Here is a 53,899-nt window from a genome sequence, read left to right as displayed (position 1 = left end):
ATCAAGGCCCCCGGCTTCGGCGACCGCCGCAAAGCTATGTTGCAGGATATTGCCGTGCTCACCGGCGGCACCGTCATCACTGACGAACTCGGCAAGAAACTCGAAAGCACGGCTATCGCCGACCTGGGCCGGGCCAAGAAGGTGGTGGCCACCAAAGAGGATACCACCATCGTTGATGGCGCCGGCAATGCCAAAGCCATCAAAGGCCGCATTGAAGAGATCAAGGTTGAGATTGACAAGAGCACGTCGGATTACGACAAAGAGAAATTGCAGGAACGTCTGGCCAAGCTCTCCGGCGGGGTCGCCATCATTCGTGTGGGCGCGGCCACTGAAGTGGAACTGAAGGAAAAGAAGCACCGTGTGGAAGACGCACTCTCGGCTGCCCGCGCCGCTGTGGAGGAAGGTATCGTGGCCGGCGGTGAAGTCTCGCTCATCAACGCCGCCGAAGCTCTATCCAGGATTAAGCTGGAAGACGATGATGAGCAGGCCGGTATCACCATCGTCCGCCGCGCCCTCGAAGCGCCTCTGCGCAAGCTGGCTAACAACGCCGGGCAAGATGGTTCGGTGATCATTGCCAACATCCGCCGCAAGGCCAAAGAGGACAAGAATAAGAACGTCGGCTACAACGTGATCACGGGTGAATACGGCGACATGATCAAAGCCGGCGTCATTGACCCGGTGAAGGTTGTCCGTGGCGCGCTGGAGAATGCGGCCAGCATCGCGGCCATGATCCTGACGACGGACGTGCTCATCACTGACATGCCAGAGAACGGACAATCCGCTCCGCCACCCATGCCGGATTACTAAATCGGCAAGGTTGCTGAGCTAAATACAACGTCCCTTCGCAAACTGCGAAGGGACGTTTTCATTACGACGGCTATCAGCCAAGCATTGGTCTCTATTCAAACTAAGCCGGTGGGCGCTTCGACCGCTTCGCGTCAGCGCGCGGCCTGAGCCTGTCGAAGGCCGCTCTTTCCGATAGAGTCTTTTGACTACGAGAGAGCGGCGTCGGCCTTGTACCTCTGGCAGCCCTCCTGCAGCAAGGCCGCAATTTCCCGAGAGGCCTCCGACGGCGGCACACCTTCGGCGAAGGCCCACTCCTGGCAAACCACTTCTTGAATTTTGCGAAGCGCCGCGGCATCCGACTCGCTCAAGGGTTTGAGCCAACCATGGGCGGTGAGGTCGCGAACGGCCTCGCATCTGATTTCAAAAGAGCCTGCTCGAAGACTCTCGGTTCGGTCGCGACCCCGTTGCTGTCGATCGGTATTCAATTGGGCGGGGCGGCTTTTGAGCAACACCCGGCAGTGAGTCAGATCGCTGTTGGAAGCCAACTGGCGGAGACTGGCGTCGCTGTCCGAATCGGCCGGCACCCAGATCGTACTCTTATTAATTGACACAGCATAGAATAGCCGGGACTCGCGGCCAGACAGCTGCTTTTCTTCAATCGCCACAATCTGGCCGCTGCCGTGGCTGGTATGCATGACCTCGTCGCCAACTTTGAATTTCATGGAGTCCCCTTGACCACCCGTGGTTGCCACTCTAGCCTTTGTATTTCGAACCAGATGAACTACCAAAGCTGCCGCGCGTCTCGCGCGGGCGGGCGAGGTTTACCGTAAGGTCGCGATCGTTCATTTTGTGGCCGCTATACATACTGATAGCTTTCTCGGCTTCAGCCTGAGTGGCCATTTCGACAAACGCGAACCCTTTCGACCGGCCGGTGTCTCGGTCTTTGATCAGGGCCACCGAGGCGACGGCGCCTGCTTGAGTAAACAAAGCGCGCAAATCCTCTTCGCTCGTCTCATAAGATAAATTGCCAACATACAACTTGATTTCCATGATTTAGATCTCCTCCGGTGCGGCCTCTCAGGGCCGACCGACTAGAATATCGCCAGCCCGATGGAATGTTCCGGGGCTGTTTTAACACAACTATCAATCTCAGGCCGGGGGGACTTCACGCTGAAGTCTCCCCTAATCTCAGCTTTCGGCCCGAGCCGCAAACCAGCCCAACTGGCTGTAGTAGTCCCGAGTCTCTTTCAAGTGAGTCCAGGCAATCTTGCCCATGAGCACCAGACTGGCGTAGGTGACAGGGGTTGCCCGCCTGCGCCCGGAACGGTCGAGTTCTACCTCTAGCCCATGCCGAAACTGCTCTAGGTCAACTTGCGCCCAGTTGAGTCCAAGACGCACTCCAACCGTATAGGCTTCTGTAGCTGAAATTTGTCGCTTGTAATCCAAGTAAGCCTCCCTTACTTTAGCGGCCAGCCCTGGGTGGCCTTTTCTCCCGCGCTATCCTCATCAGCCCAAACCATCAAAGCCCGAGGGCTGGCAACTGCTACTGGCTCCATGATAACAGGCGGGATGCGCCAGGGCGTGCCGATCCAGTGGAGAAAATAATATTCGGGTCTGATGTTGCCCAGGGTCTGCCATACCAGGATTAATACAATCACCATCACGAATAGCAGGGGGGTGAGGCTTGCTGATCCAGTCATTTTGTTGCTCCAATTCTTGAGGCCGCCGAACAAGACGGCTGGCATGGAGTTGTTGGTGCTGGGCGGCAATGAGCCACTGCCAGCCCAGCCAGAAGCAGGGTTACAGCCATAACCGCCCGACATGTGGGTCGCTCAATAACCTCTGCACGAATGGCGGATCTTGTACGCTTTCACCTTGATGCATTACTGCGGCTGCCATTTCATTTCCTTTCGGTCCGGAGACCAGGTTGACCGAGAGACAACGTTACAAACCGCTCGCTCGGTTTATGTACGACATATTTCAGGCATACGAGTGCGTCCACTCAAAAAGCAACTCTTGATTTTGTGGCGGCGATACTGGCTGAGCGAAATGCTCATATCCGGCCAGGTTGACGCCATGTAACTCCTGCACCTGCTCCCGATACCAGCAGTCAAACGGAAGCGCAGAGGTGATGATTTGGCCCAGCGCTTGACCCACATCCTGGGCTTCGAGGGTGGTCACGGTCGCCGACCTAAAAGCGGTTTCCACCAACGCCAATCGTTCGCGCGTGATGCCCAGCCGCCGGCGAGAGGCTTCGTACATCTGTAGTCGTGAGCTGGACATCTCCTGGCAAAACCGCCGCCAGGCTTCCACTTTACCGGCTACGATGGGGAGTGTCAGAACTATTCCAGGCATTGAGGGGCCCTCCAGCTGTCAGCTCCCATTCTTTTCGCCGGCAGGATGCTCGGCCTTATCATTCTTCTGGCTAAGCGTGCGGGTCTGGCCAGAGGGAGAGCGATGATCGGTGGAATACCAGCCGGAACCTTTGAAGACAATGACCGGCAGTTGGGGAACACGCCGCAGAATGCCTGTATGGCATTCCGGACAACGCTTTGGCGGTCTGTCTAAAAAGGCTTCCTTTTGTGTCAATTTAGCGCCGCAACTCTGGCATCTATACGTGTAAACGGGCATTTTGAAACCTCGATATGAAACTCTGCTCTTAACAATGAGTATAATGACGTGGAGTCTCAAAAGCGTCACAAGGAGCGCTAAGGTGGCAAGCCATGCCTCACAATTGCATCTATATGCACTAGGACCGTTGGAAGTGCGCCTGGGCGAAAAACTGCTGACGTTTCCCACGCGCAAGACGGCGGCCCTATTAATTTACCTGGCGCTTGAGGGCGGAGAGCAACCCCGTGAGCATTTGGCGGCTCTCCTGTGGCCGGAAGCAAAGCCCGAGCGCAGCTACGCCTCACTCCGCAACACCCTCGGCCACCTGCAATCTGCTCTGCGCCAGGCTAGCGGCCAGGCCCAAACCAACTACCTCTCAGTCACTCACAATGCGCTGGGGCTGAATCCGGACGCCGATATTCACCTTGACCTGCATACGGTGGAGCGCGCCTATACCCAGGCCCGCGCCGACCGTTCGAGCCGGACGCTCCCGGAAGGTTCGGCCAGCCTGCTGTTGTTGCAGTCATCTGCTGCCTGCTACCGCGGCGATTTTCTCGCGGGGTTTTCGCTCGGCGATGCGCCCGGCTTCGACGATTGGGCCGCCGTCCAACGTGAAGCTTGGCGTCGCCGCCTGGGCCTGATTCTCGACCGGCTGTCCGAAATCCAATTTGCGCGTGGCGAACTCGCCAGTACCGCCGAAACTGCCTCACTCTGGATCGCCCTCGATGGGCTGAATGAAGTGGCCTATCGCCGCAAGATGCGCGCCCACTTCGCGGCCGGCGAGCGGGGTCAGGCCTTGGAAACCTATGACGCGTGTCGCGCCGTTCTGGCGGCTGAGTTGAGTATTGAACCAGGGCCAGATACCGAGGCGCTGGCTGCGCGCATTCGCACTCAACACCCCCTCTCACACTCCGTATCTCAGCTTGACCGGCTCGACACTCCAGTTGCCTTTTTGGAAAGCCTGTTTGCTGGGCGCGCCGCTGAGTATCAGGTGCTGGTTGAGCGCTACGGATATGCCGCCACAGGCCAGCCCCAGGTCGTGACCCTGCGCGGCGAGGCCGGGATCGGCAAAACACGCCTGGCCGAGGAATTCTTGACCTGGGCGGTTGCTCAGGGAGCCGAGACGCTCCACGGGCGCGCTTTTGAGAGTGGCAGTCGTATGTCCTATCAGACATTGATTGAAGCCTTCCGTCCCCGGCTCGAGCGGGACAACGCACTGAAGGATTGGCTGGGGGAGGCATGGCTGGCCCCGCTGAGTCAGTTGTTCCCAGAACTGCGCGATCGTTATCCTGAATTGCCTCTCGCTCAACTGAAGGCGCCAGCTGACCGAACCCAGCTATTCGAGTCACTGGTGCGCTTAACGCTGGCCCTGGCCAATCCGCCGCTGCTGGTGCTGTTCGTGGACGATATGCAATGGGCCGATAGCGCGACGCTGGATCTGTTGCAATACGCCGTCCGGCGCTGGCGAGAGAGCGCCGCTCGGATATTGCTCTTGGTCAGCCTGCGGTCAGAAACCTTACCGCCTTCAGCTCGACCCGAGCGACCGAGCCTGCTCGCGTGGCTGGCGCAGGTGGAGCGTGAACTTGGGCTGTATCATCTCGCGCTAGAACCGTTGAGTGAACGCGATACAGTGCAAATGGTGCTCTCGATGCTGGCGCCGCCCGCCGCTGACTTCGCCCAGTGGGTGTTCAACGAAACGCGCGGGCAGCCATTCTACTTGATGGAGACCCTGAAGGATTTACTTGAACGAGGCGCCCTCCATCCCAAGCGACAGGCCGACGGCAAATGGGCATTTGAGGTGGATGCTGAGCACGATCTCGGCCATGCGGTCCGCGTCCCGTCCACCGTGCGGGCCGTCATCCGCTCTCGCTTGAATCGCCTCAGCCCGAAGGCCTTCACCCTGTTGGCCGCCGGCGCGACGCTTGAGCACCGGCTCACATTCGAGCGCTTGTGTGCGATCGCCAATGTGGCCGAAGATATGGGATTGGCCGCCCTCGACGAATTAGTCAGCGGCCAGCTCTTGCTGGAAGTGGCACAGCCTGGCGATGCCAGCGCCTACGTATTCGCGCACCAGATGATCTGGGATGTCGTTTATACTGAAGCCGGGGATGCGCGCCGGCGGCTTTTCCATCGCCGGGCGTTGGACGTCCTCGAAGCGGCCCGGGAGCCCGCGGCCGTGTTGGCCTACCACGCTCTGGCCGCCGGACTGGCAGAGGCTGCTTTCCGCTATAGCCTGGCTGCCGGGCAAGAAGCGTTGCGCCTGTCTGCAGCCGGCGAGGCTGTGGTTCATTTTGAAAAGGCCCGTCAACTGGCGCAGGAAGCCTCACTCGCCGGCGTGGCGGTCGAGGCGCACCTCCGTGATTTATATTTGCAGTTGGGCTGGGCCTACGAACTGAACGGTCAACCTGAGCAGGCGTTAGCCGTTAAAGAGCACACCGCACACGCAAAGACAGGGTGATCATGAATCTTGCCGTCCTCTCCGACATTCACGGTCACTACACCGCCCTCGACGCCGTTCTTAATGACCTTTCCCGGCAACACATTGACTCTGTCGTGTGCCTGGGCGATGTCGCCACTATCGGCCCTCAGCCTCTGGAAGTGATCGCCCGGCTCAAAAGCCTGGGGTGCGCCTGCATCATGGGCAATCACGATGCCGCTCTGCTCAACCCGGCCAACGCACCTCAACTTCTGATCCCGCCGCCGCTCAGGCCCACGCTGGAGTGGTGTGCCGGCCAACTCGCGCCGGATGATGTCGCTTACCTGGCATCGTTTCAACCCGTCCTCAATCTTTCGCTCGGCCCTGGCGCGGAAGTGTTATGTTTTCACGGTACGCCTGGCTCCAACATCGGCCTGCTCCTGCCCACCACGCCGGTCGAAGAATTGGACGGCCTGCTTGCCGGGCAACCGGCCACGTTTTTTATTGGCGGGCACTCGCACCTTCAAATGCTCCGGCAACATGGCGGGAAGTTGTTCATCAATCCCGGCAGTGTAGGGAGCGCCTTTGCCCAACTGCCCGCGCCGGGCGTAACACCGGCTCTGCTTCCGTGGGCCGAGTATGCGATTGTGAGTTGGGAGAGCGGGGTGGTGAGCGTTGACCTGCGCCGCGTGCCATTCGACATCGCGGCGTTTTACGAAGTGGTCTCGCAAAGTGACATTCCGCTGAAGCAGTGGTGGCTTCAGCAATACGGGCCGGCCTAAACCACGATTGCCTGCGCCTGCAACCGCTCGAAGTCTTTTGGGGCAAACTGCCCGCCGCCGTCGTCCATCGCAACGCCTCAACCGGTAATGCCTTTGAGAGAGCGCAACCATCAAAATTATCGAGCGCACCTCAATACATTGATTGAGGCCGCTTTGCGCGCCGCAGATCCAAAGGTTCGCTTGTTGGCTCACCTGCCCATCCTCGCCGCCTCGCTCGAACAAGCGCGGCATTGCTGGGTGATTGGCATTGGCAAGGCCGCGCTGGAGATGGCGCTGGCCCTCGAGTCGCAACTCGGCCAGCGCCTCGCGGGCGGAGCCGTTGCCGCCCCGCCGGAGCGTTTGGCGCAAGTGGATGAGGCGACCCGCCGCGCTCTGCCATTTCAACTTTACCCGGCCGCGCACCCGTTGCCCGACGAACGCAACCTTCTGGCCGCGCAGGCCATCGCCAGGATCGCAACGCAAGTCGGCGCCGGTGATCTCGTCATCGCCCTCGTCTCCGGCGGCGGCTCCGCCCATCTCACCCTGCCCGTCGCCGGCCTCACCCTGGCCGATTTGCAGATCACGACGGATGCCTTGCTCAAATCCGGCGCGACTATCCAGGAATTGAATGCGGTGCGAAAGCATTGTGAGCAATTGAAGGGCGGGGGGCTTCTGCGCCTCATCGCCCCGGCCCGGGTTCAAGCCTTCATCCTGTCCGACGTGATCGGCGACCCGCTGGACGTGATTGCCTCCGGCTCGGTCTCGCCCGACCCGACGACTTATGCCGACGCTCTGAAGGTGCTCGACAAATACGGCCTGGCGGTTGATGCCGTTCGCCGTCATTTGACGAGCGGGGAGAACGAGACTCTAAAACCCGGCGACCCGTTGCTGGCGCTGGTGAGTCATACAATCATCGGAAGTAATCTGTTGGCAGTGGAGGCCGTGGAAGCCGCCGCTAAAGCGTCCGGCTTTGCGGTGGCGTGCGTGGAGACCGGCGTGCAAGGGGAAGCCCGCGAGGTCGGCCAAAGAATAGGAACGCTGGCTCGACAGTGGTTCGGGCATACGCGGCCTCAATGCATTATTTTCGGCGGCGAAACGACGGTAATGGTGAGAGGGAACGGACTCGGCGGGCGCAATCAGGAATTGGCGTTGGCGGCGGCCATTGCGATGAACGGTTTTGAGAAGGTCGCCCTGGCCGCCTTTGCTACAGATGGTATTGACGGCCCGACTCCGGCGGCGGGCGCTTACGTGACCGGCGAGACGTGTGAGCGGGCACGGGCGCTGGGGCTTGACCCTGCCCGTTTTCTGAATCGGAATGACAGCCACACTTTTTTCGCCAGGCTGGACGATTTGATTCTCACCGGCCCGACCGGGACCAATGTCAATGACGTGGCTGTGGCGTTAATGTATTCGACTTGAGAGGCCAGAGTCGGCGCTACGATTTCCCCAACGCCTTCAACATCTCTTCAACACAAGTGAACTTGAGGCGCGGGCGGCCAATGGCTTTGCCGTTGGCCTGCTCCAGTTCGTCCAGCTTCAGCCAGTCGGCGTAGGTGAAGTAGTGGGGCTGGCGCTGGCGCACCAGGGCTTCGGCGGCGGCCACTTCAGGCTGAACGGGCTGGTTGAAGGCCCCGTTCGACAGGTCTTCCATCATGCCCACCACCGTTTCCACCGAGTCGGGTTTGTTGGTGCCGATTACGCCGCTCGGCCCGCGCTTGATCCAGCCAGCCGTGTATTCGCCGGGGCGGGCCTGCTTTGTGTCAGAGTCGATCACCCGGCCCTTTTCGTTGAGGATGACTCCCCACTTGTCGTGAAACGGCACTTCGGGCAGAGGCACGCCGCGATAGCCAACGGATCGGAAGACGAGGCCGACGGGCAGTTCTTCGGTCTGGTCAGTAGCTTTGGGGCTGAGGGTTCCGGCGTCAGTGCGATAGAGGACGTTGCGCACCAGCTTCATGTTGGCCGCGCGCCCGTTTTCATCGCCCACGAGTTCAGTGGGCGAGACGAGGAAGCGAATGATCAGCTTGCGCGACTTGCCGGTGGATTTTCGCTTGGCGTAGCTTTGCAACATATCCACTTTTTTATTGAGGGCCTGATCCATGCCTTTGTCCAGGTCGGCCTTGCTCAGTTCGTCCAGCGCCACTTCGTCGGCCAGAGTCAGGCAGTCGGCGTCTTCCATCTCGCCCACCTCTTTCACTTCGGGGTTGGTGAAGGCGGCCTGGGCCGGGCCGCGCCGGCCAAGCAGATACACTTCTTTCACCTTGCTGTTCCGCAGAGCTTCGAGGGCGTAATCAGCGATGTCGGTGTCGGCCAGTTCTTCGGGCGTGCGGCAGAGGATGCGGGCCACGTCTATTGCCACGTTGCCCACGCCCACGACGGCGACCCGTTCCTGTGACAGATCAAATTGATAGTCGCGATAATCGGGGTGGCCGTTGTACCAGGCCACAAATTCGGTGGCCGGGTGACTACCTTTGAGGTCTTCGCCAGGGACGCCCATGCGGCGGTCGGTTTGGGCGCCGGTGGCATAAAGAATCTGGTGATAGTGGGCCTTGAGGTCGGCCAGCTTGAGGTGCTGGCCGAACGCGACGTTACCGTAAAAGCGGAAGTGCGGGTCGGCGGCGATCTTGTCGTAGACTTTGGTGACGGATTTGATCTTTTGGTGATCGGGGGCGACGCCGCCGCGCACCAGGCCGAAGGGCGTGGGCAGGCGGTCGAACATGTCTACTTCGACGACGAGGCCGTTTTGCTTGAGCAGATGATCGGCGGCGTAAAAAGCCGCCGGGCCGGAGCCGAGGATGGCGACTCGGAGGGGTTGGGTTGACGTGCCGGGCTGGGTCATGAGTGGCGGGTTACCCTTTCGCGATATGGGTCTGCAGTGAGTCGATCTCGCCCTCGTACTCGTCGAGTTGAGCCTTGACCAAATCACCGATGGAGATGATGCCGATCAGTTTGCCGTTTTCCAGGATCGGCAGGTGGCGAAACCGTTTTTCGGTCATCGTTTGCAGGACGGATTTGAGATCGTCGTTAGGCGTTCCGGTGACGACGACGTTTGTCATGGCCTGACTCACGCGCGCAGAAAAAGGCTCGGCCTGGGCGGCGGCGATGCGGACGATGTCGCGTTCGGAAAGGATGCCGGCCAACTGGCCGGCGGCGTCGAGCACCACCAGCGCCCCAATTTTGCGCGAGGCCAGCAGGCCAACGGCTTCTTTGATCGTCTGATCCTGCTGGATAGTGACGACGTTATTGCCTTTGGTAGCCAGAATATTGCTGATTTTCATGGTACGCGGCCTCCTTCTGGAATCCGGCGAGATTATAGCGCGAGTGGGAAGAGCGGAGCGAGGGAGAAAAGCAACCTTCTGAGGGTGACAAATGACAATTCTCCAGTTAATCGTCCACTTTCATTACGTAGAGGAACAGGCCGAAGATAATGACCAGCACGCCCAGCAGGACGCCGCCGCTTTGCCACAGGCCAAAGAAGGGCAGGCTTTCGGGGATGTTGTGACTGCCAATGCCCAAAATGTCAGCCAGGGCGGCGACGCAACACAACACGTAGCCGGTGGCGATCAGCCGGATGCCAATGTCATGCCTCAGCCGCCGCTCGCGCGCGCGGCGGCGGGTGGCATATGCGTAGACATAGCCGCCCAGAGTCATCCAGCCGAGGCCCAGCAAAAATGTAAAAATTTGGATGATGCCAAAGCCGGGCGTGAGGTTGAGGCGGACGATCTCAGGGAAGATGCCGATGACGAAGACGAAGAATCCGGCGACGATCAGAGCGATGGCGGCGCGGGCGAGGCGGGTGTCCTCGAGCGGCGGGGTCTTCATGCCGGGAGACCCCGCCTCAGAATGTTGAGCCAGTTACCGCTCATCACCTTTTCCACGTCGGCCTCGGTGTAGCCGCATTCTTTCAGCGCCGCGCCGATCAGGCCCAGGTCGGCGGCGGTGTCAATCTCGGCTGGCACACTCTCCACGCCAAAGCCACCGTCGAAGTCGGAGCCGATGGCAACGTGATCGGCGCTACCCGCCACCTGGCAAACGTGATCGATCATCGCCGTCACCTCCGTCAGCGTCACGGCGTTCTTGCCATCGGACTCGGCCCAATCTGCTTTGAGGAATCGGTTGTAAGGCACAATGCCGGTCACGCCGCCGCGCGCGGCCAGCCGCCGGATCATCTCGTCGGAAAGAAAACGCTCCGGGCGGCGAACGTTGCCTTTGAGCACGGCGCGCGGGTTGGCGTGCGAGGCAATGACCACGCCTTCAAACAAGTCGAGGGCTTCGAGGAAGGATTCGTCGGAGGCGTGCGAGAGATCGAGGATGAGGCCGAGGTCGGCCAGCACGCCGAGCAGGCGGCGGCCTTCGGGCGTGAGCGGGCCGGGTTCGCCGGTTCCGCCGGCGTAGCGGGTGGCGGCCCAGGCCAGGCCCACAATGCGCACCCCGCGTTCCATCCACCACTCGGCCTCTTGAGGTTCGCGGATGGCGTCCGCGCCTTCCATCAGGGGCACGAGGCCGACCCGCCGATTTTCCAAGTCGGCGGCTGACCATGAGTCGAGCACTTGCTCCAGGTCGCCCCGATCGCCAATTAATTTAAAGGAGGGGCAGGTGTCGGTCAGTTGGTGATAGTAATCGAGTTGTTGCAAGTAGAAGCGGTGGGCCTGTCCCGAGTCGGCGTAAGAGAGGCGATCCCACTCGCCCATTTTGTGGCGGGTGGGTGAGGCGTAAAGTGTGCCGAAGATGACGGCGACATGGCCGAGCAAATAGTCGCCCAGGCCAAGAAGAGAGTTGCCGTTGTGCGACGGGGCCGAGTTGTTGCTTTCGGCCTGGCGGGTGGCTAGCGCCGACTTGGTGTAATCGCGCCCGAAGGTCAAGGCGTTCCAGGCCAGGTCCTGGTGAGCGTCAATGATGAGGTTAGTAGGCATGGCGCGGATGGTAGTCAGAAGAGGAGACGTTGTCAAGCGGGACTGAAAGAAGCCCGGAACTTGTTTGCGCGGCGGGGGTTTCATTTGTGAGCTTTCGCTCCAAGCCGATTTCGACTATATTAGCCGCATCCCCATCTCTGGAGGCAATCATGGCAACTGCATCAATGGCTGTACCCGTCAACGACAAGCGCGAGATTTTTGGCTGGACGATGTACGACTGGGCCAACTCGGCCTTTAGCACCACCGTCGTCACCGTCTTTCTTGGCCCCTACCTGACCAACCTGGCCGAGAACGCCGCCGACGCCAACGGTATCATCTTCACCCTGCCTCTGTTTGGCGGCATCCGCTTCGACTCGTTGTTTACCTACTGCGTTTCGATTTCGGTGCTTCTTCAGGTCTTCTTTCTGCCCATTCTGGGGGCCATCGCCGATTATTCGCACTTGCGCAAGCGGATGATGCAGTTGTTTGCCACCATCGGCGCTGTTGCCACGCTGGCCTTGATTTTTCTTGTTCAAGACACCTATCTGCTGGGCGGCTTGCTGTTCATCATCGCCAACCTGGCGTTTGGGGCGGCGGTCGTGTTTTATAACGCCTACCTGCCGGACATTGCCAGCGAAGACAAACGGGACAGCGTCTCGTCGGCAGGGTTTGCCCTGGGTTATGCGGGCGGCGGCCTCTTGCTTCTGCTCAACCTGGTTCTGTTTTCGCTCATGAAAGACGGCGCGCTGGCGGCCCGCATCTGCCTGGCCTCAGCCGGGCTGTGGTGGTTGCTGTTCGCGCAAGTGACGTTTAACACGCTTCGCCCGCGCCACGCGGCCAAGCCTCTGCCGGCGGGCGAGAGCTATCTCACCATCGGCTTCAAGCAATTGGCCGGCACTTTCCGCGAGGTGAACAAGTTTCCGGAGACGGTGCGCTATTTGATCGCCTACTTGTTTTTCAACGACGGTATTCAAACCGTGATCGTTATTGCCGCCGTGTTTGCCGCCGAGGAGCTGGGGATGAATGCGACGAATCGCATCCTGGTGATCTTGATGATTCAGGCGGTGGCCTTCTTTGGCGCTTACCTCTATGGCTGGCTGGCTGGGAAGATGGGCGCGGTGCGGGCGCTCATTACCAGCCTCATCATCTGGTGCGTGGTAGTTGTTTACGCTTATGCCGGAATGAAGAGCACGGCGATTGTGCCGGGGTTGAAAATCGCCCAACGCGAGTTGGAGTTCTGGTTGCTGGCCTTTGTGGTGGCCCTGATTTTGGGCGGAAGCCAGGCCCTCAGTCGGAGTATTTTCTCGCAGATGATCCCGAAGGGACGCGAGGCCGAGTTCTTCTCGTTCTACGAAGTCAGCGAGCGCGGCACGTCGTGGATGGGGCCGTTTATCTTTGCCCGCGTTAACGACATCACCCGGAGTTTCCGCACCGGCATCCTGTCGCTTATCGTGTTGTTCGTGGTGGGGCTGGGGATTTTGGTGACGGTGAACGTCCCACGAGCGATCAAAGAGGCGCAGGTGGCGAGTGAAGCCGCCTAACCGCCCCCACCCCCGGCCCCTCCCCCATGATGTGCTTCGCAAACGCATCACGGGAGAGGGGAGCTAAGGACGAACGGCACGCGCAGACCGCCGTTTTCAATCATCAGCGGCTCGCCAAAAGCGAGCCGCGTTTGTTTTGCCAGCGCCGTGCTTCCAGCCAGAACGCCGACTCGCCAGCCCGGGCATTTTTCTTTTATCACCTTCCCAAACTGCGCGTACAAACTTCTCACATCGCTTCCGACTCGTTCGCCGTAGGGCAGGTTGCTGATCAGCAGGCCGGGGGCGGGCGGCGGTTCGATGGCCGAGATAGGGCGGACGCTGAACTGAATAGAGTCGGCGGCACCGGCTCTTTTCGCGTTGGCTTGGGCGGCGGCAATCGCGCCTTCGTCTCGATCTGAGGCGATGATGATTGGCGCTGAGTCGTTGATCGCCGCGCGCGCGTTTCTCAACTGTTCGCCCCATTCCTGGGTGTCGAAGTTCAGCCAATCAATGAAGGCAAAGCGGCGGTTGAGGCCGGGGGCGACGTTGCGGGCCATGAGCGCCGCTTCGATGGCGAATGTGCCGGAGCCGCAAAAGGGATCGAGCAAGGGTTGGGCCGGGTTGTAGTTGGCGTGAAGCAGGAGCGCGGCGGCCAGCGTTTCGCGCAGGGGTGCTTTGGCCGTTTGCAGGCGGTAGCCGCGCTGGTGCAGGTGCGCGCCGGAACTGTTGAGGCTGACGATGCAGTGATCGTGATCAATCCTGACGATCACTTCTGAATTTAACCGCGAAGGCGCGAAGGACGCCAAGTTTTCTTTCTCTTCTTTGCGCTCTTGGCGTCTTTGCGGTGAATCTTTTTGACCGAAACGATCCTCAATCGCCAGCGCGACTCGCTCGGCGACGGCATCGGAGTGATAGAGTTTGGATTTGTGGCAAGTGGCGCGGACGCTGACGGGCTGGCCGGGGAGGAGAAAATTCTCCCACGGCAGGCCGGCGGCTTTGCGGCGCAGTTCGTCGAAGGCAACGGCTTGAAATTCGCCGAGCCGCACCAGCACCCGGCTAGTCGTGCGCGACCACAAATTGATTTTGTAGAGATGGCTGAGGAAGCCTTCAAACTCCACGCCGCCCGGCACGGCGCGCGGGTGGTTGACGCCGAGGGCGAACAGTTCGGCGCGGGTGAGGTCTTCGAGGCCGGGTGGAGTGACGGCGAAGAGGGAGAAACGAGACGAATTGTTCAAGGCAATTACGTTTTACGCATTAAACCTTATCGGGAATAACATTATGACGCTTCCCAACCGCGTCCTCGCGGTTGGCCGCCCGCGAGGACGCGGGCTGTGATCTTATTTCCGATAAGGTCTATGCTACTATCAGACTGGTTTCATACATCTTAATCGCCTCCAGCACGCTCTCCGGCGTCTTGGCGTTGGACAGAAAGTTGCGCAGAGAATCGGCCATGGGAATGGCGAAGATGTATTTGTGGGCGTGGCGGCGGAAGAGCATAAAGCCTTCCTGCGGGCCGTAGAATTCGAGCGAGAGGGCGAGGTGCTTGCGGATCATGGCCGCCACTTCGCCGAACGGCACGTCGCGGCGCTCGCGGCGGGCGAAGACCCACGGGTTGCCGATGGCGGCCCGACCGATCATCACTGCGTCCACGCCGGTGTGCCGTTTCATGCGCTCGATGTCGGCAGGGCATTTCACGTCGCCACTGCCGATCACCGGCACTTTCGCCGCCGCTTTCACTTCGGCAATGGCGTCCCAGTCGGCGTTGCCTTTGTAGGCTTGAGCTTTCGTGCGGCCATGCACGGCGATGAGTGATGCGCCGCTGTCTTCGAGAACCTTTGCCACTTCGAGATAGTTGCGCGAGGCGTCGTCCCAGCCGAGGCGGATTTTGCCGGTGACGGGAACGCTGACTGACCGAGTTAGTTTTGCAAAGATGCGGCCAATCCTGGCCGGCTCGCAGAGCAGGCCCGCTCCTGCGCCGTGCCCGGCGACCGTGTCGGCCCAACAACCCATGTTCACGTCAATGATGTCTGGCTCCAACTGTTCAATCCGCCTGGCGGCTTCGGCCAGGTCGTCTTCGTTCGCGCCAAAGATTTGGAAGGTGATGGGGCGCTCGGCGGGTGTGAAGATGAGGCGGCGGAATACGGCCTCGGCCCCGGCCAGGAGTCCGGGCGCGGGCACGAACTCGGTGTAGCTCATGGCTGAGCCAAGTTCGCGGCAGATCGAACGGAACGGCAAATCCGAGTAGCCCGACATAGGGGCAAGGATGGCGTCGCCGTAAACGGGAATGTTGCGGATGAAGAAGGTCGGAGGCATGAGTGAAACGGCAAACGACAAACGTCAAAAGTGAAACGACAAACGTCAAATGACAAGAATGAACTTCAAATCTCAAACGAGGGCGCACTCGGAAGCGAATGCTTCTTCTTTTTCTGCGCTCTCGGCGGTGAAAAGTTCTCCGGCCTCGTAGCGGTTGATGATGTCTTCGAGTTCGGCGCGGCGGGTGGTGGTCAGCATGGACAGGCGCAGGGCGCGGTCGGCGGCAGAGTCGGGAATGTAGCGGGCGGCGTGCTTGCGGAAGAGGATGAGGCCGCCCGCTTCGCCGTAGAAGTCAATGTTGAGCGCCAGATGCCGCCGCATTAGCTTGACGACTTCTGACGGAGTCACCTGCGACCGGTCTTTGCCGGCAAATAGCCAGGGGTTGCCGATGGCGGCCCGACCGATCATCACTGCGTCCACACTCGTGTAGAGTCTCATGCGCTCGATGTCGGCCACAGTCTTCACGTCGCCACTGCCGATCACCGGCACTTTCGCCGCCGCTTTCACTTCGGCGATAGCGTCCCAGTCGGCAGAGCCTTTGTAGCCCTGAGTTTTGGTGCGGCCATGCACGGCGATGAGTGATGCGCCGCTGTCTTCGAGAACCTTTGCCACTTCGAGATAGTTGCGCGAGGCGTCGTCCCAGCCGAGGCGGATTTTGCCGGTGACGGGAACCTTGAGGGTTTGAGTCAGGCGGGTGAAGATGCGGCCAATCTTGGCCGGTTCGCGCAGAAGCCCTGCGCCCGCACCGCGCCCGGAGATGCTGTTCACCCAACAACCCATGTTCAAGTCAATGATGTCCGGGCCGAGGCTCTCGATGCGCCCCGCCACTTCCACCAGCCGGTCTTCGTCGTGGCCGTAAATCTGGAACGTCATCGGGCGCTCGCTCGAGTCGAACTTGAGCTTGCGGGCGGTGCGCTTGACGTTGGTCAGCAGTTCGTCCACCGACACGAACTCGGTGTAGCTCATGGCCGAGCCGAGTTCGCGGCAGATGAGGCGAAAGGGCAGGTCGGAGTAACCGTCCATCGGCGAGAGGACGGTTACTCCGTAGACCGGGACATCGCGGACGAAAAACGCTGTGGTGGTCATATCACTGTGAACAGGCGACGGTCTCCGGGCCGCGATCTTCGTAGCGTTTGTAGAAATCCAAAATGGCCTTCTCGTCATACTCAGCCACGTCGAGTTGCCTGCCCCAGGCAATGACCGAAATGGGCGTCGTCATGCCTTGCGAGTAGGGCAGGACGATAAGCTTCGGCGTCGGGCAACGGCGTTGCGGCGCTTTATCCACCAACGCTTTGAGTTGGGCCTTCAAATTGGCGCAATCATCACCGCAATTGTAGAGCACAACAACGTCGCCATGCTCCAGGTTGTGAACCCAATAGCCTTCAGGCCAGGGCTGATCGTAGAAGCCGAGATTCGGCATCGTCGTGCCGTAATGCGTGCCGGACGAAGGCGGGTAATGTTTGAAAATGAGAGGTGTGTCAACGTCCACGTGGCCGGCGCTTTCACTGGGGATGATCTGTTCTGCCGGGTTGACGTCGGGCCGGATCTTGTCCTGCTCGCCCTTGATCGTTTGGTCAACAATGTACCAAATTCCGGCGCTCACTATCAACACAGCCACGGCGACGATGGCGATGAGGCGAATTTGGGCCGAGCGTTGCTGGTTGCTGAAGCTCGCCGTCTGGGTTGGCTTTCGTTGGGTTGGTCTGCTCATTAAAGATGCCCTCGAGTTCTAAAATTGACAAACGCAGAGCGCCCATGCTTGCCCGGGTTGGCCCTGCGCGTCCGGCTGGAATTTTACAACATTTTCCCTCGTTCTTGTCCCAGCTCAAAAAGCCGGCCATTTGCCACGAAAATGAAATTTTCGCCAATTGCTTGCCGGGACACTCGCGGTTATACTGTGAGCAGAGAGTGGATGCCTGATTGGTTAATTCACCCGTGACCCTGATGACTGAGACGGCGGTGGACAAACTTTCATTACTTAGCCAGGCTTTTGACGGCCTGTCGGATGGCGACTTGCGTGAACTGGCCGCCATGACCCGGCTGTGCCAGTACCCACCCAATCACGTCCTGTGCCTCGAAGGCGCTTACGAAGAAATCTTCTATATTATCGCCAAAGGCCAGGTGCGCATCACCAAAAAGATCAGCGAAAACGAGGGTGAGCGCGAAATTCGCACCATCGGCCCCGGCGGCTACGTGGGTGAAATGGCCCTGATCCAGAACGCGCCCCGCGCCGCCACCGTCCGCGCCACCACCGACTGCACCGTGCTGGAGGTGGGCAAGTCGGACTTTGAAGCCATGCTTCAGCGAAGCCCGCGCATGGCCCTCAGCCTCATTCGCAGCACCCTCGACCGTTTGCGCTCCAACGACCAGCGCGATATTCAAGACCTGCAACGCACCAACAAGATGCTCCGCCAGCTCGACCGCAACAAGCTGGAATTCATCCAGGTGGCCGCCCACGAACTGCGCACGCCGATCACGGTTATGAAAGGCTACATCAACATCATGAAGATGGCCGCCGGGGTTAAAGGTAACGCTTCGCTGGCCGAAGTGCTGGAAGGGATTGAAAAAGGCACCGACCGGATGCACCAGGTAGTCAACGCCATGCTCGACGTGACCCGCCTCGACAGCGACAACCTGCGCATCCTGCCGGTGCCAGTGCCGCTTAAGAGCGTGGTCAACGATGTGGCGCACGACTTGAACAAGCAGGCCGTCGATCGGCGGGTGGCGATCACCGTCGAACATTCGCCCGACACGCCCAACATCAATGCCGACCCGACGTTGATTCAAAAGGCCTTGCATCATCTGATCATCAACGCCATTAAATACACGCCGGACGACGGGCAGATTCAAATTAGAACCCGGCCCATCCTCCTCGACGGCGGCGTTCCCGGAGTCGAAATTGCCATTCAGGATTCCGGCGTCGGCCTGGCCGCAGAACATCAGGAACTGGTGTTTGAAAAATTCTATCAAGTCGGTTCGGTGGCCCTGCATTCGTCGAGCAAGACGGCATTCAAAGGCGGCGGCCCGGGTGTGGGCCTGGCTATCGTTCGCGGCGTGGCCCGTGCGCACGGCGGCAAGGTTTGGGTGGAAAGCCCCGGCCACGACGAGACGAATTTTCCCGGTAGCACCTTCTTTTTGCAATTGCCCGTCAACCCGCCTCCACCAGCCGCCTAGCCGAAAGATGCCGTTCGGTGAAAACCGGGTGACTCATTCGTTTCCAATCTTTACCGGGCTGAAGTTCATGATATAGTGTGGGGGCCAATCTTTGTGATTGGCCTTTTATTGCTTATGAAACATGCGTCTCGCGGTGTTATTCAAATAGACTGGCTGTTGTTCGGCCTGCGTTGGCCTTTGCTGATTGCTACAGCGGCGGAAACCTACTTTCTGGCTCAGGGCGACCCGACCACCCAGTTGCCCCGGCTGGCGGTGCTGGCGGCCGGCGTGTTGTACAACGTCGCCCTGGCTGTCTTCCTGCTGGCGCGCGCCTGGCCCAAAGCCGCGCCCGGCCTGACGTTGTTTACCGACACCATGTTGGCGATAGGATTATTTGCCGCGCCCGGCCCCAGCACCCTTACCTCTTCTTACTGGGCGGCGGCCTTTGTTGTAGTCACCGCCTCGCTTCGGTTTAGCTGGGTGTGGGCGCTCCTGGTGGCGCTGGTCATTGCCGCCGCCGATGCCGCTTTGCTCATTGCCTTCGACACCACCGATTATCAAAGTTCCCTGATCTCGTTGATCCCTAACGCCATCTTTTTACTCACCGGCGCGCTGGTGGCCGGACTGGTGGGCGAGCGCACGCGGACTTTGGCCGTAAAGCGCGCTCATGCCGAACGCGATATTGAAGAGCGGCGGCTCAAGCACATCCGCGAACAGGCTCGCGCCATTTATAAGATGGCTTTGCTGGTGAGTGAGACGTTGAACTATGAACGGGTGCTGGACGCCGCTCTTGATCTGAGCATTTCCAGCATGGCCGACACCGGGGCCGCCGCCTCGCAAATGGTGTGCGCGGCGCTGTTGTTCCACGACGACGAGCTAAAAGTGATCACGGCCCGCCGTTTCACTCAGGCCGATCATAAAGTGACGCTTCCTGCTCAGTCGGGCCTTGTCGCCGAAGTGCTGGCCAGCGGCGAATCGGGTTATTCGTCCGACCCAGCGCGCGATCCGGAACTTTCGCGATTTATTGCCCTGCGCGGTTGTCGGACGTTGATGGCGGCCCCTCTTCAGGCCGGCATGGACAACTACGGGGTGATGATCTTTGCCCATCCGCGCCCGGATTTCTTCGACCTGGATCACATCGAACTGCTCGAAGCCATTTGCAAGCACACCATCATCGCCGTGAAGAACGGGCGGCTCTACCAGAAACTGCTGGAAGAGAAAGAGCGCATCGTCGAAGTTGAAGAAGAAGCGCGCAAGAAGCTGGCCCGCGACCTGCACGACGGCCCCACCCAGTCGGTGGCGGCGCTGGCCATGCGGGCCAACTACATCCGCCGCCTGTTGGAGCGCGAACCGCAGTCTGCCGCCGAAGAACTTTATAAAGTGGAAGAGCTGGCCCGCCGCACCACCAAAGAAATCCGCCACATGCTCTTCACCCTGCGCCCGCTGGTGCTCGAGTCGCAAGGCCTGGCCGCCGCGTTGCAGTCGCTGGCCGACAAGATGCGCGAGAACTATGACTTGAATGTGATTATTGAGGCCCAGCCGGGCGCGGGAGAGAAGCTGGAGATTCACGCTCAGGGCGTGCTGTTCTATATTGCCGAAGAGGCGGTGGGCAATGCCCGCAAGCACGCCGCCGCCAAGCACATCTGGGTGAGAATTGGCTTGCGCTCGCCGGAAATGTTTTATCTGGTGATTGAGGACGACGGAGTGGGGTTCAACGTTGGGGCAGTGGGCGCGAATTACGACCAGCGTGGAAGCCTGGGCATGGTGAACATGCGCGAGCGCACCGAACTGGTGAGCGGCCAACTGCACATTGACTCGGCGGAAGGCAAAGGCGCCAAGATCACAATTCTGGTTCCGCTCACAGAAGAAGCGCGGGAGAAGTTGATGAGCTGACCGAGTTGCCCCGATTCTCACCTTTGTATACAATCATCGGGTATGCCGACTTCTGCTGTGAAGCGTCGTACCTCGGCGGACCCTAAACCTCAGTGGGACGCCGCAAAAGTGAAAGCACTGCGCTTTTATATGGGCCTGACCCAGCAGATGTTCGCCAAACGGCTGGGTGTGCGCCAGCAGACGGTGTCGGAATGGGAAAAGGGCATCTACCGCCCACGCGGGGCGACGGTGACTCTGCTGACGATGATTGGCGAGCAGGTGGGGTTCAAGTACGAGGGCGATAAAAAGTGACGGATGTCATGGAATCAAAGTGACGGGTAGCCGCGACGGCTTACCCGTTTTTTATTTTCGTCTAATGGGTTTGTGGCATAATGCGGCCTGTCCATCATAATCGCACACTGTTCTGGCCGCAGTTCAATTGCGGCCAGAGCGGATGAGTCAGGAGTTTGCATGATTCAGGAAAATCTTATTATCATCGGTTCCGGCCCGGCGGGGCTGACGGCGGCGCTCTACGCCGCCCGCGCCAACCTCAATCCATTGCTCATCACCGGCAACGAGCTGGGCGGCCAAATCGCCATCACCAACGAAGTCGAGAATTATCCAGGGTTCGATTCCATCCTCGGCCCTGACCTGACCGAGAAGATGAAGGCCCAGGCCGAAAAGTTCGGCACCCGGTTTGAGTACAACGAAGTGACGGAGGTGGACTTCACCAAAGGCTCGCCGTTTACTCTCAAGACTTACAGCCAGGAGTATCAGGCGAAGGCGGTGATTATTACCACTGGCGCTTCGGCCAGGCGGCTGGGCATTCCGGGCGAAGACGAGTTCATCGGGCGGGGGGTGTCGTATTGCGCCACCTGCGACGGCTTCTTCTTCCGCGACAAGGATGTGCTGGTGGTGGGCGGCGGCGACTCGGCTTTGCAGGAAGGGCTGTTCCTGACCAAGTACGCCAGCCGGGTGCGCGTGGTTCACCGCCGTGACCAACTGCGGGCCGGCGAGTTGTTGAAGTCACGCGCCAACGCCAATGAGAAGATGGCGTTTGTGTGGAATACGGCGCTGGAGGAAATCAAGGGCAACGGGGCGGTGCAGGAAGTGAGGGCCAGGAACTTGAAGACCGGTCAGGTGGAACAATGGAAGACGGACGGCGTGTTTGTGTTCGTCGGCCACTTCCCGAACACCAGGCTGTTCGAGGGCCAGTTGGCGATGGACGATCAGAAGTTCCTGATCACCGACAAGAACCGGCAAACCTCAGTGCCGGGCGTGTTCGCCGCCGGCGAGGTGCAGGACCCGATCTTCAAGCAGGCCATCTCCTCAGCCGGGCATGGGTGCGAGGCGGCGATTGCGGCGGAGAGGTGGTTGGCGGAGCGAGGGGTGGAGTAGAAGCTTGGTGGTTGGGTTGTTAGGTGGTTTGGGTGAGCGCACTTTCTGCGGGAGGAGGAGGTGCGCTTTTTATTAGCTGGATTGCATCCACTCCAAAATAACCGCTTTCGCCTTTTGCGCCGCCCGGGCGCGGTGGCTGACCTGATTCTTGATGGCCTCGTCAAGTTCGGCCATGGTACAGCCAAACTCCGGCATGTAGAAGAGCGGGTCGTAGCCAAAGCCACCGGTTCCGGCGGGAGCAAAGGCAATTTGGCCTTCACAGACTCCTTCGACAATCACAGGTTCGCGGCCCGGCGCGCACAGCGCGATCGCGCAACGAAAGCGGGCGGCGCGCCCGGCTTGTTGCGTTTCCCCTAGTTCGCCCAACAACTTAGCCCAGCGGTCGGCGTTGGTGGCGTTTGGCCCGGCGTAGCGGGCGGCGTACAGGCCGGGGCGGCCACCCAAAGCATCCACTTCCAGGCCGGAGTCGTCGGCCAGGGTCAGGAGTCCGGTAGCCCGGCAGGCGGCGGTTGCCTTGAGCAGGGCGTTGGCGGCGTAGGTGTCGCCAGTTTCAGGGATGGCCTCAGTGATTCCGGCATCGTTCAAAGTCAAATACTCGACGGCCAGCCCATCAAAAATGGCGGCGAATTCTTTTATTTTTCCGGGGTTGTGGGTGGCGATAAGCAGTTTTGGAAGTGGGGAAGCCGTCACTTTTTATGTCACTCCTGTCTGGAAATACCGGTTTATGAACGGTGAATCCGCCTTTATATGGTGTAGCATGACCTTTGTCCTTTATTATTATGTATAAATTTTACACGGAATCCTTGACTTGATGTATTCCAAAGTGCTATACTGGCGGCATCTTATTGACAAGTTGCAAACCCTGATTCCTGAGAGCCTAACCTGTATAAGACACGACGAGACGTTCTCCGGCTGAACGTCGGCTTCTTGCTAAAAGAAAACGTCGGCTATAGCCGGAAAATGGACTTCGATTATCCCATTCTCGAAGTCGCCGACGATTTAGATGTTCTGAACTTCCACGGTTCTGTGCGCCTCACCCACACTGCCCAGGGAGTTTACTTGGAAGGCCGCTTCAAAGGTGAACAGCCAGCCGAGTGTGTTCGTTGCCTCACCACCGTCAATCAGCCCCTCAAAACTGAGATCAAACAGCTCTATGAATTTCCGCCTAATTCCAAGGCCGAATTTGTTATTGCCGAAACCGGCTTTCTGGATTTAGCGCCGGTTCTACGCGAAGACCTTCTGCTATCTGCGCCCATGCGGCCCCTGTGCCGCCCGGATTGCAAGGGACTGTGCCCCACCTGTGGCCAGGATTTGAACGAAGGCTCTTGCAATTGCGAGAAAGATGACCTCAACCCGCGTCTGGCGGTGTTGAAAAAACTGCTTGAGAACAAAGAGTCGTAAGTTCACTGAGGAGAGGCCGATGAATCAGCAGGGAAAAAGCGCCAAGAAAACGAAAGCCAAAACCAGGGGAGCCGGGTCGCCCCTTGATGAAGCCGATTTGCTGGCTCATCGCATGGCCAAGCAGATTGAGTCTTTTGTCGGCGGCGCCAACGATCCTGAGCAGTTTGCCGACTTGATGCTGTTCATGCCCGGCCCGGAAGAGGCGCGGGTGGACAAGCAGGCGGTGATGCGAAAACTGCGTACCCGCCGCGGCCAGGCCGACGAGTTCGACCTCTCGGCGATCTCGTCCGACGACACCGTTGGCTTGTATCTCAAAGAAATGGCCCGCGTGCCCCTGCTCACCACCGAGCAGGAAGTAGACCTGGCCAAGCGCCTGGAACGCGGCCTGGATGCCGACGCCCGCCTGGGAGAATTGAGCGCCAAAGCGCAGAAGAGCCGCGAACGACTGCTCGGCCACGTGGAAGACGGCAAGACCGCCCGCGACCACCTGATCAAAGCCAACACCCGCCTCGTGGTCGCCATTGCCAAGAAATACATGAACCGGGGCGTGCCCTTCCTCGACCTGATTCAGGAAGGCAACCTGGGCCTGATGAAGGCCGTCGAAAAGTTCAACTACCGGCTCGGCTTCCGCTTCAGCACCTACGCCACCTGGTGGATCCGCCAGACCATCACCCGCGCCATCGCCGACCAGAGCCGCACCATCCGCGTGCCGGTTCACATGAGCGACCGCATCCGCCGCCTCTACAAAGTGGCCCGCGAGCTTGAGCAGTTCCTGGGCCGCAAGCCCACCCCCGAAGAAATTGCCCACGAGTTGGACGTTGAGCCGCGCAAAGTGCAATGGATGTTGAAGGTGTCGTGGCAACCGCTCTCGCTCGAACAGCCGGTGGGCGAAGACGAAGACGACGAGCTTGGCTCGTTCGTGGAAGACGACAACGCTCTCTCGCCCGCCCAGAGCGCCCAGCAGAACCTTTTGCGCGAAACGGTGGAAGAGGTGCTGGGCACGCTCCCGCCGCGCGAAGCCCGAATCCTGCGCCTGCGCTTCGGCCTGCAAAACGGGCGAGCCTACACCCTCGAAGAAGTGGGCCAGAAATTCGGCCTCACCCGCGAGCGCATCCGCCAGATCGAAGGCCGCGCCCTGCGCCGCCTGCGCCACCCGCGCCGGAGCCGCCAACTGCGCGATTACCTGACCTAAAGGTTTAGGACGCTGATGAACGCTGAGATTTTTTATCCGCGTAAATCTCCGTGCATCTGCGTCCAATAATCTTCGCGCTAGCGCAGTTCTTGCGGGGCAATACTACGTTGGCCGACTGCCGCTGGACTAAAGTCCGGCGGTTTTTTTTCCGGCACAAAGGTAAAATATCCGGCATGGCCGCTGGCGCACTTTCACTCAAAAAGCAAAACGGCTCAGGGCTTCGCCCGGTTGACCTGCGGCGCGACCTGGGCCACGTTGCCGCCCTGATGGAACTGTGCTTCGGCGAAACGCTGGACGCCGGCGGACGCGGCACCATGCGCGAAATGCAAATGCTCTCGCGCTCCGGCTTCCTGCAGTGGATCATGGGCACAGTGGCTCCGGCCTGGCAACACGGCTTTGTGTGGGTGGAAGATGGCCGCCTCGTCGGCAATGTGAGCACCCAGCCTTCAGAAGCCGAGCGGCGCGCCTGGCTCGTTGCCAACGTCGCCGTCCACCCCGACTACCGCCGGCGCGGCATCGCCCGCGCCCTCACCGAAGCCGCCCTGCAGTTGGCGGCTGAACACGGCGCAACCCAAACCCTCCTGCAAGTCAACCACGACAACACCGGCGCGCGCCAGCTTTACGACTCGCTCAACTTCCAATTTATCACCGCTCGAACCGTGTGGGAACGTGTGGGCCGCTTTCAACCGCAACCCCTGTCGGCGCCCGGCGTCGAAATCCGCCCCGAACGTTCAACCGAGTGGCAGGCCGGCTTTGAACTGGCCTCCACGTTCCGGCCCGAAGGCTTTCTCTGGGCGCACCCTCTGCGCCGCGAGGACTGGCGGCCCTTGTTTTGGCGACGGCTGGGGCAGGCCCTCTCTGGCCAGCGCGAGGAACGCTGGGTGGCCGTAGAGGCGGCTTCGGGCCGCCTCGTCGGCTTCTTCGGCCTCAGCCTCATGTTCGGCCCGGTCGATCACATTGATCTCCTCATTCACCCCGACTGGCAGACCCGCCTCGAACGCCCCTTGCTGGTGACTGCTATTCGCCGCCTGCACGAGCGCCGCTGGCCGGTGCGGCTCGACCACCCGTTCAATGAGGCTGAAGCGCCCCTGCGCGAACTTGGCTTCCGCGCCACCCAATCTCTGGTTTGGATGAAAAAAAGTTTATAGGAGCCTGACTCATGCCACGACTCCGTTTTTTGCTGATGGCGATCTTGTTGACCGCCTGCATCGCCTCGCCTGTTGCAACGCCCACGGTTCAGCCGACTCTGGCTCCCCCGGCCCTGACTCTCGCCTCAGCACCTGCCCCTACTTCAACCGTTGCCCCGACTTCACCGCCGCCCACTGTTACGACGGCCCCCCCTGAAGTTCCGTCGCCCGCCCCGCCAACGCCCTCGCCCTCAATTCCTGGCGGCTCGTGTTGCGACTTCCAACTTGTCGCCGATGGTCTCTATCGCCCAACCCTGGTCACGCACGCCGGCGACGAGCGCCTCTTCATCCTTGAACAGTCCGGCCAGGTTCGAGTCGTCGTGGACGGCCAACTGGTGGCCGCGCCGTTCCTGGACATTGACGCAATTGTGAGTGACCGGGCCAACGAGCAGGGCTTGCTCGGCCTGGCCTTTCATCCCAACTATGCCGAGAACGGCCAGTTTTTCGTGAACTACACAAACTCACTGGGTGACACTGTCATCGCTCGCTACACCGTCTCTTCTGATCCGAATCTCGCCGACCCTGCCTCAGGCGAAATCCTGTTCACGATTGATCAGCCGTATGTGAATCACAACGGCGGCGGTCTGGCCTTTGGCCCCGATGGCTTGCTTTACGTTGGCATGGGCGACGGCGGCAGCCAGGGCGACCCGCGAGGCAACGGCCAGAACCCCTATTCGTTTTTGGGCAAGATGTTGCGAGTGGATGTGGAGACCAACCCGACCCAGCCGTTGATCTGGGCGCTGGGCTTGCGCAACCCCTGGCGCTTTTCGTTCGACCGGCTGACGGGCGACTTGTTCATCGGCGATGTGGGGCAGGGCGAGTGGGAGGAAATTGACTCGGTGGCGGCCTCGGCCCTGGCTGAACCCGGCCCAAACTTTGGCTGGAACATCTTCGAAGGCACGCACCGCTATTCCGACGGCCCGGCAGATTTGGTTGTGCCGCCGATTGCTGAATACTCGCACGCCGAGGGCGGTTGCTCGGTGACAGGCGGCTACGTTTATCGTGGCACAGCCCTGCCAGAACTAAGCGGCATCTACTTCTTCGCCGACTACTGCTCCGGCATCATCTGGAGCCTCACACCGCAAGCCGACGGCGCGTGGGAGCGCAACGTGTTCATGAACACGGACTTCACCATCAGCTCCTTTGGCGAAGACGTGAACGGGGAGTTGTACGTGGTGGATCACGGCGGGGCGGTGTATCGGTTGGTGAAGCAATAATCAACTCCCGCTTCGCTGTTTGAGCGCCTCATCTAAAAACTCCTGCAAGTCGCCATCGAGAATCTGCTTGAGCTTCACCGTGCGCCGCCCGGTGCGGTGGTCTTGCACGCCCTTGTCTTTGGTGTTTCGGAAGTACGAGCGCACGATGCCGCCCGAGGGCGGGGCCGGGCGGGTGTCGTTCTGGGTGCTCTCGAAGTGAATGAGGGTTTGCAGGATTCGGGTTGCCTCGGCGGTCAGGTCGTCGGGCGGCAGGTTGCTGGCAAAGCTTAGGCGGCCCTCGCTGTTCAAGTGGCGGGCCATCACCTGAGCCGTGAGGCGCGGCACGAGGAGACCATTACGGTTCAATTCTTTGACGTTGGTCTCCACGCGCGGAAGCGGTGTCGGCATTTCGTCGTCCGTCCACTCCGGCAGAACGCTCACGCTGGCCGACAACCTCTGCAAACTCTCCTGCCCGCCCGCCTTCACCGTCTGCACCAGCCGGTGCGCCCCGGTCTCGCCCTGCAACAGCCCAAACACGCCGTAGCCGCTGACGACGAGCGTCACCGTCATGTTCCGGCCATCGGGCGATTGCTCCTCGCCCAGCACGCTGGCGGCCAGCCCTCGACTCTTGGCCCAGCCCAGATACATCTTCGCCAGCGAGACGATCCACTGCCGGGCCGCGTTCAATTTTGATTTGATGCTGATCTGCAAATAGGCGCCGCATTGATCGTGCGGGCCGCTGAGCCAGGAGGTGAACTCGACTCGCGGCAGCTCATTCAGCAGGAACTTGTGCTGCCGCATCACCGACTCGGACGGGGGAGCCGCCGATGTGGAAAACGACTCGGTCAAACCGTCCAACGCCTGCCGCAGACTGCTCAACAAGTCTACGGTGCTGCTCGCTCGTTGATAAGCGTCCAGCTTGCGGCGGGCCGAGGCCTGATCGTTCCAAAAGCTCACGTCGGCCATTTCGGACAGGATCGCTTCGCGCTCGGCCCTGGCTTCGGCCACGCCGTGCAATTCTTCCAACGCTTCCACGCGCGCGGCCAGCACCGGCAGGGCCTCACGAATTTCGGCCAGGGTGGCGGCAGAAGCCGCTTCCACCGCAGGCGTCGGCTGAACCGTTTGATCAGCATCGGGGGCAAGATAGGCCGAGACGATCCGGCCATGCTTCACGTAGAGTCGAATCGCCCCGCCGGCCATCGTCGAAGAGAGGGCGTTGATCTCGCGGGCGAGCGGGTAGGTGATCGTCTTTTCGATCTGCCGTTTGAGATAACGAGCGCCGTAATAGGGGCTGTAGCCAAGCGCCACCACCTGCTCGATGACTTCGTCGGCGATGTCGGCCTCGAACTTGCGGCGGGTGAGGCCTTCGCGCAGGAGCAGGTCGCCGATCTCGCGGCGGGCGATGTCGGCCATGACGGCCCGGTTGAGGGGGTGAAAGATACAGACGGCGTCAATGCGGTTCATGAACTCGGGCGTGAAGTAGCGCTCGGTTTCGGTAAGGATGCGCGTCTCGCGAGCCTCGGGGGTTTCGCCGCGATTGAAGCCTAGCTTAGGCTGGTAGAGCAACTGTGCGCCGAAGTTGGAGGTAAGGATGAAGATCGAGTTGCGCAGGTTGACGATCTCGTCGTTGCCGTTGATGAGCAGGCCTTCGTCGAACAACTGCAAAAAGCGTTGATAGATGAGCGGGTTGGCCTTCTCGAACTCGTCGAGGACGATGACCGAAAACATTTTGCCGGCGAGGCGGTTGGTGAGTTGGCCGCGACGGTGAACCATTTGGTCGGCGTACGGGTTGCCGAAGAGTTCGGTGTGCTGGTAAGGGTTGGCGTAATCGCCCATGTTGAAGCGGACGAGGCGCTCGCGCTCGCCGTAAAGATACTCGGCCAGGGTCCGGGCCAGCTCGGTCTTGCCGACTCCGGTGGGGCCGAGGAAGAGAAAGACGCCCATAGGCCGCGACGGGTTGTTGACTCGCGCCCGCAGAAGACTCAGCGATTGGACAATCGCCTCCACTGCCTGATCCTGGGCCAGCACCCGGCTCTTGAAGTAGCGCAGCACTTCGTCTTCGTTGAAGGGCACTGTGTCGTCGAGCAACATGCGCGGCAGGCCGCTCTGCTCGCCGAAGCGCTGGATGACGTGCTCGGCCGTAAGTTGGGCGTCGCCGTCGGCTTTGGTCACGGCCAGCGAGTCGCGCAGAAGGTCAATTGTCTTGCCGGGCTGGGCGCGGTCGAGGGCGTAGCGGTGGCTGAGGTCGAGGGCTTGCTCCAGGGCGTCGTCGGTGACGGCCAACCCGTGAAGGATGCCCAGGTCGTCGGCCACGCGACGCACCACCCGCCGCGTCGCCGCCACGTCAAATTCGTCCACGTACACCGGCAGAAAAATCTGGCCGTAGTCGGTGTAGGTTTCGGAGAAGCGCCGCCAGGCGTTCTCTTCGGCCTCGGCCAGGCACAAACCGTTGAGGCGCTTGAGGGCCGAGGCCAGCACGGTAGCAACGTCCACGTTGGTGTCGCCCTCTTCATCCTGGATTCCGGGGAGGCGGGTGGCGCGGTTGATCTGATCGAAGAAGAGGATGATCTCCGGGTGAGCCGCCCACTGGGTGATGAGCTGATCGAAATATAGTTGCCACGCGCCGCGCGCCGAAAGGCCGGGCAGACTGCTGGGCGTGAAGCGCCACACTTCCTTGCCTGCCAGTTCCGCTGGACACTCCCCGCTCACGATGCGAGCCGCCACCATTTGGGCCACTGCCGTTTTGCCGGCCCGGCTCCGGCCTACGATGGCCACCCGGCCCTTGAGCGGCGAGGCCAGCGCCTGCAAAATCTGGTTCACTTCGGCCTCGCGGTTGTAAATGCCGGGCTGGCCGCCGGCGGTGGCTTTGGCCGTCAGGTTCTCGGCGAAGCTGGCAAGCATAGTGCGGATGTCGGCGGGAGGAAGCGGGGCGGGTTGTGGGAGCATAAAGTGTCTGGGACGTTTCCTTTTGCGGAGAAGTTTTTTGAGGCGTTTGAGTAAACGAGTGAAGGCGGTTGGGTAGCCCGGCGGCGGGCGATTTTTGAGGAGCTCTTCAAGAATTAGGTTTGGCTTGCGCTTTACTTCGACGTACCCTCGTTTCATACAAGTGGCTCTTCCGGGTTTAACGGGATTTTTTAACGCAAAGCCGCAAAGTTGCCAGGGCACAAAGAAAAACCCGTTTATTTCTTAGCGGCTTTGCGCCTTAGCGTTAAGGATTTTCACACTCAATCTGGTAGAGCCATATAAGTTTACACTGATTTGGGAAGCGGCGTTCCGCCTGGCTGAAATAGGTTTGGCAAGGGTAGCCTCTAATCCGCGAAGCGCGCCAACTTTGGATCAAAGGTAGTGGGCGGATTAGAGAGAGCGGCTACTCAAACTTCCAGGAGCAGATTGCACCGAATCAAAAGACCTGACAACTTGAGGAACGTCGCCAGGCCTCTTAGCACTTGCTTTGCGTTCTTTGCGCCTGTGCGCTTTTCGTTCACGCGGCCAGAGGCAACGGCAGGAACACATCAGACTGGCTCTTTTTGATAGACACGCGCCCACTTGAGCGCATGAGAACGATGACAACGGGCTTATCGCGCTTTGGCCGCTTGTTCAACATTTGCAAATTGATCAGACTCAATTCGGGGTCGTCCTCCGGCAGGATGACCAAACGAAAACTGGCCGGTAAGCGATCCAGCATATCAGGGTTCTCGAAAAGGTAATTGTTGAACGCAGTTTGAAGATCGAGATTGCGCTGAACAATATCGTCCTCAGTCAATCCTGCTTTTTTGACTCGTTTAGCCATCGTTCGTACCTTTCGCACTAAAACTTCCAGTTCTGAGAAATATCGCGCTGGGCGTAAGTGAAGGCGCGGTTGAAATCCAGATTTAGCTCGATCTTCGTTTCTGGCCGGTTCGGGCGCATCGTGTCCGAGTGCGCAAAGCCGTGAGTGGTGTTCTCTTCATTCTTCCTCCACCTCTCTCGCCAAAAACCACCCGCCCTTCCGCTTGTCGGCATCCTTCGGCTCGCGGTCGTAATATAGCTCAAAGAGGCGGCCACCCTCGACGCGCACCCGGAAGTAGTCACGGCCCACGCCCCACGAGCCGCGAATGGTTGCGCGGGCGGCGTGGGCCGGTTGCATGTTTCGCGCCATCCGGCCCCGCCGCTTGAAGTCGTGCCACTCAGCCAGCATCTCGACAATGCGGTAACTCTCCCCGCGCCACGTAAACCCGTTCGGGCAAGGCGGCTTCTTCTCCAGCGCCGGTTGCTCGTCGAAGCGGGCTTCGATGGGTTCTTCGATGAAGTGCAGGGCTTTCATATCAGGTTCGGGCTAACAATAGTGAACAGTGAACAATGGGCAGTGAATAGTGGCTACTGATAACTGATAACTGTTCACCGTTCACTGTTCACCGAATCCACTCCAACGTCCCCAACGTCTCCACCGGAATCATCGGCGTCAGGCCGCTGCCGTCCGGGTTCATCACGTAAACGCCGCTGGCGGCGATGAAGGCCAGGCGCGAACCGTCGGGCGCAAAACTGCCATACATGCCCGTGTCGTAAATCTTCGTCAGCCGGGTGAGGGCGGTGGCATCGAGCGAGACTCGCCACCAGTCGGAAGGAACGTTGTGAGCCGAGGCGGCTTCCACCCCAAGCAAACGGTCGAGCCAGGAGAGGGCGGGCGCGGGCGTGGACTGGTAGGCCGGGCCTTCGCCGACAGCACTGAAAAGGATCGCCTCGCCGTCAGGCATCCACAAATGCGCGTCCACCGCCTGAAACGTGCCGGGCGGAATCACGGGCCGCGCGTTTTGGCCGTCGGCCTCGGCCACGTAGAGATCGTTGTTGAAGGTCTGCAAGTCGAACGACAGGTAAGCCAGCTTCGAACCGTCGGGCGAGAGGCGCGGCCAGATGGCATTGTCCACCAGCACTTCCGGCGAGCCGCCGAGAGCCAGCCGCTCGACCGTGTAGCGAAACGTGTTGCCGCTCTCGCCTTTGAGCGGAATGAAATGCGCGTAATAAATGTATTTGCCGTCGGGTGACCACGAGGGCGTGAAGTACGACTCTTGTGGGTCAGTGCGCTCCAGCATGGGCGCGGGCGTGGCCGAGGCGTCGGCGGGCATGAGGTAGAGGCTGGTGTAGCCAAATTGAATCTGGCCCTCGGGCGGCGGCGGGGCGTAAGCCAGCACAATTTGCGAAGCGTCGGGCGAGACTGCCGCCGCTGTGAGCCAGGCGTTCTCCGGCGGTTTGAAGAGCGTGACTCGCGCCCCGGTGGCCAGGTTGACTCGCTCGACTCCGCTCACGCCCTGCGTAAACAACAGTTGGCCGCTGAGATTGAGGCCTGCCCAGGCCGGGCCAGCCGACGTGGCCGGGGGAAGCGCCGAGGCCGGGGTGGCCGCCACTTGAACAGGGGCGGTCGGCCCGGGAGTCACGTCCGAAATTTGAATTGAGCAGGCCGCCAACATCACGGCCAGCAAGAGGCTAATCGCTTTTACTTTCATCTTTGCTTTCTTCTTTCTGTTGATCCCGGTTCCGGTCGCCCAGAGCCAGGGCAATGAATAAAATGATGGAGACGATGAAGCAGACGACGTAAATCACTTCGTCCCAAAAGCCGGTTGCGCCGTGCAGGAGTTGGGGAGAGTACATCATGGAGCGAGCGTCCTCATATAGTTGACGATGTGCCAGAGTTGTTCCTCGGTGAGGGCCTGACCGAAGGCCGGCATCACCGAGCCGGGGTAGCCGTTGCTGATCCACTCGAAGAGCTTGCCGTCGGTGTGAACGCCGGGCACGGCGTGGAGTGAAAGGTCTGCCGGGCGCGGGTTTAGGGTGAGGCCGACAGGGCCGTCGCCTTTGCCGGTTTCGCCGTGACACGGCACGCACAGCGTCGTGTAATATCCCTTGCCTTCGGCTACCGAGTCGGCGTTGGCGGCGACGGGGTTGATGCGGCCCGTTTGCTCGGCCGGGGCCGGGCGGTAGAACACGGCCACGCTGGCCAGGGCCAGGGCCACGCCCGGCAAAATGCCAAGCCAAATGTATTGCGTCCGCCGGCCCGGCAAGCCGCTAAAGGCAAAGATGTAGGCCAGCGCCGCGCCCAGCAACAACCCGCCCGCAATCCGGTTCCAGGGGTAACTTTGCCCTGCCGTTGCCGGGCGCAAGTCCACATTGAAGTTGGCGAAGGTGTCGAACTGGCCCTCGCGCCGCACCACCGCCTGGGCCTGCCACTGTTCGGCCAAATTTAAATTTGAAGCGCGCACGGTGTACTGGCCGTTTCCTTTCGCCGTTAGCGCCACTTCGCTGGGCGGCAGTTTGCCGGAAGCTGGCGTAAAGCGAAGGAGGACGTCTTTGGTTTCGTTCACCGGTTGGCCGCCGGCAGTGAGGGTGAGGGTGAAGTTGTTGATGCCGATCCGGTTCGGGGTGATGTTGAGGGCGATCGCGAGATCGTCGGCTTTGGCTGAGGCGTTGAAACCGGTCGGGGCCGTCGCCACGCGCGCCGGGGGAACCGAGGTGAGCAGGCCCACGCTGAGGAACAGAGTCACGCCCAACGTGATCTCGCTGGTGATGATTTTGCGGAAGCGATCGGCCAGGGCCAGACCTGACAGGTCTTCAGCCGCCGCCAGCTTCATGGCCGGGCTGACGCCCAGCAGGTTCACCGCGCCGATGGCGAGCATGGGCAGGAGGAGAATCAATTTGACGATGAGCACCCGGCCATAAAACGAATTGTTGAGGGCCTCGAACGAGCCGATCCGCAGGACGCTGGCGTACAAGCCGGTGAGGACGAGCACGCCCACGCTAAGCAAGGCCACGGCCGAGAAACGCGGGATGAGGCGGGCGGTGAGCCGGGTTCGTAACTTTGAGTCGAGCGAGCGCGCCGACCACATCCCGGCCACAAAATGGGTCAGGCCGCCCACCCAGGCTGAAGCCGCCGCCAGATGAAGCCAGTCGGCGGCCACCGGCAAGAACGGGTCGGGGTCGGCGGCGGCGTGACTGCCGAGGGCGATGGTGAGCAGAATCAGGAGCGAGATGCCGAAGGCGATCCAGCGTTCGCGATCAGTTTTTGCGGTTGGCAGGATGCCGACGACGGCCAAAGCCAGCGCCGCCCTTGCGATCCACAACACGCCGAAGCGGGTGGTGAACAGCACAGTGTTGACGACACTGTCCCAGGGCAGGGCGATCTCGGTTCCGGCGGCTTGCCCGGCCTGCACCAGTAAGCCAACGATGTTGGCGACGAGGACGAAGGCAATTGAAAGCGTGGCCAGACTGCGCCACACTGATTGATTAGGATCGGACTTGCGGGGGTTGACGGCCTGATAAGCAGGTTTCCAAACGAGGAGGATAAAAAGCGTGCCGCCTGCAAGCGCGGTCGCCGAGATGTACAACAACCACTTGGCGATCACTTCGCCGATTGAGATGTTCACCTGGCGGCTGGCTTGCGCCGCCGAGGAGAGCGCCGCAACGTCCACGTCCCCGACGGCGAACGGGAATGCGCCCTCGGTCACGTGGCCGTCCACTGCCGAGAGCACTTTCCAGACGACGGTGTAGACGCCGTCGGGCAGGGAGCGGAGCGAGACGATGAGACGGGTTGGGTCGGCGGCGTCCACCCGCGAGTCGGCGTTGTCCCGCCGGACGCCGTTGGAGTCCAGCACTTGAATCTCGCTGAAGGAGGGTTCAAGCGCTTCGCTAAACGTCATTTCGATCTGGGCCGGGGCGCGGTCGAGGGCTGCGTTGGCTTCGGGCGAGGACTGCACGAGTTCGGCGTGGGCGAAGACAGGCGCGACAATCGTTAGAGTGAGAGTCAGAGTTAGCGTGAGAGCAACGAGGCGGAGTTTCATAAAAGGGGTAAATGGTGTAGAGCGAGTTGTCAACTCGCTCTACTGATGACTACTTGCGGCGCATAAAGACGAAGACGCCGAGCGCAAGGCCTACGACGACCACGCCGCCAATTGTCAAGATGATCGGCAGATTGGATGCGCCGGTTTCGGTTCCTTCGGCGATTGGGGCCGCCTCGCCGGGTTCAACTTCTTCCGGCTCCACCTCAGCGTTCACCTCGGCTTCGCCGAAATCGCCGGCCAGCTTGCCGGTGATTTTGAGGGTGTAGAGGCCGGGACGGTCGGGCGTGAAGGAAGCTGTGAATTGACCTGCTTCGCCGTCATGTAATGGTTGAAGAGTGAGTGGAATGGTCTGGCCGCCGTACACAAGCTCCAGCTTCAGGCCAGAGACATCCACGTGAAAGTCGGATTCGTGGCCGTGTGTCTCAGCCGAGTCTAGGCCCGACACAGTTGGCTCGCCGGAATCGCTTGAGCCTTCGACGGTGATCACCGCCTGGCCCGATTCGCCGAACTCAGCATGATCGGAACCGGCCAGGGCGACTCTGAGCGTGTGTGATCCGTTGGACAAGCCGTTGACAGTGAGGGCCGTTTGATCCACCGGGGCCATGACCAACTCTTTGTCGTCAACGTAGAGATGCCAGTGAATGCCTTCGGCGTGTTCGTCCAGGCCTTCGAAGCTGACGTTGACCTCAAACGAGGCGCCGGTGACAGTTTCGCCGTCGGCGGGGCCGACGAGGTGGACAGCGCCTTCTGTTGCCGGTTGAGCGGCCTCGGCCTGGCCGCTGATGTTGATGATGATGGCGTTCTCTTTGCCAGAGACGGGCGGCTCGTCGAGCCAGCCGTATTCGATGGTGTAGTTGCCGGCGGTGACGCCTTCGTGAGCCAGCGCGGCTAACGGGGTGATCAGTAATGCAAACAGGGTGAGCGTGGTAATAACACGCTTAGAAAAGCGAAACATGATAGAAAAGCCTCCTTCAGGAAATGAAATGGAAATCAGGGAAACTTAGATGGAGGCGCTGAGTCGGGGCGGCGGAGGCTCCAGGGCTGGTGTCCAGCCGTGAGCAAAGCTTGAATGGTCGGCAATGGGCCGCCACAAGTTGCCGGTGGCAAGCAGGGCGATCAAGGCGTGGGCAGGAACCAGGGAGAGGGTAGCCACGGCGGCCAAACCGGCGCTGAACAGGTCGTCGAGGTAGTCATGGCCGTGATCACGGTCAGGGTCGCCGCTAGGGTGAGGGTGGTGGATCTGAACGTCGGCCATCAGCCAGCACGGGCAGAGGCCGGGCTGGGTAAAGGTGGTGAGGCCGACGAGCAAAATAAGGAGAATGATGGTCGGGCGGGGCATACCCTGAGATTATACCGCAAGCGGTATAATCTCTCTGGAGGCGCAATTGGGTGTCGGATGTCACCCTGTTATTTGGAGATTCAACACTTCATTGCTCACGGCAGGCGGGTATATTTTTGTACATCTGAAAAACTGTTCAGATACTAAAGATGCCGACTTCTCAATACCACAACTCCACATTGCCTGCTGATCAGGCCGACTTTGTGGCCCAGACCTTTGCCGCGCTTGGCGACCCGACCCGCGCTCAGATTGTATTTACGCTGACTCAAGGGGAGCGGAGCGTCAATGCGCTCGCCGAGATGACAGGGGTATCGCCTTCGGCGGTATCACATCATTTGGCGCGTTTACGAAATATACGACTGGTTAAGGCCCGACGAGCCGCTAATCAAGTGTTTTATTCTGTAGATGATGCCCACGTCGCCAATCTCTTCCGCGAGGCGCTTTACCACCTGGATCACGTCAAGCGCAATCTCCCGGATCATGATCCGGACCAAATTTAGGAGCGATACCTGATATGAGTCATCAATCTCACGACCATTCACATCCCCATGATGATCATGAGGGCCACCATCATCCTCAAAGCGCTCATGAGCACGAACACCGTTCGGGCTTGTGGGACTGGTTGAGGCGCCTCTTTCAGCCTCACTCCCACAGCCATCACGAAGCGGCGCTCGATCCCGCGCTGGCCGACAAACGCGGCATTTGGGCGCTCAAGCTATCACTGGCCGGGCTGTTGGTGACCGCACTATTTCAGGTAGCCGTGGTAGCTATCAGTGGCAGTGTGGCTTTGCTGGCCGACACGGTTCACAATTTTTCGGATGCGTTGACAGCCATCCCTCTCTGGCTGGCGTTCACCCTGGCCCGCCGCGCCCGCAACCGCCGCTACACTTATGGTTATGGCCGGGCGGAGGACATAGCCGGAGCGTTCATCGTCTTGATGATCTTTGGCAGTGCGTTGGTGGTGTTTTATGAGTCGATCCAAAGGATTGTTCACCCGCAACCCTTGAGCAACCTGGGTTGGGTGACGGCAGCAGCCATCATCGGTTTTCTGGGCAATGAACTGGTGGCGGTCTTTCGGATCAAGGTAGGGCGCGAAATCGGTTCGGCGGCCCTGGTAGCCGATGGCTTGCACGCCCGCGCCGACGGTTTTACCTCGCTCGGCGTGTTAGCCGGAGCGGTGGGCGTGTGGCTGGGCTTTCCACTAACCGATCCGCTGATCGGCTTTGTCATTGGCATTGCCATTCTGGCGGTTGTGTGGAATGCGGCGCGGGATATGTGGCACCGGATGATGGACGCAGTTGACCCAACGCTCCTTGAGCGGATAGAAGCCACCGTTCGGCCTGTGCCTGGTGTGCTGGATGTGCACGATGTTGCTTTGAGGTGGGTGGGGCATCGCCAACGCGGAGAATTGCATGTAATCGTGAACTGCCAGTTATCAACCGTCGAAAGCCACCATATTGCCGAAGAAGTTCGGCATGTGCTATTTCACGCTCTACCGGCGCTGGCCGAGGTCACTGTTCATGTTGACCCATGCGAGTGTGACGAAACGAGAAACTACCACCCGACCGAGCATCACGTTCAGAGGGCGTAAGCGTAAATAGCTTTGCATTATGGCAGTTAACTCTTTCGGAACAGTCTGCTGGTGAGCCAGGCTACGATGAAACAAGCGGTGCAGATGAGGACGATGGCCGCGCCTGAAGCAATTGAAATGTAATACGACAGGTAGAGGCCGACGAGGCCGGAGCCGCCGCCGATGACGGCGGCGATGAGCATCATGCGCGAGAGGCGTTTGGTGAGCAAAGACGCGGCGGCGGCGGGGGTGAGGAGCATGGCCGTCATCAAACCGGCGCCGATGGTTTGCAGGGAGACGACGACGGTGACGGCAACCAGCACGAGTAGAAGATAGCGAAGTTGCTCGGCAGGCAGGCGCAGGCTGGCGGCGTGAGTCGGGTCGAAGGAGATGATGACGAGTTCTTTGTAGAAGGCGGCGATGGCCAGGACGACAGCGCCGCCAAAACCGGCGATGAGAAGCAAATCGTTGTTGGTGATGGCCAGAATGTCGCCGAAGAGGATGTGGGTCAGGTCAACGCTGTAACTGCGGATGGTGCTCATGAGGGCGATGCCGAGCGCAAACACGCCGGCGAAGATCACGCCGATAGCCGTGTCTTCTCGTAAACGGCCTCCGCGAGTGACAGCGCCAATGCCGAGCGCGGTGAGGATGGCGGCGGCCATTGCGCCCAAAAACAGCGGGCCGTTTGCGCCGCCGATCAAATAGGCCACAGCCACGCCGGGCAAAATGGCGTGGGCCAGCGCGTCGCCAAAGAAGGCCATGCCGCGCAAGACGACGAAGGAGCCGACGACGGCGCACACCAGGCCGACCATGAGGGCGGCGGCCAGGCCGCGAAGCATGAAGGCGTATTGCAAAGGTTCAAGCAGGAAGTTCATAAAAATCAGAGTTTCACCAGTTTTGCGCCGATGATGTTGGGCAGTTGGCGCAGGGTCTCCAGGGCCGGGGCTGGAATGGGCGAATCCAGGTTGATAAAAGAGACGGCCCGGCCTCCGGGCCGGTCGCGCCCGTAGCGCCACTCGCCAATGTTGACTCCGTGCGCGCCCATCAATGCGCCCACCTGGCCGATCACGCCGGGCACGTCTTCGTTTTCCAGCACCAGCACGTAGCCTTCGGGGTTGGCGTCAATGCGGAAGGTTTCGTACTGCACCAGCCGCGGCTCGCCGCCGGCGAAGATCACCCCGGCCAGGGTGCGCGAGCCACCCGGCCAGTGCGCCCGGCACGAAAGCAGGTTCGGATAATCCACCAGTTCCAGCGAGCGGGTCTGAGTAGTCTGGATGTTTTGCTCGTAGGCGATCACCGGCGCGCTCACGTAATTCACTGTGCGCTCGTCCACCGGGCGGAGCATGCCCTTGAGCAGGGCGGCGGCCACGGGCCGCACCAGCCCCTGCAAGCCGTCGCCCAGTATCTCGATCTCCACGCGGTTGATCGCGCCGCCGGCCAACTGGCCCTGCACCTTGCCCAGCTTCTCGGCCAATAGCAAATAAGGTTTGGCCGTCACGTAGTCAGCGCCGGGCCGGAACGGCAGGTTGACGACGTTGCGGTAGTCGTCGCCGCGCAGGGCGGCCAGCGCGTCTTCGGCGGCCTGGCGCGAGGTGGCCGTTTGCGAGTCGAGGGTGTTCTGGTTGAGGTGGGGCAGGACGATGACGTTCGGGTGCATCACCAACGGGTGACCCGGCGACGGCGGCTCAACCTTGAGAAAATCCAGAGCCGCCCCGGCCACTTTGCCGCCGTCTAGCGCCTCGAGCAAAGCCGTCTCGTCAATCAAACCGGCGTGGGTGCAATTGACGATCCGCACCCCCTCTTTCATTTTTGAAAACGCGTCATGATTTAGAATGTCCGCCGTCTCGGGGGTGAGCGTGGCGTGAAGTGAGATGAAATCTGACCGGGCCAGCAGTTCGTCAATGCCGACGATACTCACCCGTTGCGTCCGGGCGTGGCCCTCGTCAATATAAGGGTCGTAGGACAAGACTATCATCCCGAAGCTTTGAGCGCGGGCGGCCACCTCCCGCCCGTGCCGCCCGTAGCCGATGATGCCCAGCGTCTTGCCATGCAGTTGCACGCCCATCAATTCGTAGCGCCGCCATTCGCCGGCGCGCAGGCTGGCGTAACCTTTGGGAATGTGGCGGGCCAGGGCCAGCATCATGCCCAGGGCATGCTCGGCCAGGGCAATCACGTTGGCGTCTGGCACGTTGATGACCATGATGCCGCGCCGGGTGCATTCGTCGAGATTGATGTTTTCCCACGAGGCGCCGGCCCGGGCTACAACTTGTAAGTTCGGCGCGTTCGTCAGCAGTTCTCGATCCACTCGGGTGATGGAACGGACGATGAGGGCGTGAGCGTCTCGCGCCGCTTCGAGCACTGCCTCTCGTTCGGCGAACGGCCCGGCCAGAGTCACATCCTCTGCTGAGCGCAAGACGGCCCAACCGGAGTCGCTGAGGTGATCAGAAATGACGATTTTGAACATGCAGAACCGCGTCGGCAAAATGTTTTTGCATTTCGAGGTCGTTGAAGAGAACGTCGCCCTGCTCGATCTGGGCCAGGCCTTCGGTGTACAAGCTCGCCCAGACTTGGCCGCGCCGGGAAGCCAGCCGCCCCAGCGCCAGCGGCAGAAGCGCGGCCAGACCGCCGCGCTGGATGTAGAGCGGCGACTCGCGGGCGACCCGCTCGCGATAGGCCGCTCCGCCGAAACCGACAAACAACTCGACTTCAGAACGGGCCTCCAGATCGGAAAGTCCGTCGCCGACGAGCATGGCCCGCCCGGCATGATTGGCGCGAATGGCTCGAATCATCAAGTTCTTGCCGCCGGTTCCGGTCAATGGACTCTCGCGCACATTAAGATAGTTGGCCTGCGGGTTGTGGCCGCCCGGCTGTTCCCAGTAGCGCCACCATTGCCCGGCCAGTTGATCGTATTCCATGTCTACCGCGTAGATGTTCTCGCGCGGGACACCGAGCCACACGCCAAAGTCGCGCACCGGCTCGATCAGCCCGCCGCTGACGATGAACACTTTGCAGTTAAGTTCTTGCAGGGCCTCGATCAGTTTGGCCGCGCCGGGGATGACGTGCTGGCGGTAGATGCGCCGGATGTGATTGACCTGGGCGCGGGTGGGGTTGGAAATATCGAGACGGTGGCTGTAGACCGACTCCAACGGGATTTCGCCGTCCATCGCCCGTTTCGTCAACGCGGCCACGTCTTCCACGCTGTCGGTCAGGCGAGCCAACTCGTCAATGCCCTCGACGGCGGTCAGGGTGCTGTCACAATCGAAAATGATCAGGTCGGTGGCGGGCCAGATGGCAGGCAGTTGGGTCATGCTGGTTTGGCTACGGGCAACAATCGTCCGCCGTCACCGTCACCGGCTGGCCGTTTTGCCAGAAGGTGAGGCGGCCACCGTAGGCGGCGGCCAGGCGTTCGGGTGTGAGAACGGATTCAGCCGGGCCGTCGGCGACGAGGCGATGATTGAGAAGAATCAGGCGATCAAAGCGAGTCGTCGCCATTTCCAGATCGTGAGTCGAGAGCAGGACGGTGACGCCCTGCTCGCGCAGATGGTCGAGAATGTTGAAGATGGCGTTCTGGGCTTCCACGTCCACGCCGCCGAAGGGTTCGTCGAGTAGAAGCACGTCGGCGCGCTGGGCCAGGGCGCGGGCGATGAAGGCGCGCTGTTGCTGGCCGCCGGACAGATCGCCAATGTGGCGCGATGCCAGCTCGGCCATGCCCACCTGCGCCAGCGCCTCGTGGGCGGCCTCGCGGTCGGCGCGGCCCGCTCGCCGCAACCAGCCGATCTCTTTCACCCGGCCCATCAGCACCACGTCCATCACCGTCACCGGGAAGTTCCAGTCCACCGCCTCGCGTTGCGGCACGTAGCCGATGGAGGGGCAATCGCCGGCGTGGTGCGAGTGGCCGTGCACCAGCACGTCGCCGGTCAGGTGCGGCATGAGGCCGACGATGACTTTGAACAGGGTGGACTTGCCTGCGCCGTTCGGCCCGACGACGGCGGCCCGCTCACCTTGAGCAATTGTGAAGTGAATATCGTCGAGGGCGCGCTTGCCGTTGTAGCTGGCCGAGATGTCGGTGAGGTGGAGGGCGAGAGTTTCCATATTGAAGGACGATGGGCGACAGACGATGGCAGACTCTTCGTCCTTCGTCTGTCGTCTGTGGTCTATTTGCCAAGCTCGGTCACGATGGTGATGACGTTGTAGCGCATCATATCGAGGTAGGTTGAGCCGTCACTGCCGGGGCGGCCCAGGGCGTCGGTGTAAAGTTGCGGGGCCAGAGTCACGCCGGCCTCGGCGGCGACCTGGGCCATGAGCTTCGGGTTATGAACGTTCTCGGCAAAGATGGCCGGCACGCCAACGGCCTTGATCTCGTCCACCAGCGCCGCGAGGTCTGAAGCCGACGGGTCGGCGGTCTCGGTGCTGGCCGACTCCAGCGCCGCGCCGACGATCTCGAAGCCGTATCGTTCGGCAAAGTAGCCGAAGGTGTCGTGCGAGGTGACAAGCTTGCGTCTGGCCTCCGGCAGAGTTTTCACCTGCTCAAATATCCACGTATCCAGTTCCTGCAATTTGGCAATGTAAGCTTCGGCGTTGGCGGCGTAGGTTGCGGCGTTGGCCGGGTCGGCCCCGGCCAGGGCGTCACGAATGTTCCGCGTCATGTGAATGACATTGGCAACGCTGTGCCAGACGTGCGGATCGGATTCGCCGAGGCTGTGCCCCGGCTCTTCCGGCGTCATGCGCGGCTCAATGCCATCGGTCACTACAACCCGAGTCGCTTTTGAATCGGATGAAGCGTAAAGATCGTCCAGCCAGGGTTCAAACTCAAGGCCGTTTTCAAACACGACGGTTGCCCCGATCAAAGCGGCGCCGTCTGCCGGGCTGGGGGCAAAGGTGTGAGCGTCGCCGTCCGGCCCCACCAGAGTCCGCGCGTCAACTTTGTCGCCGCCCACGTTCTGCGCCAGGTCGCCCAAAATGCTGTAAGTGGCAATGACGTTGAGCTTGCCGCTGGCCGGTTCGCCGAGGGGGTTGCCGCAGGCGGCGAACAGGAACGACAACAAGCTGAAGACGAGAATTGTGGCTCTACCGGGTCTGGCGTGAAAAGACATTTTGGACGCGGATGAACGCTGATTTTCGCGGATAAAAAAGAAAAATCCGCGTTCATCTGCGTGAATCCGCGTCCCATTTCCCGTTAAAGTCGGGAGACCCAGAATTGTTTTGCGAATCATGGCTTTCCTGAAACTGAAAACGATTTTCAATACCCGGCAAAAAAAAGAGAGGCTACTTGCAATTCGGACACAGGCCGAACAATTCCAGCCAGTGACTTTCAACTTTGAATCCAGTGCGTCGTTGCACGGCCTTGAGCAGGTCGGCCAGGTCGCAGTTGTCGAACTCGGTCACGGCGTGGCACTTCTCGCAGATGACGTGGTGGGCGTGGCCCTCGCTGGCCGGGGCGTACGAGTGACAGCCGTCGGTTTGATGCACTTTGCGAATCGAGCCACACTCAACCAATGCTTCGAGGGTGCGATAGACCGTCACCAGCCCTGTGCGGGCGTGCATCTTTTTGGCGCGGGCGTGAATCTCCGCCGGGCTGAGGCTGGCCCCGGCTTCGGCGATGACTTTGAGCACTGCCCGGCGCGGCTGGGTGAGCTTGTAGCCGCGAGCGGCGAAGGCTTCGACGAGGGAGGTTTCGGTAAGCACGAGTGATGGTCAGCCTTTGAGACACCAAGTGTCGCTTCGCGAAGACACTTGGTGTCTCAAAGGCTAATTGAAAACCGTTTTCAATACGGCAGAGAGAATATCATGCGCCGGCGAAGGCTGTCAAGGCATCCAGGCCGGCGAAACCGCGTCCTTCGCCAGCAGGCGCGGCGTGCCGCCGTTCACCGGCCAGACCATGATCTCCGGCGCGGCCTCGGGCGTGTCCAGCTTGATGCGTTGAAAGACGATGGCCTGTCCCCAGGAATCCCAGCGATAACTGTCGTTGGTGTAATTCTTGTCGTCGGTGATGGCTCGCGCTTCCGAGCCGTCGGGATGCATCAGCCACAATTGCTTGCCGGCGCCGTCTTTGGTTCGCAGGCCCAGCACCACCCACTGGCCGTCGGGCGAGAGGGCGGGGGCGGCATAGGCCTCCCATTGTGATTCCGGGCCGAGCAGAAGCGTGAGATCGCCCGTGTTCAGATCGGCGCGATAGAGTCCGATGAATGGGGTTTCGCCCAACTGCAAATCATTGAACAACATGGCGTTGCCATCGGGCGACCACGCGCCCATTTCGCCGATGGCGGTCTTCACCACAACTTCCTGCTTCGTTTCAAGGTTCAGGGCGCGAATGCCGCCCGCCCCGGAGTCATAAAACGCTAGCCGCTTGCCCTCAGGCGACCAACTGGCGCGGTTGCCCAGCATTTGCGTGTCTTCGTAAAGCGGCGCAGTCTGGTTGGTGTTCAGGTCGAGCGTCCAAATGCGGGCCGTGTTGCGCGAGCCGGGCACGAGGCCACTGCCGATGAAGCTGTAGGCAATTCGTTGGCCGTCTGGCGACCAGGCCGGTTCGAAACACAGGTCGGGGCCGCAATTCACCAGCAATCGTCCGTTCGATCCATCGCTGGCCATTGCCCACAAGTCAATGCCATTTTGTGAATTACTGGCGGCGTAGGCGATTTGCGATCCGTCGGGCGAGACGGTGAACTCGTACACGGTTCCGCTGCCGTTTGTCAGTTGGGCCGCTTCGCCGCCCTCACTGCTGATTCGCCACAACTGGCGCGCTCCGGTGGAAGGTGAGGTGTAGACCACCCACGCCGGGCGCACACTGAAGCCCCACGACAGGTCACGCTTCATAGCCTGGCCCGATTGCGCCAACGCCCCGGCGGCCAGCCGGGCCGTGTAACGAACGCCGCGCTGGAAAAGATCATCCGGCACGAACCACAACGCCTGCCCTTCCCAGACGAAGTGGCCCGGAACGGGTGGCTCAATGCTGAATCGTTGTTCGACCGACTCGGTTTGCATCGCCTGAGCAAACTCAAGGCCAATGCGCTCTCGGCCACCCACACTGCCGCCGTCGTTCGGGTAAGTGCGGGCGGCGCGCGCGCCCACCTGATCGCCGATGACCAGCACGCCGATGATGATCAGGCCGGCGACGATCACCGCGCCCCAGACGACGACATCAAACTTGCTGAACTTCATAAGCCGGATTCAATACAAAGGCACAAGGGCACAAAATTTCTTCGAGCCTTTGTGCCCTTGTGTCTTCGTGTTCATTTCGTGCGATCATGGATAGAGGTAAGGCTGGTCGGGCGGCGGGACCGACTCGACGGACTCGGCCACGATGAGCGGAATCGAGCGCCCGTCAATCTTGGCGGCCTGAACCGAGCCGCGCACGCGCACCCAACTGTTGTCGGCCAGCCCGGCCGAGTCGGGCCACTGCACGATCACGCCCAGCGCCATCGCGTCGGCCACACAGCAGTTGACGGTGAAGCGCCCGGCCAAAAACTGTCCGCCTTGCAACCGGCTGTCGTGATAAACGAATCCGATCACGTCGGCAGGTTGGTCTTCAAACGTTTTGGGATCAGAGGCATAGTTGAAGGCGCGAATCCAGTCGAGGATGGTGCGGTCGGTCGGAGAGATGTCGAGTCTTGCCGGTTGAGCCGCCCCGGCGGTGAGGGGGGCGGTTGTGTTCACGCCCCGGTTGGCAATGGCGGCGGAACCGAGCGGCTTGGCCGGGAGCAGAACGCCGAGGAGAACCGGCAGGGCCACCACCCACAGACTCCAGACAGGGAGTCTCGGATGTTCGTGATCGTGATGATCATGGCCGTCGTGTTCGTGATGCGTTTCAGCCGTGGCTTGCTTGCGGCGCGCGAGGACAGCCTGAGCCAGGGCCAGAAAGCCCAGAGCGGCGATGAGCGTCAGGGCGGTGAAGCGCTGGTTGATGTACCAGTACAGCGTGCCCGACCAGATTTTGTACAGGAAGAACATACCGAGCGCGGCCAGGATGAGGGCTTGAAGAGAGCGATACATTCTTAGGGACATATCTTGGCAACACGAAGACACCAGGGCGTGAAGACACAAAGTTTTCTTGGTGTCTTTGCGCGCTACGCGTCGTGCCTTCGTGTTTTCACCAGGTCGTGTTCAAGTTGATAAAGACGGAAGCGAGAATAATCATGACCAGCGGCAACAGGATCAGATAGACGACGGCCCGACGTTTGAAGACGCCGAGGAACATAATCGTGCTCTTGATGTCAACCATCGGGCCGAAAACAAGAAAGGCCGTGATGGAACCGGTGGTGAACGTTCCGGCGAAGGCCAGGGCGATGAAGGCGTCAACGGTGGAGCAGATGGAAAGGATGACGGCCAGGACGATGAGGGCCAGCACCGAGATCACCGGCCCGGCGCTCACGGCCAGCAGAGCCGAGCGCGGCACGATGACCTGGGTGAGGGCGGCCAGCAGCGCGCCGATGATCAGATAACGCCCCATCTCAAAGAACTCGTCTACGGCCACAGTGAGGATTTGCGGGATGCCGTCGCGGAGGGAGGGGCGGCTACCCCCACCCCCGACCCCCGCCTGCGCGCCGTTCGAAACAGCATCGAACAGGGGAGGGGAGTGGAGGCCGGAGGGCAATAACAACTGCTCAGGCTGTTTTTGGGTGGAGAAGATCAGGCCGGTGATCGTCGAGATGACCAGGGTGAGGCCGAGGCGCAGAAACAAAATTTTGCCGACGCCAAAGGCGGCAATAGTGCTGGCAATGACGATGGGGTTGAACACCGGCGCGGCCAGCAGGAAGGCGACGCCGACCGAGAGCGGCAGGCCTTTGCTGAACAGCTTGCGGGTGAGCGGCACCACGCCGCACTCACACACCGGAAAGAACACGCCCATCGTCGCCCCCACCAGCGCCCCGCGAATCGGATCGCGTGGAATGAGGCGGGCCAGATCGTCTTTGCTCACGTACACTTCGACGATGCCGGAGGCCAGCGTGCCCAGCAACAAGAACGGCGCGGCTTCGATGAAGATGCCGAGGAAGACGGTGGTGAAAGTGGCAAGCTGATCAAGGACGCCGCTGAGCAGATTGGCATTGGCAAGCTGGCCCAGAGCCAGCCACAGGAACACGGCGGCGAGAGCAAAGGCGAAAAGGAGGATGGTTCGGCCAAAACGCGACATGGCGGACATATATACTTTTGACTCAACTGGGCTGTGTCGAGAGGTCGGTGGAAGAAGCGGGGCGAACGATGGGCGTGCCAAAGGGCGGGGTGAAAGCCGGGTCGGGGGCGCGGTTGCCGAGCAGGGCGCTCACGGCGCGGTCGAGGTGAAGCTTGCGCGGCATTCTTTGTTTGTCGGTCACATCGTCGAGGCCGCCGGTGTATCGAATCACCCCGCGCGAGTCCAGAACGAAGAAGTGCGGCGTGATTTGAACTTTATAAAGATTGGCCACATACTGGTCGGCGTCGAGGGCGATGGGATATTTGATGTGCCGGATTCCGGCCTCGTAGCGGATCTCGCTTTCCGGCTCGTTACTGCTACAGGCAACGCCCACCACCCGCACGCCCTTGCGCTCCCACGCCGCCTGCCGGTAGACGATCATGATGTCGGCCCGGCGGCTCCACGGGCACTCTGCCGACCAGAAGTGCAGAACGACCACGTTCCCGCGCAAGTCGGCCAGCACCACGCGCCCGCTGCCGGCGATGGGCAGAGCAAAGTCGGGTGCGGGGCGGTTGATGAGGTCGTTCATCTCGGCGGATATTCTAGCACAACCTCGCCCCCACCCCGGCGCGAAGCGCCGGGGTGGGGGCGAGGCCTACGGCAACCACTCCGGCAAATACCCGCCGGCCACTAACAAGCGCGGGTTCGAGCCGTCGGCGTTCACGACCCACAACTCCGGCAGGCTGGAAGGATCGGTGACATCGAAACGCATGTACACCAACTGCTTCTCGTCGGGACTCCAGACGAAGGCGCTGTAATTGCGAAGCGGCTCGTTGCTCAAAACATGCGCCTCCGAGCCGTCAGCCCGCATCAGCCACAACTGCTTGCCCGGCGTCCACTGGTCTTGCGCCAACAGCTTGCGGCCAAAGGCCAGCCACCCGCCGGACGGCGAATAGACCGGCGAAGCATCTTCAACCACGCCCTCACCCGACAAGTTTTGGGTGTGATTGGTCGCCACCGTCACCTTCAGGAGATGACTATAAAAGAGATCGGTGTGTTCTTCGTCCGGATCGTGAGTGGACTCCGGGGCGAGCGTCGGTTCGGGGGGAAAGATGATCTCCGGGTAAACGATGAACTGGCCGTCGGGCGACCACGAGCCGACTTCCCCCGAGGAGGCCGGGATGAAAGTGGTGAACCTGGCGTTGAAATCGTAAACAGCAATGGCTTGCAGAGTCCGGTTGAAGTAACTCAACCGGCCATCACGAGCGAAGCGCGGGCTTTGGGTGAGATGGGACTCATCGTCGCCCGGACTCATGAGTTGAGCCGTCTCCAGATCCAAAACCTGGACTTGCGAAGTCCCCGCTTCGGCCAGCGAGTGGCGCTCAAAGGCCAGACGCAGACCGTCGAACGAGAAGACGGGCGCGGTGCAAAGATCGTCCGGGCAGGCCAGCAGGTCGCTCACGGTTGAGCCGTCGCGGCTGATGTTGCGCAAATCGCCGCCGCCGTCGGCGCGACGGGCGACGTACACAATCTGTGTCCCATCGGGGCTGACGGCGAAATCTTCCACCCCGAATGTCTCTTTTGTAATTTGAGCCGGCTCAGTTCCATCAAACGACATTACCCAGATATTCGCCACCTCGTTCGTCTGCAACAGAAACGCCAGGCCGGGCGCGCCAACGCTGAACTCCCAACTCGACTCGACCCACAGCGGCAGGCCGCGCCCGGAGACCGCGCCCGAAGCCAGCGTGACTTTGATCGTTCCAGCCGGCCACTCGCCGCCCGGCGTGAAGCGCAAGGTGTTCGCCGACCAACTGAACACGCCCGGCATGCCTGGCTCAACCCGGAATCGACTCTCAACTGACTCGTGTTGCATGGGCTGGTTAAAGGTGATGACGATGGGCGCGAGCGACGAAGCGCCGTCACCTTCAGGAGAAAACACTGTGACGCGGGGCAGGCCGAAGAACAGGATGATGACGCCCAGCCCGACGACGATGCCGACTGCGCCCAGCGCGAGAATGCGCGGCAGGGGCGAGGGGCGGCGATAGGGATACATGGCGAAGGGATCGTAATGCGTAAAGCGTAAAACGACAAATGGGGCGCAGGTTGCGTTCTGAGTTTATTGATTTACAATTTCAGCTATGCCAGACACTGATCCGCCTGCTGACACTTCATCTTCCAACGTTACTCAGGGCGGCCTCACGACGGGCGAGGGCAGTTCGATCACGGTTGGGCAGGGCGATGTGACCGGGCGCGATAAGAATGTGGTCAACATTCACGCCGAGCCTGGGGCTACCGTCATCATCGGCGGCGCGGCCACTGCCCAGGCCGGGGCCGGTTTGCAGGCGCTGGGCGAGTTGGCCGGGCGCTCCTCTGCCGTGCGCGACGCCATCGTCGCCTTCCGCACCGAATTTCAGGAAGCCAGCCATCAAATTGACGTGCTGGGCGATTACAAAGATTTGCACGATCTCCTGCACCAGTTGGAGTTCGAGTGTTACGATGTCCTGCTGGGGGCCGCCGCCACTTTCCCCGACGACGAAGACGACAGCCTGATTAAATATCACCTCAAACTCGAAGACATCGCCGACCAACTACAGGAAGTGAACGGGCGCGGCTTCGTCGCCAGACAAGACACGGTATGGATTCAACGCCTGGCCGTCCTGCCCGCCGACCTCGACCGCGCCCTGAACACGACCGACAAGAAACTGCTGGACAACGTCTTGCGGCGCATCAAACAAACGCTGGACATCCAGCCCTCGCAGATCAACACCCGCTTGAACACCACCGCCCGCGCTCTGCGCCTGCCAGCGCTGGTGCAGGCCCTGGCTCAAGTGCGCGACAACTTGAGTGCCCAACCTGATCTCGACTCCGATAAGGTGAGCCAGTTCCACAGAGGCGTGGATGCCCTCGTCAACATCAGCGGGACGTTGACAGCGCTGATAGATGATCATGACGGCTGGCAGGCGGTGGAAGCTTTACTCAAGCGGATCGAGGACATGATGGAGGCCGACACTCAGGAGTTGGAGATGTCGTGGCCGGATTTGAAAACGATGTCGGCGCCGCTGTGCAGTCGGCGGACGGACAAACCGGCCATCGCCTTCCTGAAAGAGGCGGCTACGCTAGAAGAAACTATTGCCTCGGCCAACCCCGACCGCATCCGCAAAAGCTTTCTCAGTTACCGCACCCGCGCCGGCCAGCTTTTCTATCGCATTGACGTGGACTTGAAGCGGCTGTGCGGTGAACTGCGCAAGGTCGGCGAGCCGCTGGCCTCGGTGTTGAGGATGACTGAATGACGACACTTGACGATACCACTCGCTTTCCCTCTTTCGCCTCCCTGCGCACGGCCCATAACGACCTGCTTCAGCGTCAGCGCGAACTCCTGGGCGGCGACGCAACCGAGTCGATTGCGGCTGTCGAGTCGTTTCTCCAGCGCGGCCAGGCAACGGGCGCATTGTTGGATGCCGAGGCTGATCGGCGAGCGGCCCAGAGTTTGCTCAACTACTGGACAACGTCGTTGTATCGCCTCGGGCACGAACCGCCCGACGCCACCTTAGCCGAGTTCGATCCCCAACTCGCGCCGGAATTGCCCGACGAACTCTGCCCTTATTTGGGCCTCGACGCCTTCACCGAAACCAGGAGCGAGATGTTCTTCGGGCGGGAGCGGCTGGTGGCCGAACTAGTGAACACGTTGCGCCCCCAGACCGCGCCGGTCTCAGAGACCGGCGCAGTCTCCGAGGGGCGGCTGCTCGCCGTGCTGGGGCCGTCGGGCAGTGGCAAATCGTCGGTGGTCCGGGCGGGGCTGATTCCGGCGTTGAAAAGAGGCGGCCTCCCCGGCAGTGACGGCTGGACGTATCTGCCGCCTATCGTGCCTGGCTCGCACCCGCTAAAGACCCTAAAGGTCTCTAAGACCTTTAGGGTCTTGGAGGACGCCGAAGTCTTGCCCCATGTCCTCGTCGTGGATCAATTTGAAGAGGCGTTCACGTTGTGCCACGACGACGAAGAGCGTCAGGCGTTTGTGGATGGACTGATGGCGTTGATCGACTCCGAGGCCGGACATCGGGTTATCCTGACGATGCGGACGGACTTCGAGTCGCTGGTGGGTCGCTTGCCGGAACTTCAGGAGCGGTTCGAGGGCGCAGTGCGGCGGGTGACGCCGCTGTCGGCGGGCGAACTGCGCGAGGCGATTGAAGCGCCCGCGGCCCGCATTGGCCTGAGGTTCGAGGCCGGGGTGGTGGACGCCCTGCTCAACGACATTGTGGGTGAACCGGCGGCTCTGCCGCTGTTGCAGTTTACGTTGTTGAAATTGTGGGAAGGCCGCGACCGCAACCGGGTGACGTGGGAGACCTACAAGCAGTTGGGCGGCGGGCGGCAGGCGCTGGCCAAGACCGCCGACGCGTTTTACAGCGCCCTTATTCCCGAAGAGCAGGTGACGGCCAAACGCATCCTGCTCAAGTTAGTGCGCCCCGGCGAAGGGTTGGAAGTGACCAGCAACCGCGCGTTGCGGCTCGATCTCTATACCAAAGCCGAAGCTAGTGACCGCATTGACCGGGTGCTGAGCAAGTTTTTCCGGGCGCGGCTCTTGCGCCTGACCGAGGGCGAGACCGGGGCCAACGATCAGGTGGAAGTAGCCCACGAGGCGCTGGTGCGCAATTGGCCGCGCCTGGTGGATTGGCTGGAAGAGGAACGCACTACCTTGCGCCAACGGCAACGCCTGACTGTTGCCGCCGAAGAATGGCAGAGGTTGGATAAAGACCCTTCGGCGTTGTGGCGCGGCCTTCTGCTCGACGAGGCGGCCCGGTACGAGGATTTGAACGAATTGGAGGCCGAGTTTGTGAGCGCCGGGCGCGCGGCGGATGCGGCGGCAGAGGCAGAAAAGCGCCGCGCTGAAGAGCAAGCCCGCGAAGCCGAAACCGCGCGCAAGGTGGCCGAGGTGGAACGACGGCGGGCCGAGGAACAAACCCGGGCCGCAACCCAACTACGCCGCCGCTCGCTGTATTTGGCTGTTGCGTTGATTGCCGCTCTCGTGGCGGTGGCAGCGGCAGGAATATTTAGCGTGCAATCCACCCGGAGCGCCAACATCGCCCGGACTGCCGAGGCGCAAGCGGTTGAGCAAAAGCAAATCGCTGTTACCGCTCAAGCCGTTGCCGTTGAGCAACAACAAATTGCCGTTGCCGCTGAAGCCGTCGCCGACGAGCAACGCCAAGAAGCCCAACAGCAAACCCGCCTGGCCCGCGCCCGGGAGCTGGCTGCCCAATCCGTGGCCCAGATCAAAAATCGGTTGGATCTGGCTTTGCTATTAGGGATGGAAGCCTATCGCTATCAAAGTGGAAACTTCGACGATACGTTTGACTCGCGCGACAGCCTCCTGCGCGCCTTACAGAGCCAGCCGCGTTTACGCGCCCTTCTCCCCGGCCACACGAGTTATGTGTATAGCGTGGCCTTCAGCCCGGATGGGGCGATCCTGGCCTCCGGCAGTGACGACAGGACCGTCCGCCTGTGGGATGCCTCTGACCCAAGCGCGCCCAAGGCGCTGGGCGAGCCGCTGACTGGCCACACGGGTTCGGTGTGGAGCGTGGCCTTCAGCCTGGATGGGAAGACTCTGGCTTCCGGCAGTGACGATGGGACCATCCGCCTGTGGGATGTATCCGACCCAAGCGCGCCCAAGTCGCTGGGCGAGCTACTGACTGGCAACACGAGTGCGGTTTATAGCGTGGCCTTCAGCCCGGATGGGGCGACTCTGGCTTCCGGGGGTGGCGACAGGACCGTCCGCCTGTGGGATGTATCCGACCTAAGCGCGCCCAAATCGCTGGGCGAGCCGCTGACCGGCCACGCGGATACGGTGTGGAGCGTGGCCTTCAGCCCGAATGGGAAGACCCTGGCTTCCGGCAGTGACGACACGACCGTCCGCCTGTGGGATGTGTCCGACCCTGGCGCGCCTAAACAGCTGGGCGAGCTGCTGACCGGCCACACGGGTTCGGTGTTGAGCGTGGCCTTCAGCCCGGATGGGAAGACTTTGGCTTCCGGGAGTGATGACGCGACCGTCCGCCTGTGGGATGTATCCGACCTTGGCGCGCCTAAACAGCTGGGCGAGCCGCTGACCGGCCACACGGGTTCGGTGTTGAGCGTGGCCTTCAGCCCGGATGGGAAGACTTTGGCTTCCGGCAGTGCCGACAGAACCGTCCGTCTTTGGAATGTTTCGACTGCGCTCAACACCAGTGTGCCCGACCGAAGCACACCTAAACCGCTGGGCGAGCCGCTGACTGGCCACACGAATCGGGTGTCGAGCGTGGCCTTCAGCCCCGATGGGGCAACCCTGGCTTCCGGCAGTTTTGGCGAAATCCGCCTGTGGGACGTTTCGACTGCACCCAAGGCGTTGGGCGAGCCGCTGACCGGCCACACGAGTGCGGTGTATAGCGTGGCCTTCAACCCGGATGGGGTGATCCTGGCCTCTGGCAGTGACGACAGGACCGTCCGCCTGTGGGATGTGTCCGACCCTGGCGCGCCTAAACCGCTGGGCGAGCCGCTAACCGGCTACAGGGATTCGGTGTGGAGCGTGGCCTTCAGCCCGGATGGGAAGGCCCTGGCTTCCAGCAGTTTTGGCGAAATCCGCCTGTGGGATGTATCCGACCCAAGCGCGCTCAAACCGCTGGGCGAGCCGTTGACTGGCCACAGGGGTTTTGTGTTGAGCATGGCCTTCAGCCCGGATGGGAAGACCTTGGCTTCCGGCAGTAACGACACGACCGTCCGTCTGTGGGATGTGTCCGACCCAGGCGCGCCCAAACAGCTGGGCGAGCCGCTGACCAGCCATGCGGATTCGGTGTGGAGCGTGGCCTTCAGCCCGAATGGGAAGACCCTGGCTTCCGGCAGTGACGACACGACCGTCCGCCTGTGGGATGTGTCCGACCCAAGCGCACCTAAATCGCTGGGCGAGCCACTGGCCGGCCACTCGGGTTCGGTGTGGAGCGTAGCCTTTAGCCCCAATGGGGCGACCCTGACTTCCAGCAGTGACGACAGGGCGATCATTCTTTGGCCGCTCTCGCCGCAAGCCTGGATGGAACGCGCCTGCCGCATTGTGGGGCGCAACTTCACCCCGTCCGAATGGCGGCGATTCTTCCCGCCCGAAGAGCCTTACCGCGAGACTTGCGAACAGTGGGCGGAGGGGAAATAACAACGGATTCGCGGAATTTAACGGATCGATCCGTTAAATTCCACCCATCCGTTGTTCTCAACTCTCGTTTCGAGTTTAAGTTGTCAAAACCGAATTATCAGCCAACGAAGTGTAGATCGCAGGCGACAAACGCAAGCACGACAAGATCGTTTCCAATAATGATGGCAGAGGCGCGAGATACTTGGAGACGTTCCCTTCCATATTGACATAGTTG

The 53,899-nt window shown here is 60.9% G+C and carries 51 protein-coding genes; 17 read left to right on the top strand and 34 right to left on the bottom strand.

All coding sequences use genetic code 11. The annotated features are described in order from the left end of the window. Positions 1-807 (top strand): chaperonin GroEL (groEL, locus tag HYZ49_10970; GenBank protein ID MBI3242803.1); only part of this gene is annotated, 807 nt, incomplete at its 5' end. 185 nt (positions 808-992) lie between these two features. On the opposite strand, the gene HYZ49_10965 is transcribed toward groEL, so the two are convergent. The 6 genes from HYZ49_10965 to HYZ49_10940 form a co-directional block, all read right to left on the bottom strand. Beyond that, positions 993-1,508, bottom strand: coding sequence for a hypothetical protein (locus tag HYZ49_10965; GenBank protein ID MBI3242802.1), 516 nt, complete (start codon positions 1,506-1,508; stop codon positions 993-995). Between the two features lie 31 nt (positions 1,509-1,539). Next, complete coding sequence (locus HYZ49_10960) at positions 1,540-1,830, bottom strand: RNA-binding protein (protein ID MBI3242801.1); 291 nt, start codon at positions 1,828-1,830, stop codon at positions 1,540-1,542. A gap of 144 nt (positions 1,831-1,974) precedes the next feature. After that, positions 1,975-2,184 carry a hypothetical protein gene (locus tag HYZ49_10955; GenBank protein ID MBI3242800.1) on the bottom strand — a complete coding sequence of 70 codons (210 nt, stop codon included), beginning with the start codon at positions 2,182-2,184 and terminating at the stop codon, positions 1,975-1,977. A 59-nt stretch (positions 2,185-2,243) separates the two neighbouring features. Continuing rightward, positions 2,244-2,609, bottom strand: coding sequence for a hypothetical protein (locus tag HYZ49_10950; GenBank protein ID MBI3242799.1), 366 nt, complete (start codon positions 2,607-2,609; stop codon positions 2,244-2,246). Positions 2,610-2,766: 157 nt separating this feature from the next. Then, on the bottom strand, positions 2,767-3,141 hold the full coding sequence (locus HYZ49_10945) for a hypothetical protein (GenBank protein MBI3242798.1): 375 nt from the start codon (positions 3,139-3,141) through the stop codon (positions 2,767-2,769). Between the two features lie 18 nt (positions 3,142-3,159). Further along, the gene (locus HYZ49_10940; protein MBI3242797.1) at positions 3,160-3,417 is read right to left on the bottom strand and encodes a zinc ribbon domain-containing protein; all 258 of its coding nucleotides are present in this window, start codon (positions 3,415-3,417) and stop codon (positions 3,160-3,162) included. A 43-nt stretch (positions 3,418-3,460) separates the two neighbouring features. Here HYZ49_10940 and HYZ49_10935 point away from each other — a divergent pair, with 43 nt between their 5' ends. The 3 genes from HYZ49_10935 (at position 3,461) to HYZ49_10925 (ending at position 7,992) form a co-directional block, all read left to right on the top strand. Beyond that, on the top strand, positions 3,461-5,854 hold the full coding sequence (locus HYZ49_10935; GenBank protein MBI3242796.1) for an AAA family ATPase: 2,394 nt from the start codon (positions 3,461-3,463) through the stop codon (positions 5,852-5,854). A 2-nt stretch (positions 5,855-5,856) separates the two neighbouring features. Beyond that, entirely contained in the window at positions 5,857-6,594 is a 738-nt protein-coding gene (locus HYZ49_10930; GenBank protein ID MBI3242795.1) for a metallophosphoesterase family protein, read from the top strand. A gap of 153 nt (positions 6,595-6,747) precedes the next feature. Beyond that, positions 6,748-7,992, top strand: a complete 1,245-nt coding sequence (locus HYZ49_10925) for a glycerate kinase (protein ID MBI3242794.1) — start codon at positions 6,748-6,750, stop codon at positions 7,990-7,992. 16 nt (positions 7,993-8,008) lie between these two features. Here HYZ49_10925 and HYZ49_10920 read toward each other — a convergent pair whose 3' ends face one another. The 4 genes from HYZ49_10920 to HYZ49_10905 form a co-directional block, all read right to left on the bottom strand. Continuing rightward, positions 8,009-9,412, bottom strand: coding sequence for an FAD-dependent oxidoreductase (locus HYZ49_10920; protein ID MBI3242793.1), 1,404 nt, complete (start codon positions 9,410-9,412; stop codon positions 8,009-8,011). Positions 9,413-9,422: 10 nt separating this feature from the next. Continuing rightward, complete coding sequence (locus HYZ49_10915) at positions 9,423-9,851, bottom strand: CBS domain-containing protein (protein ID MBI3242792.1); 429 nt, start codon at positions 9,849-9,851, stop codon at positions 9,423-9,425. A 106-nt stretch (positions 9,852-9,957) separates the two neighbouring features. Continuing rightward, positions 9,958-10,395, bottom strand: coding sequence for a hypothetical protein (locus HYZ49_10910; GenBank protein MBI3242791.1), 438 nt, complete (start codon positions 10,393-10,395; stop codon positions 9,958-9,960). Further along, on the bottom strand, positions 10,392-11,570 hold the full coding sequence (locus tag HYZ49_10905; protein MBI3242790.1) for a membrane dipeptidase: 1,179 nt from the start codon (positions 11,568-11,570) through the stop codon (positions 10,392-10,394). Before HYZ49_10905 ends, HYZ49_10910 begins: the two co-directional genes overlap by 4 nt. Positions 11,571-11,650: 80 nt before the next feature. Here HYZ49_10905 and HYZ49_10900 point away from each other — a divergent pair, with 80 nt between their 5' ends. Beyond that, a complete protein-coding gene (locus tag HYZ49_10900) occupies positions 11,651-13,006 on the top strand; it encodes an MFS transporter (protein ID MBI3242789.1) in 1,356 nt (451 codons plus the stop codon). A 47-nt stretch (positions 13,007-13,053) separates the two neighbouring features. On the opposite strand, the gene HYZ49_10895 is transcribed toward HYZ49_10900, so the two are convergent. The 4 genes from HYZ49_10895 to HYZ49_10880 form a co-directional block, all read right to left on the bottom strand. Then, entirely contained in the window at positions 13,054-14,220 is a 1,167-nt protein-coding gene (locus tag HYZ49_10895; protein ID MBI3242788.1) for a class I SAM-dependent RNA methyltransferase, read from the bottom strand. Between the two features lie 118 nt (positions 14,221-14,338). Further along, positions 14,339-15,298: a tRNA dihydrouridine synthase DusB gene (gene dusB, locus HYZ49_10890; protein ID MBI3242787.1), complete on the bottom strand. Its 960-nt coding sequence runs from the start codon at positions 15,296-15,298 to the stop codon at positions 14,339-14,341. Between the two features lie 72 nt (positions 15,299-15,370). Next, a complete protein-coding gene (gene dusB / locus HYZ49_10885; protein ID MBI3242786.1) occupies positions 15,371-16,384 on the bottom strand; it encodes a tRNA dihydrouridine synthase DusB in 1,014 nt (337 codons plus the stop codon). 1 nt (position 16,385) lies between these two features. Beyond that, positions 16,386-17,009: a DUF3105 domain-containing protein gene (locus tag HYZ49_10880; GenBank protein MBI3242785.1), complete on the bottom strand. Its 624-nt coding sequence runs from the start codon at positions 17,007-17,009 to the stop codon at positions 16,386-16,388. A gap of 224 nt (positions 17,010-17,233) precedes the next feature. Between HYZ49_10880 and HYZ49_10875 the strand changes: the two genes are divergently transcribed. The 4 genes from HYZ49_10875 (at position 17,234) to trxB (ending at position 21,721) form a co-directional block, all read left to right on the top strand. Further along, positions 17,234-18,472 carry a cyclic nucleotide-binding domain-containing protein gene (locus HYZ49_10875; GenBank protein ID MBI3242784.1) on the top strand — a complete coding sequence of 413 codons (1,239 nt, stop codon included), beginning with the start codon at positions 17,234-17,236 and terminating at the stop codon, positions 18,470-18,472. 114 nt (positions 18,473-18,586) lie between these two features. After that, entirely contained in the window at positions 18,587-20,344 is a 1,758-nt protein-coding gene (locus HYZ49_10870) for a GAF domain-containing sensor histidine kinase (protein MBI3242783.1), read from the top strand. 42 nt (positions 20,345-20,386) lie between these two features. Beyond that, positions 20,387-20,635: a helix-turn-helix domain-containing protein gene (locus tag HYZ49_10865; protein MBI3242782.1), complete on the top strand. Its 249-nt coding sequence runs from the start codon at positions 20,387-20,389 to the stop codon at positions 20,633-20,635. Between the two features lie 159 nt (positions 20,636-20,794). Continuing rightward, entirely contained in the window at positions 20,795-21,721 is a 927-nt protein-coding gene (gene trxB, locus HYZ49_10860; protein MBI3242781.1) for a thioredoxin-disulfide reductase, read from the top strand. A gap of 72 nt (positions 21,722-21,793) precedes the next feature. On the opposite strand, the gene HYZ49_10855 is transcribed toward trxB, so the two are convergent. After that, entirely contained in the window at positions 21,794-22,411 is a 618-nt protein-coding gene (locus HYZ49_10855; protein MBI3242780.1) for an XTP/dITP diphosphatase, read from the bottom strand. 270 nt (positions 22,412-22,681) lie between these two features. On the opposite strand from HYZ49_10855, the gene HYZ49_10850 reads away from it, so the two are divergent. The 4 genes from HYZ49_10850 to HYZ49_10835 all read left to right on the top strand — a co-directional run bounded on the left by HYZ49_10850 (position 22,682) and on the right by HYZ49_10835 (position 26,718). Further along, the gene (locus tag HYZ49_10850) at positions 22,682-23,122 is read left to right on the top strand and encodes a DUF177 domain-containing protein (protein ID MBI3242779.1); all 441 of its coding nucleotides are present in this window, start codon (positions 22,682-22,684) and stop codon (positions 23,120-23,122) included. A 19-nt stretch (positions 23,123-23,141) separates the two neighbouring features. Continuing rightward, a complete protein-coding gene (locus HYZ49_10845) occupies positions 23,142-24,314 on the top strand; it encodes a sigma-70 family RNA polymerase sigma factor (GenBank protein ID MBI3242778.1) in 1,173 nt (390 codons plus the stop codon). Between the two features lie 173 nt (positions 24,315-24,487). Then, the gene (locus tag HYZ49_10840) at positions 24,488-25,462 is read left to right on the top strand and encodes a GNAT family N-acetyltransferase (GenBank protein MBI3242777.1); all 975 of its coding nucleotides are present in this window, start codon (positions 24,488-24,490) and stop codon (positions 25,460-25,462) included. 11 nt (positions 25,463-25,473) lie between these two features. Further along, positions 25,474-26,718: a PQQ-dependent sugar dehydrogenase gene (locus HYZ49_10835; GenBank protein MBI3242776.1), complete on the top strand. Its 1,245-nt coding sequence runs from the start codon at positions 25,474-25,476 to the stop codon at positions 26,716-26,718. On the opposite strand, the gene HYZ49_10830 is transcribed toward HYZ49_10835, so the two are convergent. The 8 genes from HYZ49_10830 to HYZ49_10795 form a co-directional block, all read right to left on the bottom strand. Next, on the bottom strand, positions 26,719-29,643 hold the full coding sequence (locus HYZ49_10830; GenBank protein ID MBI3242775.1) for an AAA family ATPase: 2,925 nt from the start codon (positions 29,641-29,643) through the stop codon (positions 26,719-26,721). Positions 29,644-30,178: 535 nt separating this feature from the next. Continuing rightward, a complete protein-coding gene (locus HYZ49_10825) occupies positions 30,179-30,487 on the bottom strand; it encodes a hypothetical protein (GenBank protein ID MBI3242774.1) in 309 nt (102 codons plus the stop codon). Between the two features lie 156 nt (positions 30,488-30,643). Further along, positions 30,644-31,000: a hypothetical protein gene (locus tag HYZ49_10820; protein MBI3242773.1), complete on the bottom strand. Its 357-nt coding sequence runs from the start codon at positions 30,998-31,000 to the stop codon at positions 30,644-30,646. A gap of 88 nt (positions 31,001-31,088) precedes the next feature. Continuing rightward, positions 31,089-32,177, bottom strand: coding sequence for a PD40 domain-containing protein (locus tag HYZ49_10815; protein MBI3242772.1), 1,089 nt, complete (start codon positions 32,175-32,177; stop codon positions 31,089-31,091). Next, on the bottom strand, positions 32,158-32,325 hold the full coding sequence (locus tag HYZ49_10810) for a hypothetical protein (GenBank protein MBI3242771.1): 168 nt from the start codon (positions 32,323-32,325) through the stop codon (positions 32,158-32,160). Before HYZ49_10810 ends, HYZ49_10815 begins: the two co-directional genes overlap by 20 nt. Beyond that, positions 32,322-34,505: a copper resistance protein CopC gene (locus HYZ49_10805; GenBank protein MBI3242770.1), complete on the bottom strand. Its 2,184-nt coding sequence runs from the start codon at positions 34,503-34,505 to the stop codon at positions 32,322-32,324. Before HYZ49_10805 ends, HYZ49_10810 begins: the two co-directional genes overlap by 4 nt. Positions 34,506-34,554: 49 nt before the next feature. After that, on the bottom strand, positions 34,555-35,460 hold the full coding sequence (locus HYZ49_10800) for a hypothetical protein (GenBank protein ID MBI3242769.1): 906 nt from the start codon (positions 35,458-35,460) through the stop codon (positions 34,555-34,557). Between the two features lie 45 nt (positions 35,461-35,505). Beyond that, a complete protein-coding gene (locus tag HYZ49_10795) occupies positions 35,506-35,844 on the bottom strand; it encodes a hypothetical protein (protein ID MBI3242768.1) in 339 nt (112 codons plus the stop codon). Positions 35,845-35,993: 149 nt separating this feature from the next. On the opposite strand from HYZ49_10795, the gene HYZ49_10790 reads away from it, so the two are divergent. Next, positions 35,994-36,344, top strand: a complete 351-nt coding sequence (locus HYZ49_10790) for a winged helix-turn-helix transcriptional regulator (protein ID MBI3242767.1) — start codon at positions 35,994-35,996, stop codon at positions 36,342-36,344. A 14-nt stretch (positions 36,345-36,358) separates the two neighbouring features. Beyond that, positions 36,359-37,435 carry a cation transporter gene (locus HYZ49_10785; protein MBI3242766.1) on the top strand — a complete coding sequence of 359 codons (1,077 nt, stop codon included), beginning with the start codon at positions 36,359-36,361 and terminating at the stop codon, positions 37,433-37,435. A gap of 26 nt (positions 37,436-37,461) precedes the next feature. Here the strand turns inward: HYZ49_10785 and HYZ49_10780 are convergent, their stop codons facing one another. The 11 genes from HYZ49_10780 to HYZ49_10730 all read right to left on the bottom strand — a co-directional run bounded on the left by HYZ49_10780 (position 37,462) and on the right by HYZ49_10730 (position 48,573). Continuing rightward, positions 37,462-38,289, bottom strand: coding sequence for a metal ABC transporter permease (locus HYZ49_10780; GenBank protein ID MBI3242765.1), 828 nt, complete (start codon positions 38,287-38,289; stop codon positions 37,462-37,464). Between the two features lie 5 nt (positions 38,290-38,294). Continuing rightward, entirely contained in the window at positions 38,295-39,878 is a 1,584-nt protein-coding gene (locus HYZ49_10775; protein MBI3242764.1) for a phosphoglycerate dehydrogenase, read from the bottom strand. Next, the gene (locus HYZ49_10770; GenBank protein MBI3242763.1) at positions 39,856-40,722 is read right to left on the bottom strand and encodes an HAD-IB family phosphatase; all 867 of its coding nucleotides are present in this window, start codon (positions 40,720-40,722) and stop codon (positions 39,856-39,858) included. Before HYZ49_10770 ends, HYZ49_10775 begins: the two co-directional genes overlap by 23 nt. A gap of 10 nt (positions 40,723-40,732) precedes the next feature. Continuing rightward, a complete protein-coding gene (locus tag HYZ49_10765) occupies positions 40,733-41,506 on the bottom strand; it encodes a metal ABC transporter ATP-binding protein (protein ID MBI3242762.1) in 774 nt (257 codons plus the stop codon). A gap of 62 nt (positions 41,507-41,568) precedes the next feature. Next, the gene (locus tag HYZ49_10760; protein MBI3242761.1) at positions 41,569-42,507 is read right to left on the bottom strand and encodes a zinc ABC transporter substrate-binding protein; all 939 of its coding nucleotides are present in this window, start codon (positions 42,505-42,507) and stop codon (positions 41,569-41,571) included. A gap of 172 nt (positions 42,508-42,679) precedes the next feature. Beyond that, positions 42,680-43,099, bottom strand: a complete 420-nt coding sequence (locus tag HYZ49_10755) for a transcriptional repressor (GenBank protein ID MBI3242760.1) — start codon at positions 43,097-43,099, stop codon at positions 42,680-42,682. Positions 43,100-43,219: 120 nt separating this feature from the next. Next, complete coding sequence (locus tag HYZ49_10750) at positions 43,220-44,572, bottom strand: PD40 domain-containing protein (GenBank protein ID MBI3242759.1); 1,353 nt, start codon at positions 44,570-44,572, stop codon at positions 43,220-43,222. Between the two features lie 84 nt (positions 44,573-44,656). Continuing rightward, positions 44,657-45,403, bottom strand: coding sequence for a TIGR03943 family protein (locus tag HYZ49_10745; GenBank protein ID MBI3242758.1), 747 nt, complete (start codon positions 45,401-45,403; stop codon positions 44,657-44,659). Between the two features lie 97 nt (positions 45,404-45,500). Then, positions 45,501-46,550, bottom strand: a complete 1,050-nt coding sequence (locus HYZ49_10740; protein MBI3242757.1) for a permease — start codon at positions 46,548-46,550, stop codon at positions 45,501-45,503. A 13-nt stretch (positions 46,551-46,563) separates the two neighbouring features. After that, positions 46,564-47,109: a redoxin domain-containing protein gene (locus HYZ49_10735; GenBank protein ID MBI3242756.1), complete on the bottom strand. Its 546-nt coding sequence runs from the start codon at positions 47,107-47,109 to the stop codon at positions 46,564-46,566. Positions 47,110-47,175: 66 nt separating this feature from the next. Next, a complete protein-coding gene (locus tag HYZ49_10730; protein MBI3242755.1) occupies positions 47,176-48,573 on the bottom strand; it encodes a PD40 domain-containing protein in 1,398 nt (465 codons plus the stop codon). Positions 48,574-48,658: 85 nt separating this feature from the next. On the opposite strand from HYZ49_10730, the gene HYZ49_10725 reads away from it, so the two are divergent. Both HYZ49_10725 and HYZ49_10720 read left to right on the top strand, forming a co-directional pair. Beyond that, on the top strand, positions 48,659-49,810 hold the full coding sequence (locus tag HYZ49_10725) for a hypothetical protein (protein MBI3242754.1): 1,152 nt from the start codon (positions 48,659-48,661) through the stop codon (positions 49,808-49,810). Next, entirely contained in the window at positions 49,807-53,685 is a 3,879-nt protein-coding gene (locus HYZ49_10720) for a WD40 repeat domain-containing protein (protein ID MBI3242753.1), read from the top strand. The genes HYZ49_10725 and HYZ49_10720 overlap by 4 nt, the downstream gene beginning before the upstream one ends. The last annotated feature ends 214 nt before the right edge of the window (positions 53,686-53,899 follow it).

Source organism: Chloroflexota bacterium, from assembly GCA_016197225.1.
Taxonomy (GTDB): Bacteria; Chloroflexota; Anaerolineae; order Anaerolineales; family VGOW01; genus VGOW01.
This window is presented reverse-complemented; position numbering and strand designations above follow the sequence as displayed.

Excerpts from the sequence above, each read along its gene's own strand:
- HYZ49_10965 (MBI3242802.1), bottom strand. The coding sequence starts at position 1,508 with ATGAAATTCAAAGTTGGCGACGAGGTCATGCATACCAGCCACGGCAGC.
- HYZ49_10950 (MBI3242799.1), bottom strand. The coding sequence starts at position 2,609 with ATGTCGGGCGGTTATGGCTGTAACCCTGCTTCTGGCTGGGCTGGCAGT.
- HYZ49_10945 (MBI3242798.1), bottom strand. The coding sequence starts at position 3,141 with ATGCCTGGAATAGTTCTGACACTCCCCATCGTAGCCGGTAAAGTGGAA.
- HYZ49_10940 (MBI3242797.1), bottom strand. The coding sequence starts at position 3,417 with ATGCCCGTTTACACGTATAGATGCCAGAGTTGCGGCGCTAAATTGACA.
- HYZ49_10935 (MBI3242796.1), top strand. The coding sequence starts at position 3,461 with ATGACGTGGAGTCTCAAAAGCGTCACAAGGAGCGCTAAGGTGGCAAGC.
- HYZ49_10930 (MBI3242795.1), top strand. The coding sequence starts at position 5,857 with ATGAATCTTGCCGTCCTCTCCGACATTCACGGTCACTACACCGCCCTC.
- HYZ49_10920 (MBI3242793.1), bottom strand. The coding sequence starts at position 9,412 with ATGACCCAGCCCGGCACGTCAACCCAACCCCTCCGAGTCGCCATCCTC.
- HYZ49_10915 (MBI3242792.1), bottom strand. The coding sequence starts at position 9,851 with ATGAAAATCAGCAATATTCTGGCTACCAAAGGCAATAACGTCGTCACT.
- HYZ49_10910 (MBI3242791.1), bottom strand. The coding sequence starts at position 10,395 with ATGAAGACCCCGCCGCTCGAGGACACCCGCCTCGCCCGCGCCGCCATC.
- HYZ49_10905 (MBI3242790.1), bottom strand. The coding sequence starts at position 11,570 with ATGAAACCCCCGCCGCGCAAACAAGTTCCGGGCTTCTTTCAGTCCCGC.
- HYZ49_10900 (MBI3242789.1), top strand. The coding sequence starts at position 11,651 with ATGGCTGTACCCGTCAACGACAAGCGCGAGATTTTTGGCTGGACGATG.
- dusB (MBI3242787.1), bottom strand. The coding sequence starts at position 15,298 with ATGCCTCCGACCTTCTTCATCCGCAACATTCCCGTTTACGGCGACGCC.
- dusB (MBI3242786.1), bottom strand. The coding sequence starts at position 16,384 with ATGACCACCACAGCGTTTTTCGTCCGCGATGTCCCGGTCTACGGAGTA.
- HYZ49_10880 (MBI3242785.1), bottom strand. The coding sequence starts at position 17,009 with ATGAGCAGACCAACCCAACGAAAGCCAACCCAGACGGCGAGCTTCAGC.
- HYZ49_10870 (MBI3242783.1), top strand. The coding sequence starts at position 18,587 with ATGAAACATGCGTCTCGCGGTGTTATTCAAATAGACTGGCTGTTGTTC.
- HYZ49_10865 (MBI3242782.1), top strand. The coding sequence starts at position 20,387 with ATGCCGACTTCTGCTGTGAAGCGTCGTACCTCGGCGGACCCTAAACCT.
- trxB (MBI3242781.1), top strand. The coding sequence starts at position 20,795 with ATGATTCAGGAAAATCTTATTATCATCGGTTCCGGCCCGGCGGGGCTG.
- HYZ49_10850 (MBI3242779.1), top strand. The coding sequence starts at position 22,682 with ATGGACTTCGATTATCCCATTCTCGAAGTCGCCGACGATTTAGATGTT.
- HYZ49_10845 (MBI3242778.1), top strand. The coding sequence starts at position 23,142 with ATGAATCAGCAGGGAAAAAGCGCCAAGAAAACGAAAGCCAAAACCAGG.
- HYZ49_10840 (MBI3242777.1), top strand. The coding sequence starts at position 24,488 with ATGGCCGCTGGCGCACTTTCACTCAAAAAGCAAAACGGCTCAGGGCTT.
- HYZ49_10835 (MBI3242776.1), top strand. The coding sequence starts at position 25,474 with ATGCCACGACTCCGTTTTTTGCTGATGGCGATCTTGTTGACCGCCTGC.
- HYZ49_10830 (MBI3242775.1), bottom strand. The coding sequence starts at position 29,643 with ATGCTCCCACAACCCGCCCCGCTTCCTCCCGCCGACATCCGCACTATG.
- HYZ49_10825 (MBI3242774.1), bottom strand. The coding sequence starts at position 30,487 with ATGGCTAAACGAGTCAAAAAAGCAGGATTGACTGAGGACGATATTGTT.
- HYZ49_10820 (MBI3242773.1), bottom strand. The coding sequence starts at position 31,000 with ATGAAAGCCCTGCACTTCATCGAAGAACCCATCGAAGCCCGCTTCGAC.
- HYZ49_10815 (MBI3242772.1), bottom strand. The coding sequence starts at position 32,177 with ATGAAAGTAAAAGCGATTAGCCTCTTGCTGGCCGTGATGTTGGCGGCC.
- HYZ49_10810 (MBI3242771.1), bottom strand. The coding sequence starts at position 32,325 with ATGATGTACTCTCCCCAACTCCTGCACGGCGCAACCGGCTTTTGGGAC.
- HYZ49_10805 (MBI3242770.1), bottom strand. The coding sequence starts at position 34,505 with ATGAAACTCCGCCTCGTTGCTCTCACGCTAACTCTGACTCTCACTCTA.
- HYZ49_10800 (MBI3242769.1), bottom strand. The coding sequence starts at position 35,460 with ATGTTTCGCTTTTCTAAGCGTGTTATTACCACGCTCACCCTGTTTGCA.
- HYZ49_10795 (MBI3242768.1), bottom strand. The coding sequence starts at position 35,844 with ATGCCCCGCCCGACCATCATTCTCCTTATTTTGCTCGTCGGCCTCACC.
- HYZ49_10790 (MBI3242767.1), top strand. The coding sequence starts at position 35,994 with ATGCCGACTTCTCAATACCACAACTCCACATTGCCTGCTGATCAGGCC.
- HYZ49_10785 (MBI3242766.1), top strand. The coding sequence starts at position 36,359 with ATGAGTCATCAATCTCACGACCATTCACATCCCCATGATGATCATGAG.
- HYZ49_10780 (MBI3242765.1), bottom strand. The coding sequence starts at position 38,289 with ATGAACTTCCTGCTTGAACCTTTGCAATACGCCTTCATGCTTCGCGGC.
- HYZ49_10775 (MBI3242764.1), bottom strand. The coding sequence starts at position 39,878 with ATGTTCAAAATCGTCATTTCTGATCACCTCAGCGACTCCGGTTGGGCC.
- HYZ49_10770 (MBI3242763.1), bottom strand. The coding sequence starts at position 40,722 with ATGACCCAACTGCCTGCCATCTGGCCCGCCACCGACCTGATCATTTTC.
- HYZ49_10765 (MBI3242762.1), bottom strand. The coding sequence starts at position 41,506 with ATGGAAACTCTCGCCCTCCACCTCACCGACATCTCGGCCAGCTACAAC.
- HYZ49_10760 (MBI3242761.1), bottom strand. The coding sequence starts at position 42,507 with ATGTCTTTTCACGCCAGACCCGGTAGAGCCACAATTCTCGTCTTCAGC.
- HYZ49_10750 (MBI3242759.1), bottom strand. The coding sequence starts at position 44,572 with ATGAAGTTCAGCAAGTTTGATGTCGTCGTCTGGGGCGCGGTGATCGTC.
- HYZ49_10745 (MBI3242758.1), bottom strand. The coding sequence starts at position 45,403 with ATGTATCGCTCTCTTCAAGCCCTCATCCTGGCCGCGCTCGGTATGTTC.
- HYZ49_10740 (MBI3242757.1), bottom strand. The coding sequence starts at position 46,550 with ATGTCCGCCATGTCGCGTTTTGGCCGAACCATCCTCCTTTTCGCCTTT.
- HYZ49_10735 (MBI3242756.1), bottom strand. The coding sequence starts at position 47,109 with ATGAACGACCTCATCAACCGCCCCGCACCCGACTTTGCTCTGCCCATC.
- HYZ49_10730 (MBI3242755.1), bottom strand. The coding sequence starts at position 48,573 with ATGTATCCCTATCGCCGCCCCTCGCCCCTGCCGCGCATTCTCGCGCTG.
- HYZ49_10725 (MBI3242754.1), top strand. The coding sequence starts at position 48,659 with ATGCCAGACACTGATCCGCCTGCTGACACTTCATCTTCCAACGTTACT.
- HYZ49_10720 (MBI3242753.1), top strand. The coding sequence starts at position 49,807 with ATGACGACACTTGACGATACCACTCGCTTTCCCTCTTTCGCCTCCCTG.